47 protein-coding genes and 1 riboswitch (1 of these 48 running past the window's edge) are annotated in these 57,671 nt (G+C 69.3%); of the genes, 22 read left to right on the forward strand and 25 right to left on the reverse strand.

Going from position 1 to position 57,671, the window contains the following annotated elements:
• Nucleotides 1-89 precede the first annotated feature (89 nt).
• Both GGR88_RS09470 and GGR88_RS09475 read left to right on the forward strand, forming a co-directional pair.
• Nucleotides 90-2,030, forward strand: coding sequence for a TonB-dependent receptor (locus GGR88_RS09470; RefSeq protein WP_167954487.1), 1,941 nt, complete (start codon nt 90-92; stop codon nt 2,028-2,030).
• A 408-nt stretch (nt 2,031-2,438) separates the two neighbouring features.
• A complete protein-coding gene (locus tag GGR88_RS09475) occupies nt 2,439-2,639 on the forward strand; it encodes a helix-hairpin-helix domain-containing protein (protein ID WP_167954488.1) in 201 nt (66 codons plus the stop codon).
• A gap of 18 nt (nt 2,640-2,657) precedes the next feature.
• On the opposite strand, the gene GGR88_RS09480 is transcribed toward GGR88_RS09475, so the two are convergent.
• Nucleotides 2,658-4,298 carry a histidine kinase famiy protein gene (locus tag GGR88_RS09480; protein WP_167954489.1) on the reverse strand — a complete coding sequence of 547 codons (1,641 nt, stop codon included), beginning with the start codon at nt 4,296-4,298 and terminating at the stop codon, nt 2,658-2,660.
• A 180-nt stretch (nt 4,299-4,478) separates the two neighbouring features.
• Here GGR88_RS09480 and GGR88_RS09485 point away from each other — a divergent pair, with 180 nt between their 5' ends.
• The 5 genes from GGR88_RS09485 to GGR88_RS09505 all read left to right on the forward strand — a co-directional run bounded on the left by GGR88_RS09485 (nt 4,479) and on the right by GGR88_RS09505 (nt 11,652).
• Nucleotides 4,479-5,090 carry a TetR/AcrR family transcriptional regulator gene (locus GGR88_RS09485; RefSeq protein WP_167956075.1) on the forward strand — a complete coding sequence of 204 codons (612 nt, stop codon included), beginning with the start codon at nt 4,479-4,481 and terminating at the stop codon, nt 5,088-5,090.
• A 304-nt stretch (nt 5,091-5,394) separates the two neighbouring features.
• Nucleotides 5,395-5,784: a hypothetical protein gene (locus tag GGR88_RS09490; RefSeq protein WP_167954490.1), complete on the forward strand. Its 390-nt coding sequence runs from the start codon at nt 5,395-5,397 to the stop codon at nt 5,782-5,784.
• Entirely contained in the window at nt 5,781-7,025 is a 1,245-nt protein-coding gene (locus GGR88_RS09495) for an efflux RND transporter periplasmic adaptor subunit (protein ID WP_167954491.1), read from the forward strand. Before GGR88_RS09490 ends, GGR88_RS09495 begins: the two co-directional genes overlap by 4 nt.
• Before the next feature lie 51 nt (nt 7,026-7,076).
• Nucleotides 7,077-10,241, forward strand: a complete 3,165-nt coding sequence (locus tag GGR88_RS09500; RefSeq protein WP_167954492.1) for an efflux RND transporter permease subunit — start codon at nt 7,077-7,079, stop codon at nt 10,239-10,241.
• A gap of 13 nt (nt 10,242-10,254) precedes the next feature.
• A complete protein-coding gene (locus GGR88_RS09505; protein ID WP_167954493.1) occupies nt 10,255-11,652 on the forward strand; it encodes an efflux transporter outer membrane subunit in 1,398 nt (465 codons plus the stop codon).
• Between the two features lie 4 nt (nt 11,653-11,656).
• Here GGR88_RS09505 and asd read toward each other — a convergent pair whose 3' ends face one another.
• The gene (gene asd, locus GGR88_RS09510; protein WP_167954494.1) at nt 11,657-12,520 is read right to left on the reverse strand and encodes an archaetidylserine decarboxylase; all 864 of its coding nucleotides are present in this window, start codon (nt 12,518-12,520) and stop codon (nt 11,657-11,659) included.
• Between the two features lie 32 nt (nt 12,521-12,552).
• Here asd and GGR88_RS09515 point away from each other — a divergent pair, with 32 nt between their 5' ends.
• Entirely contained in the window at nt 12,553-14,226 is a 1,674-nt protein-coding gene (locus GGR88_RS09515; RefSeq protein WP_167954495.1) for an aminotransferase class III-fold pyridoxal phosphate-dependent enzyme, read from the forward strand.
• Here GGR88_RS09515 and GGR88_RS09520 read toward each other — a convergent pair.
• On the reverse strand, nt 14,202-14,807 hold the full coding sequence (locus tag GGR88_RS09520) for a DUF962 domain-containing protein (RefSeq protein WP_167954496.1): 606 nt from the start codon (nt 14,805-14,807) through the stop codon (nt 14,202-14,204). The two genes, GGR88_RS09515 and GGR88_RS09520, sit on opposite strands and share 25 nt — an antisense overlap.
• Nucleotides 14,804-15,460: a class I SAM-dependent methyltransferase gene (locus GGR88_RS09525; RefSeq protein WP_167954497.1), complete on the reverse strand. Its 657-nt coding sequence runs from the start codon at nt 15,458-15,460 to the stop codon at nt 14,804-14,806. Before GGR88_RS09525 ends, GGR88_RS09520 begins: the two co-directional genes overlap by 4 nt.
• A 300-nt stretch (nt 15,461-15,760) precedes the next feature.
• On the opposite strand from GGR88_RS09525, the gene GGR88_RS09530 reads away from it, so the two are divergent.
• Both GGR88_RS09530 and GGR88_RS09535 read left to right on the forward strand, forming a co-directional pair.
• Complete coding sequence (locus GGR88_RS09530; RefSeq protein ID WP_245196979.1) at nt 15,761-16,603, forward strand: UDP-2,3-diacylglucosamine diphosphatase; 843 nt, start codon at nt 15,761-15,763, stop codon at nt 16,601-16,603.
• Nucleotides 16,600-17,622 carry a glycosyltransferase family 4 protein gene (locus tag GGR88_RS09535; RefSeq protein WP_167954498.1) on the forward strand — a complete coding sequence of 341 codons (1,023 nt, stop codon included), beginning with the start codon at nt 16,600-16,602 and terminating at the stop codon, nt 17,620-17,622. The genes GGR88_RS09530 and GGR88_RS09535 overlap by 4 nt, the downstream gene beginning before the upstream one ends.
• Nucleotides 17,623-17,650: 28 nt before the next feature.
• On the opposite strand, the gene metH is transcribed toward GGR88_RS09535, so the two are convergent.
• The 7 genes from metH to cobO form a co-directional block, all read right to left on the reverse strand.
• Nucleotides 17,651-20,377 carry a methionine synthase gene (gene metH / locus GGR88_RS09540; protein WP_167954499.1) on the reverse strand — a complete coding sequence of 909 codons (2,727 nt, stop codon included), beginning with the start codon at nt 20,375-20,377 and terminating at the stop codon, nt 17,651-17,653.
• A gap of 3 nt (nt 20,378-20,380) precedes the next feature.
• Nucleotides 20,381-21,439: a homocysteine S-methyltransferase family protein gene (locus GGR88_RS09545; RefSeq protein WP_167954500.1), complete on the reverse strand. Its 1,059-nt coding sequence runs from the start codon at nt 21,437-21,439 to the stop codon at nt 20,381-20,383.
• Between the two features lie 23 nt (nt 21,440-21,462).
• Nucleotides 21,463-22,206 carry an ABC transporter ATP-binding protein gene (locus tag GGR88_RS09550; protein WP_167954501.1) on the reverse strand — a complete coding sequence of 248 codons (744 nt, stop codon included), beginning with the start codon at nt 22,204-22,206 and terminating at the stop codon, nt 21,463-21,465.
• Nucleotides 22,197-23,165, reverse strand: coding sequence for an iron chelate uptake ABC transporter family permease subunit (locus GGR88_RS09555; protein WP_167954502.1), 969 nt, complete (start codon nt 23,163-23,165; stop codon nt 22,197-22,199). Before GGR88_RS09555 ends, GGR88_RS09550 begins: the two co-directional genes overlap by 10 nt.
• Entirely contained in the window at nt 23,162-23,974 is an 813-nt protein-coding gene (locus GGR88_RS09560; RefSeq protein WP_245196778.1) for an ABC transporter substrate-binding protein, read from the reverse strand. Before GGR88_RS09560 ends, GGR88_RS09555 begins: the two co-directional genes overlap by 4 nt.
• Nucleotides 23,974-25,836 carry a TonB-dependent receptor plug domain-containing protein gene (locus GGR88_RS09565; protein ID WP_342449771.1) on the reverse strand — a complete coding sequence of 621 codons (1,863 nt, stop codon included), beginning with the start codon at nt 25,834-25,836 and terminating at the stop codon, nt 23,974-23,976. The genes GGR88_RS09560 and GGR88_RS09565 overlap by 1 nt, the downstream gene beginning before the upstream one ends.
• A gap of 137 nt (nt 25,837-25,973) precedes the next feature.
• Nucleotides 25,974-26,141: riboswitch (cobalamin riboswitch) on the reverse strand.
• Between the two features lie 38 nt (nt 26,142-26,179).
• Nucleotides 26,180-26,794 (reverse strand): cob(I)yrinic acid a,c-diamide adenosyltransferase, encoded by a 615-nt coding sequence (gene cobO / locus GGR88_RS09570; RefSeq protein ID WP_167954503.1) that lies wholly within the window; start codon nt 26,792-26,794, stop codon nt 26,180-26,182.
• Nucleotides 26,795-26,950: 156 nt separating this feature from the next.
• Here cobO and GGR88_RS09575 point away from each other — a divergent pair, with 156 nt between their 5' ends.
• From GGR88_RS09575 to GGR88_RS09595, 5 genes are all read left to right on the forward strand, one after another.
• Nucleotides 26,951-29,470: a glycoside hydrolase family 31 protein gene (locus GGR88_RS09575; RefSeq protein ID WP_167954504.1), complete on the forward strand. Its 2,520-nt coding sequence runs from the start codon at nt 26,951-26,953 to the stop codon at nt 29,468-29,470.
• Nucleotides 29,471-29,565: 95 nt separating this feature from the next.
• On the forward strand, nt 29,566-30,567 hold the full coding sequence (locus GGR88_RS09580; protein ID WP_167954505.1) for a substrate-binding domain-containing protein: 1,002 nt from the start codon (nt 29,566-29,568) through the stop codon (nt 30,565-30,567).
• Nucleotides 30,568-30,749: 182 nt separating this feature from the next.
• Entirely contained in the window at nt 30,750-33,473 is a 2,724-nt protein-coding gene (locus GGR88_RS09585) for a TonB-dependent receptor (RefSeq protein WP_167956094.1), read from the forward strand.
• Between the two features lie 58 nt (nt 33,474-33,531).
• Nucleotides 33,532-35,043, forward strand: coding sequence for a tryptophan 7-halogenase (locus GGR88_RS09590; protein ID WP_167954506.1), 1,512 nt, complete (start codon nt 33,532-33,534; stop codon nt 35,041-35,043).
• Nucleotides 35,040-36,881, forward strand: coding sequence for an alpha-amylase family glycosyl hydrolase (locus GGR88_RS09595; protein ID WP_167954507.1), 1,842 nt, complete (start codon nt 35,040-35,042; stop codon nt 36,879-36,881). The genes GGR88_RS09590 and GGR88_RS09595 overlap by 4 nt, the downstream gene beginning before the upstream one ends.
• A gap of 10 nt (nt 36,882-36,891) precedes the next feature.
• On the opposite strand, the gene GGR88_RS09600 is transcribed toward GGR88_RS09595, so the two are convergent.
• Together GGR88_RS09600 and GGR88_RS09605 are read right to left on the reverse strand one after the other, a co-directional pair.
• A complete protein-coding gene (locus tag GGR88_RS09600) occupies nt 36,892-37,752 on the reverse strand; it encodes an oxygenase MpaB family protein (protein WP_167954508.1) in 861 nt (286 codons plus the stop codon).
• 61 nt (nt 37,753-37,813) lie between these two features.
• Entirely contained in the window at nt 37,814-38,311 is a 498-nt protein-coding gene (locus GGR88_RS09605; RefSeq protein ID WP_167954509.1) for a Ros/MucR family transcriptional regulator, read from the reverse strand.
• A 203-nt stretch (nt 38,312-38,514) separates the two neighbouring features.
• Between GGR88_RS09605 and GGR88_RS09610 the strand changes: the two genes are divergently transcribed.
• Genes GGR88_RS09610 through GGR88_RS09625 form a run of 4 tightly spaced genes read left to right on the forward strand, consistent with a single transcriptional unit; the run spans nt 38,515 to nt 44,491 of the window.
• Complete coding sequence (locus tag GGR88_RS09610; protein ID WP_167954510.1) at nt 38,515-40,371, forward strand: DUF885 domain-containing protein; 1,857 nt, start codon at nt 38,515-38,517, stop codon at nt 40,369-40,371.
• A complete protein-coding gene (locus GGR88_RS09615; RefSeq protein ID WP_167954511.1) occupies nt 40,371-41,774 on the forward strand; it encodes an amino acid permease in 1,404 nt (467 codons plus the stop codon). The genes GGR88_RS09610 and GGR88_RS09615 overlap by 1 nt, the downstream gene beginning before the upstream one ends.
• Before the next feature lie 4 nt (nt 41,775-41,778).
• Nucleotides 41,779-42,417, forward strand: a complete 639-nt coding sequence (gene maiA, locus GGR88_RS09620; protein ID WP_167954512.1) for a maleylacetoacetate isomerase — start codon at nt 41,779-41,781, stop codon at nt 42,415-42,417.
• A 7-nt stretch (nt 42,418-42,424) separates the two neighbouring features.
• On the forward strand, nt 42,425-44,491 hold the full coding sequence (locus tag GGR88_RS09625) for a TonB-dependent receptor (RefSeq protein WP_167954513.1): 2,067 nt from the start codon (nt 42,425-42,427) through the stop codon (nt 44,489-44,491).
• Here the strand turns inward: GGR88_RS09625 and GGR88_RS09630 are convergent.
• From GGR88_RS09630 to paaA, 6 genes are read right to left on the reverse strand one after another with little or no spacing between them, the layout of a single operon-like run.
• On the reverse strand, nt 44,479-45,306 hold the full coding sequence (locus GGR88_RS09630) for an HpcH/HpaI aldolase/citrate lyase family protein (protein WP_167954514.1): 828 nt from the start codon (nt 45,304-45,306) through the stop codon (nt 44,479-44,481). The two genes, GGR88_RS09625 and GGR88_RS09630, sit on opposite strands and share 13 nt — an antisense overlap.
• Nucleotides 45,296-46,372 (reverse strand): 2Fe-2S iron-sulfur cluster-binding protein, encoded by a 1,077-nt coding sequence (locus GGR88_RS09635; protein WP_167954515.1) that lies wholly within the window; start codon nt 46,370-46,372, stop codon nt 45,296-45,298. Before GGR88_RS09635 ends, GGR88_RS09630 begins: the two co-directional genes overlap by 11 nt.
• A 50-nt stretch (nt 46,373-46,422) precedes the next feature.
• The gene (gene paaD / locus GGR88_RS09640) at nt 46,423-46,872 is read right to left on the reverse strand and encodes a 1,2-phenylacetyl-CoA epoxidase subunit PaaD (protein WP_342449772.1); all 450 of its coding nucleotides are present in this window, start codon (nt 46,870-46,872) and stop codon (nt 46,423-46,425) included.
• Nucleotides 46,869-47,636, reverse strand: coding sequence for a 1,2-phenylacetyl-CoA epoxidase subunit PaaC (gene paaC / locus GGR88_RS09645; protein WP_167954516.1), 768 nt, complete (start codon nt 47,634-47,636; stop codon nt 46,869-46,871). Before paaC ends, paaD begins: the two co-directional genes overlap by 4 nt.
• On the reverse strand, nt 47,636-47,926 hold the full coding sequence (gene paaB, locus GGR88_RS09650; protein ID WP_167954517.1) for a 1,2-phenylacetyl-CoA epoxidase subunit PaaB: 291 nt from the start codon (nt 47,924-47,926) through the stop codon (nt 47,636-47,638). The genes paaC and paaB overlap by 1 nt, the downstream gene beginning before the upstream one ends.
• 5 nt (nt 47,927-47,931) lie before the next feature.
• Complete coding sequence (paaA, locus tag GGR88_RS09655; RefSeq protein WP_167954518.1) at nt 47,932-48,915, reverse strand: 1,2-phenylacetyl-CoA epoxidase subunit PaaA; 984 nt, start codon at nt 48,913-48,915, stop codon at nt 47,932-47,934.
• Between the two features lie 119 nt (nt 48,916-49,034).
• Between paaA and paaG the strand changes: the two genes are divergently transcribed.
• From paaG to GGR88_RS09670, 3 genes are read left to right on the forward strand one after another with little or no spacing between them, the layout of a single operon-like run.
• Nucleotides 49,035-49,826, forward strand: coding sequence for a 2-(1,2-epoxy-1,2-dihydrophenyl)acetyl-CoA isomerase PaaG (gene paaG / locus GGR88_RS09660; RefSeq protein WP_167954519.1), 792 nt, complete (start codon nt 49,035-49,037; stop codon nt 49,824-49,826).
• Nucleotides 49,827-49,846: 20 nt separating this feature from the next.
• Complete coding sequence (gene paaZ / locus GGR88_RS09665; RefSeq protein WP_245196783.1) at nt 49,847-51,862, forward strand: phenylacetic acid degradation bifunctional protein PaaZ; 2,016 nt, start codon at nt 49,847-49,849, stop codon at nt 51,860-51,862.
• Between the two features lie 7 nt (nt 51,863-51,869).
• Nucleotides 51,870-52,469, forward strand: coding sequence for a TetR/AcrR family transcriptional regulator (locus tag GGR88_RS09670; RefSeq protein WP_167954520.1), 600 nt, complete (start codon nt 51,870-51,872; stop codon nt 52,467-52,469).
• Between the two features lie 48 nt (nt 52,470-52,517).
• Here GGR88_RS09670 and GGR88_RS09675 read toward each other — a convergent pair whose 3' ends face one another.
• The 6 genes from GGR88_RS09675 to lpdA form a co-directional block, all read right to left on the reverse strand.
• Nucleotides 52,518-53,708, reverse strand: a complete 1,191-nt coding sequence (locus GGR88_RS09675) for a dihydrolipoamide acetyltransferase family protein (RefSeq protein WP_245196785.1) — start codon at nt 53,706-53,708, stop codon at nt 52,518-52,520.
• A 2-nt stretch (nt 53,709-53,710) separates the two neighbouring features.
• Complete coding sequence (locus GGR88_RS09680) at nt 53,711-55,786, reverse strand: alpha-ketoacid dehydrogenase subunit alpha/beta (RefSeq protein WP_167954521.1); 2,076 nt, start codon at nt 55,784-55,786, stop codon at nt 53,711-53,713.
• 130 nt (nt 55,787-55,916) lie between these two features.
• The gene (locus tag GGR88_RS15610) at nt 55,917-56,306 is read right to left on the reverse strand and encodes a TonB family protein (RefSeq protein ID WP_167954522.1); all 390 of its coding nucleotides are present in this window, start codon (nt 56,304-56,306) and stop codon (nt 55,917-55,919) included.
• 5 nt (nt 56,307-56,311) lie between these two features.
• Nucleotides 56,312-56,683 carry a hypothetical protein gene (locus GGR88_RS09690; protein ID WP_167954523.1) on the reverse strand — a complete coding sequence of 124 codons (372 nt, stop codon included), beginning with the start codon at nt 56,681-56,683 and terminating at the stop codon, nt 56,312-56,314.
• A 69-nt stretch (nt 56,684-56,752) separates the two neighbouring features.
• The gene (locus GGR88_RS09695; RefSeq protein ID WP_167954524.1) at nt 56,753-57,427 is read right to left on the reverse strand and encodes a PepSY domain-containing protein; all 675 of its coding nucleotides are present in this window, start codon (nt 57,425-57,427) and stop codon (nt 56,753-56,755) included.
• Between the two features lie 16 nt (nt 57,428-57,443).
• Nucleotides 57,444-57,671, reverse strand: partial view of a dihydrolipoyl dehydrogenase gene (gene lpdA, locus GGR88_RS09700; RefSeq protein ID WP_167954525.1) — the final stretch only. It continues 1,176 nt past the right edge of the window; 228 of the gene's 1,404 nt are visible here — the last part of the coding sequence; its start codon lies off the right edge, out of view; it ends in the stop codon at nt 57,444-57,446.

Raw genomic sequence — 57,671 nt, forward strand, 5'->3', positions numbered from 1 at the left:
GCGCGAACGGCGCGCCCGTCATACCCGTCACGCTGCTCGACAAAGGGGTCCCTTTTGCACGCCGATAGGGGGTCCTTTTTGGACGCCGATTGACACAGTTCAATCAACTGAGCCAGATCGGGAGCACCTTCGTCACCATCCGCGGCATCGAATCGAACCCGTTCATCGTCAATCGCGCGGCGGTGTACGTTGATGGGATTCCGTTTCGGGAGGTGCAGGACCAATCGCTCGGTTTCATCGAGCAGGTTGAGGTGCTGCGCGGCCCCCAGGGAACGCTCTACGGCTCGAACACCGAATCTGGATTGATCGTCATTCGTACCCGGATGCCGACGGATAGTTTCGAGATGGATGCGTCGCTCACGGGAACGTTCTTCGGCAATGGTGAGGGCATCGATGCGCGGTTTGCGGCGGGAGGACCACTTACCAGTACGCTCGCGGGATCGGTGGTCGTCACACACGAGGAGGCAGACAGCTTCCTGCGTAATATCGCATCGTCGATCGGCGAGCCCGGATACCTTCAAAACAGTTTCGTTCAGGGCAAGTTGCGATGGAACCCCACTGAACGCCTCACGATCGACTTGCTCAGCTACTATTTCCGCCAGCGCGCTCCGGGTCTCTACAAGCAGGAGTTCCTCCCGATCGATCCGGACGTCTACAATGCGAACTATTCTGGCTTCAATGGCGGCCTGACCCCCGGCCGCTATCGCCTCGTTAACGACGCTCCAAAAAACACGGAGCGCGACGAATACACGGTCGGTGCCAATCTGAACTACGACCTCGGCGGCGCGCGGCTCGACGTCAACGCCTCGTGGCGCAGCGACACGGATGACGCCTTCGGGACCGACATCGACTTGACCGCGCTGCCGGCGGTCGCCGGCGCTGACTTAGGAAGCGACCGGTTCGTCAATATGGAGGCGCGGCTTTCGGCGGCGAGGGGCGACCCGGTGCAATGGGTCGTCGGAATGAACCACTACCGCGATCGCCGTCAGCAAACCCTGTTGACCCTGGTGGGGCCCGGAGGCCTGGCCGATTATAACCCAGCCCCTCCGCAGACCAGCCGATCGCGGGATTATGCCGTGTTTGGAAATGTCAGCGTGCCGATTGCCGATAAGGTTCGGTTAGGTGGCGGCCTGCGGCTGGAAAGCGCCGAACGCGCGTTGAACCAGCAGGCTGGCTCGCTCGACCTTGGTCCCGCTGGTCAGTTTGCGTTCGCGGCCGAAGATCTCAGCCAAACCTTTACCGAGTTGCTCCCCCGTGTTTCCATCGACTGGAAGCCCACGGAAAATCTGCTGCTTTATACATCGGTCGCCAAGGGGTGGATTCCGGGAGGCTTCAACCTTGCCGCCGCGTCTGTCTCGGTAACGGAGGATTTCACGCGCTACGGAGCCGAGACACTGTGGACATATGAGGCGGGTGCCAAGCTGACCCTGCTGAATGGCCGGGCACTGTTGGCGGGCGCTGTCTTCCATACTGACGCGCAGAATTGGCAGGAGTACAACGTCCTCGTCGACAGCTCGGGGCAGGCGGTGTCAACCAATCTCATCACTTCAAACGCCGCAATCCGAAGCCGGGGTTTTGAGGTTGAGTTGACCGCGCGACCGGACCCGACGCTGAACCTCACCGCATCACTCGGTTACGTCGACTCCATCTACACCGATTATCGCTTCTCAGCGGTTCAGGACTTCACCGGAAACCGCGTCAAGCTTGTGCCTCGGTTCGACGCGTCTCTTGCCGCGAGCTGGCGACCGTGGCGCGGTCTTTTCCTCCGGGGCGAGGCGAATGCGGTCGGTGACACGCCTCTGCACCCAGAGAATATAGCCAAACAGAACGCCTACGTTTTGCTGAACGCGCAGGTCGGCTGGGAGCAGGATGAGTGGGATTTGCGTCTGTTCGTCGACAACATCACCGACGAGCGGGTTTTCACGACCCAAGCCTATTCGAACTTCGCGTTCGGATTTGACGGCACCTACTACGCGGGGATCGGCTCACCTCGCGTCATAGGTCTACGTTTAGCCCGTCGGTGGAGGTGAGTGTCGCCCGATAGCTCGACGAACCAGTGATGTTTCGCAATAGCTCAGTTGCTCCGGTCGCTAGCTAAGAAGTTGCTGGTCGGACGAGGTCTGTTGCCAGATGCAACTGGCTTCTTAGGCGCTGGATGGCTGCGACGCGTTCGCCAAGTTCCACCCGCCGATCGACGCGCTTAGCTACGCTCACCACAGGGGCGAAGACCATCCCGCCGTCTGCGAACTCGACGATGTGAAGAAGCGTTGCAGTCTACAAGCTTCGGTCGTCGGCCGCGCTTGGCGGCGCACGGCGGTCCTATAGTAGCACAAACGGCGACACATATTCGTTATGCTTTTCCAGTGGGGGGCGCCATCCGCCACCTGCATGCGTCGGCAGCGACGCGGCATTCGATACAAGTGCGAAGGATCGAGGCGATGGCCGGGCAGGTGGATGTAAACGGCGCGAGCGCCGACGAGCTGGACGCGGTGCCCGGCCTGAACGGTCACGGGTTCGAGATCGTCCGCTACCGGGAGGAGCGCGGCCGCTTCACCGACCTGCGGCAGCTGGAGGAAGTACCGGGGCTGGCGGGCAAGATCGACGACAGCCGTTCGTTCCTGACCGTTGGCGCGGACTGACCCGCCGGCCCGAGGCTCTCAGCCGCCGTGCGATCCGACGCCGGTGGGACCTTCCAGCACCTGACGCACCTTGGTTGCCAGTTCGCTGCGCTTGTAGGGTTTCTGGATCAGCTCGAACTCGGCCCCGCGCGCGTCCACGCGTTCGATCGAGGATTCCGCGTAGCCGGTGGTCAGCAGCACGCGCATCTTCGGCCGGCGGCGCTTCACCTCGCGCGCGAGCATGACGCCGTTCATGCCGCCCGGCATGATGAGGTCGCTGAACAGCAGGTCGATTTGCCCGGCCCCGTCGAGCAGCGTGAGCGCCTCGGCCGCGTTTTCAGCGCGAAGCACGGTGTAGCCGAATTCGGCAAGCACGGTTTCGGCATAGTCGCCGACGTCCGTCTGGTCCTCCACGACCAGCACGGTTTCGCTGCCGCGCTTGTCGGCGAGCGAGCGCGACTTGCGGAGCGACCGCAGGTCGGCCTCCGCATTCTCGCACGGGAAGAGCATCCGCACGGTCGTGCCCAGCCCCTCCTCCGAATAGATCCGGAGCGACCCGCCCGACTGCTTCACGAATCCGTAGACCATCGACAGGCCGAGACCGGTTCCCTTGCCCTGGTCCTTGGTGGTGAAGAACGGCTCGGTGACGCGCTTCAGCACCTCCGGCGACATGCCGGTGCCTTCATCGGTGATGGTCACGGAGACATAGTCGCCGGCCGCGATCTCGCCGAAGCCGACGTCGCCGTCCTCGATGGTGCGGTTGCGCACCTCGATCTGGATGGTGCCGCCATTTGGCATTGCGTCGCGCGCGTTGAGGAGGATGTTGATGATCGCCAGTTCGGCCTGCGTCGGGTCGATGCGGGCGTTGCAGGTCTGCTGCTCGTGCAGGATGCGCACGGTCACCAGGCCGCCGGCGGTGCGCTCGATCAGCGGGCGGAGCTCGTCCACCAGATCGACGATGTTGATGACGCGGCCCTGAAGCTTCTGGCGGCGCGAAAAGGCCAGCAGCTGCTGCGTGAGGGTGGCGCCCCGCTCGGCCGCCTGAAGCACCGCGTTGATCGATCGGACCGCCTTGGCGCGGTCGAGCTCACGGTCGCCCTCCAGCTGGTTCTTCAGCACGTCGCCGAAGCCCTGGATGACGGTCAGGAGATTGTTGAAGTCGTGGGCGACGCCGCCTGTCAGCTGGCCGACCGCCTCCATCTTCTGCGCCTGGCGGAGCCCCTCTTCCGCATCGCGGCGGCGGGTGACGTCGAGCTGCGAGGCGAAGAAGTAGATCAGCCGGTTGTCGGCATCGAATACGGGCGAGATGAACAATGCGTTCCAGAAGGCGGCGCCGTTCTTCTTGTAGTTGAGGATCTCGACGGAGGTTTCCTGCCGCCGCTCGATCGCGCGGCGGACCTCGGCCACGGTCTCGCGGTCCGTATCCGGGCCCTGCAGGATGCGGCAGTTGACGCCGATCAGCTCATCCCAGCTGTACCCGGTCATGTTGAGGAAGGCCGGGTTGGCGAACACGATCGGGTTGTCGGGAAGGTTGGGATCGGTGACGATCATCGGCATCCGCGTCGTCTTCACCGCGGCGAAGAAGATGCTGTTGCTGTCGTCGGTCATGTCGTGGTTCGCCGCACCGGCGAGATGGGGCGGCGGAGCGCCTGGCGGTGTTTCGGTCGTGATGTCGGTCATGCGCGTCCGGAGCTGGAGTGATGCTGCCCGGAGGTGCCGGCATTGCCGGCGAGAACGATCAACATGCCGCCTGGTTCCAACATGGATCAGTTTGCAGGTGCAGCAACCGTCGTGCCGGAGGGAAATGGTGCAGCGTCATTAACTTGCGGGCAACGTCGGAAGCCTTATATACCAGTCGTTATGGAAACTGCGTCCGCCCTGCGCGTCAAAGGCCGCCCGCGTGAGTTCTGCGTCGATCAGGCGCTGGCCGCCGCGCTCGGCGTGTTCTGGGCGAAGGGTTATGAAGGCGCATCCATGGCCGACCTGACGGAAGCCATGGGGATCACCAAGCCCAGCCTGTATGCCGCGTTCGGCAACAAGGAAGCGTTGTTTCACAAGGCGCTTGACCTCTACGAGGCCGAGAAGCTGGAATATACGCGCGCCGCGTTGGAGCAGCCGACGGCGCGCAAGGTGGCCGAGCATTTCATGCGCGGCGCCATTGATGCGCAGATGAGCAGCTGCGACCCCAAGGGATGCCTGGGCGTGATCAGCATGACCGCGTGCGGTGCCGAGGCCGAGTCGATCAAGGCCGACGTGATCAAGCGGCGGGCCTCGTCTCAGGCCGCGCTGGTGGAGCGGTTCGAACAGGCCAAGCGCGACGGCGACCTGCCCATGCACGTGGACATCGCGGGCCTGACCAGCTTCCTTTACGCGCTGCTGCAGGGAATGGCGGTGCAGGCCGGTTCGGGCGCGACCCGCGCCGACCTGGAGCGCGTGGTGGACACCAGCATGCAGCTGTGGCCAAGCCGGTAGAAAAATTCGCTACCGACCGGTATAAAAGCATTGACGGCAGCTGAATGCCTTTCTATACCACACAGTATAGAAGGCGTCGAGCGGCGGCGCCACGGCTTTCGAAGAGGATGCCGAGATGCGCCTTGCTGTCCCCGTCCCGCTGACCACCACCTGATCCCCAACCCCTTGTCCTGAGGCCGGGCACCGTGCGCGCCGCGCGCGGTGAACCGTCCCCGCTTGTCCAGATCACAGCGTCCTCCAACGTCGCCGCGGCTGATGGTCGCGGCGGCGACCGGACCGGCGCGCCCGCACAGGGAGATATCCCATGGCCTATGTCGATTTCTCGAACCAGATGACCGTCCAGACCGGCCTGCAGCAGGTCGCCGCCCCCGCCGTCCCCGAGGAGCGGCTGAGCGCACTCGAATGGGCGGTGGTGGCGCTGGCCCGGCGCGACCGCGTCGCGTCGCTGAAGGCGCCCGGCGCCCTTTCGATCGCGCTTGGCAAGGTGTTCGGCTCGGCCGGGCGCGGCCCGCACCTGGCCGACCCGCGCCTGGAGGCGCTGCGCCGTATCGCCGTGCTGACCTGGCACAAGGGCTTTGCCATCCCCGCGCGCGAAGTCGACCGCTTCGTGTCGGCCGGCTTCTCGCTGGGGCAATATGAGACGCTGGCGACCAGCATCGGCATCAGCCGGACGCAACGGGGAGCCGCGGCATGACCATGCAGTCGAAGGTCGAGGCGGATGCGGCCGACCGCGCGCCGCGCGAGCATCCGCGGTCCCGCTGGCGACGCGCGGGCTGGATCGCGCTTCCCGTGGTGGCGCTGGCCGGCGCGTGGAGCCTGTTCCACGACGATGGTCCGGCAGTCGCCGCGATGCCGGTGCCGACCGTGTCCGTGGCGCAGCCGCTGGTGCGGCAGGTGACCGAATGGGACGACTATGTCGGCCGGTTCGAGCCGAGCCGGTCGGTGGAAGTGCGCCCGCGCATTTCGGGCGCGATCACCGGCGTTCATTTCACCGACGGCGCGATCGTGCGGAAGGGCCAGCTGCTCTTCACCATCGACCCGCGCCCGGCCGCGGCCGCGCTGGCGGAAGCGCGCGCCAACGTCGCCAGCGCGGCGAGCGACGTGGCGCTGGCGCAGGCGAACCTGGACCGCGCCAACCGGCTGCGCGCGGAAGACGCGGTGTCGCAGAGCGATCTCGACCAGCTCGCCGCGCGGGTGCGGGCGGCGAACGCCGCGCTGGTGGCGGCACGCGCGCGCGTCCAGGCACGGGCGCTGGATGTGGAATTCACCCGGGTCGTGGCGCCGATTTCGGGCCGGATCTCCGACCGGCGGATCGATGCGGGCAACCTGGTGTCCGCCGGCGACACGAACGGCACGCTCCTGACCACGATCAACGCGCTTGATCCGATCTATTTCAGCTTCGATGCATCCGAAGGCCTGTTCCTAAAGGCGAAGCGCGACGGCGCGAACGGCGCGGCCGTGCAGATCCGCCTGCAGGACGAGGCGGAGCACGCCCATGCCGGGCGGCTGGACTTCACCGACAACGGGCTTGATCCACGATCGGGCACAGTGCGGGGGCGCGCGGTGCTCGCCAATCCCGACCTGTTCCTGACGCCCGGCATGTTCGGCAACATGCGGCTGGCAAGCGGCGGCACCGTTACCGCGCTGCTGGTGCCGGATGCGGCGATCCAGACCGACCAGGCGCGCAAGCTGGTGCTGACGGTCGGCCGCGACAACAGCGTGGTGGCAAAGCCGGTGGTGCTCGGCCCCGTGCTCGACGGGCTGCGGATCGTCCGAAGCGGGCTCGAGCCCGGCGACCGGGTGGTGATCAGCGGCACGCAGATGGCGACCCCGGGCAGCACGGTGGTGCCGCGGCCCGGCCGGATCGAACCCGTCAGCACCGCCACCGCCCCCACGACCAGCACGACCAGCGGCGCGGCGACCTTCGCCCGCTGACGCCGCCGACCGACCCGTTCTCACGACATCCTCCTTGAAGGGGAGCCTGCCATGCGCCTGTCGCGCTTCTTCATCACGCGCCCGATCTTCGCGGCGGTCATCGCGGTGGTCATCACCATCGTCGGCGGCCTCGCCTATTTCGCGCTGCCGATCTCGCAATATCCCAACATCGTGCCGCCGACGGTGACCGTCGCGGCCACCTATCCCGGCGCATCCGCCGAGACGGTGGCGGAGACGGTGGCGTCGCCCATCGAACAGGAGATCAACGGCGTCGACGGGATGCTGTACCAGTCGTCGCAGTCGACCGGCGACGGGCGCGTGACCATCACCGTCACCTTCCGACCCGGCACCGACCTGGATGCCGCGCAGGTGCTGGTGCAGAACCGCGTCGCCATCGCCACCCCGCGCCTGCCGCAGGAGGTGCAGCGGCTGGGCATCGTCACCAAGAAGACGTCGCCCGACTTCCTGATGGTGGTGAACCTGATCTCCCCCGACCGGTCGCTCGATACCGGTTACCTGTCCAACTATGCGCTGACGCAGGTGAAGGACCGGCTCGCCCGCATCGACGGCGTGGGGGACGTGCAGCTGTTCGGCGCGCGCGATTATGCCATGCGGATCTGGATCGATCCCGGCCGTGCCGCCGCGCTGGACCTGACCGCCGGCGACATCGTGTCCGCACTTCGCGCGCAAAACGTCCAGGTCGCTGCGGGCACGCTCGGCCAGCCGCCCTACAACCAGGGCAATGCCTTTCAGCTGAGCGTGGAGACGCAGGGCCGGCTGACCGAGCCGCAGCAGTTCGCCGACGTGGTGATCCGGTCCGACCCGGACGGCCGCCAGGTGCGCGTCCGCGACGTCGCCCGGGTCGAGCTGGGCGCCGCCGACTATTCCACCAACACCTATCTGTCGGGCGAGCCGACCGTGCTGCTGGGCGTGTTCCAGCGGCCGGGATCGAACGCGCTCGCCGCCGCCGAGGCGATCACGGCGGAAATGGACGCGCTCCAGCAGAACTTTCCCAAGGGGCTGGAATATCGCGTCATCTACAACCCCACCGAATTCATCGCCCAGTCGATCGACGAGGTGATGAAGACGCTGGGCGAGGCGATCGTGCTCGTCGTGCTCGTCATCATCGTGTTCCTGCAACGCTGGCGCGCCGCCATCATCCCGGTGGTCGCGATCCCCGTGTCGCTGATCGGCACCTTCGCCGTGCTGCTGCTGGTGGGCTATTCGCTCAACACGCTGTCCCTGTTCGGGCTGGTGCTGGCGATCGGCATCGTCGTCGACGACGCCATCGTCGTCGTGGAAAATGTGGAGCGCAACCTGGCGCAGGGGCAGACGCCGCTGCAGGCCGCCTTCACCTCGATGGACGAGGTGGCGGGCGCGCTGGTCGCGATCGTCGCCGTCTTGTGCGCGGTGTTCGTGCCCACGCTGTTCATGAACGGCCTGTCCGGCGCCTTCTACCAGCAGTTCGCGGCCACCATCTCCACCGCGACAGTCATCTCGCTGATCGTGTCGCTGACGCTTTCCCCCGCGCTCGCCGCCTTGTTGCTGAAGCATCATGCGGAGGATCACGGCCATCAGGGCCTGGTGATGCGCCGGGTGCGCGCCGCAGGCGACTGGTTCAACCGCGGCTTTGAAAGCATGAGCGCGCGGTACAGCCGGATGACGCACGCGCTGGTCACCCGGCCGCGCCGGGTGATGGTCAGCTATGCCGGGCTGATCGCGGCAACGGTGGCGATGCTGTGGTCGACGCCGACCGGCTTCATCCCCAGCCAGGACCAGGGCTATTTCCTGACCGTCATCCAGCTGCCGCCGGGATCGTCGGTGGAGCGCACCGATGCCGTCATGCGCAAGGTCGCCGGCCGCATCCTGCCGCTCGACGGCGTGAAGGGCGCGGTGATGCTGGCGGGCTTCGACGGGCCGTCACAGACGCTCGCCCCCAACGCGGCCGCCGCCTACATCCCCCTGACGGATTTCGAGGATCGTCCCGGCATCACGGTCGCCGACGTGATGGCGGAGGCGCAGAAGGCGACCGCCGACATCACCGAAGCGCGGCTGATGATCGTGCCGCCGCCCGTCATCCAGGGCATCGGCGCGGCCGGCGGCTTCCGCATGATGGTGCAGGACCGCGGCGGCCATGGCTACCAGGCGCTTGCCGAGCAGGCCTACGGCCTTATCGGCAAGGCCAACCAGGCCGAGGGGCTGGCCGGCGCCTACACCTTCTTCGACACCGCGACGCCGCGCGTGTTCGCCGACATCGACCGCGCCAAGGCCGATCTGCTGGGCGTGCCGCCGGAGCGCGTGTTCGAGGCGCTGAACGTCTATCTGGGCTCCGCCTTCGTCAACGACTTCAACCTGCTCGGCCGCACCTACCGCGTGACCGCGCAGGCGGACGCGCCGTTCCGGGCGACCGAAAGCGACATCGCCAACCTGAAGACGCGGTCCAATTCCGGCGCGATGGTGCCGGTGGGGTCGGTGGCGACCTTCAACGACACGACCGGCCCCTACCGCGTCGTGCGCTACAACATGTTCCCGGCGGTGGAGGTCGACGGCAACACCGCACCGGGCTTCTCGTCCGGACAGTCGCTGGTGACGATGGAGCGGCTGGCGGCGGAAACGCTGCCCAACGGGTACAGCACCGAATGGACCGACATCGCCTACCAGCAGCAGCTGGCCGGCAACACCGCCGCCCTTGTGTTCGCGCTGGCCGTGGTGTTCGTCTTCCTGGTGCTGGCGGCGCAATATGAAAGCCTGGTGCTGCCGCTGTCGATCATCATGATCGTGCCGATGTGCCTGCTTGCCGCGATGATCGGCGTGAACCTGCGGGGCATGGACAACAACGTGCTGACGCAGATCGGCCTGGTCGTGCTGATCGCGCTGGCCGCCAAGAACGCGATCCTGGTGGTCGAGTTCGCGCGGCAGGCGGAACAGCAGGACGGGCTGTCCCCGGTCGAGGCGGCGGTGCGTGCGGCGGGCGATCGTCTCCGCCCCATCCTGATGACCAGCTTCGCCTTCGTGCTGGGCGCGGTGCCGCTGCTGATTGCAAGCGGTGCGGGGGCGGAGCTTCGCCAGGCGCTGGGCACGGCCGTGTTCTTCGGCATGCTGGGCGTCACCGGCTTCGGCCTCGTCTTCACCCCCACCTTCTATGTCGTCTGCCGCGCGCTGGGCGACCGGCTGCGCCTTCGCCGCACGCCGCCCGCGCTGCAGCCGGCCGAATAAGGAGCCCCCCGTCATGATCCGTGTCCTTCTTGGCGCATCCTCCCTGCTTGCGCTCGCCGCCTGCGCGACCGGGCCGGACTATGCCCGCCCGGCCGCGCCGCCGGCCACAACCGGCGCGTTCGTCAGCGCGGGCCCGGCGGTCGACACCGCCGCCACCACCAACGACCGCTGGTGGCAGCTTTATGCCGATCCGGTGCTGGACGGCCTTGTCGCCGACGCGCTTGCCGCCAACATCGACGTGCGCGTGGCGGTGGCGCGGCTGGAGCGGGCGCGCGCGTCGCTGCGCGAGCGGCGGGGCGACCGGCTGCCGCAGGCGACGGCAGGCGCAAGCGCGACCTATGGCCGGCTGTCGGCGATCCAGCGCCCGCCCGGCGTCGCGCAGGAGGACTGGACGATCGATCTCGGCCTGGACGTCGCCTACGAGGTCGACCTGTTCGGCCGCGTCGGCCGCGGCATCGAGGCGGCGCGCGGCGATCTCGGCGCGGCGGCGGCCGATGCCGACGCGGTGCGCGTGGCGGTGGTGGCCGACACCACCCGCGCCTATGCCGACGCCGCCTCCGCGGCCGAGCGGCTGGCGGTTGCCACGCGCATCGTCGCGCTGCTGGACCAGGCGCTGCGCGTGACGCGAAGCCGGCAGGAGGTCGGCATGACCACGGGGCTCGACACGGCGCGCATCGCCGCGCTCCGCAACCAGCGGCAGGCCGAGGTGCCGGCGATCGCGGCCGAGCGGCAGGCGGCGCTGTTCCGCCTCGCCACGCTCACTGGCCGCGCGCCCGCCGCCCTGCCGGAGATCGCGGCGGCGCGCGACACGACGCTCAGGCTCGATCGGCCGATCCCGGTCGGCGACGGGGCGGCGCTGCTCGCCCGCCGGCCGGACGTGCGCGCGGCCGAACGGCGGCTGGCGGCCGCGACCGCGCGGATCGGCGTCGCCACCGCCGACCTCTATCCGCGCATCAGCCTGGGGGGATCGGTGGGATCCACGAGCACCGGGGTGGGCAACCTGTTCGGCGCGGGGCCGCTCAACTGGCTGCTCGGCCCGCTGATCAGCTGGGCGGTGAACCCGGTGCAGGCGCGCGCGCGCGTCGCCGGTGCGGAGGCGGACACGCAGGCCGCGCTCGCCACCTTCGACGGCACGGTGCTCACCGCACTGGAGGAGACGGAGACGGCGCTGTCCAACTACGCCCGCGTGCTGGAACGCCGCGCCGCGCTGCAGGCGGCGCGCGACCAGGCCGCGGTTGCGGCGCGCATCACCCGTGCGCAGCAGCGCGAAGGGCAGATCGACAGCCTGGCGCAGCTTGATGCGGAGCGGACCTTTGCCGACACCGAAGCGTCGCTGGCGCTGGTGGATGCCGAGATCAGCCGCGCGCAGATCGACCTGTTCCGCGCGCTCGGCGGCAACTGGTCGGCGTGAGCGATCAGCCGGGCAGCCGGGCGATCGGCTGTCCGGCGCGCACCGCCTCCCCTTCGGTCAGGTCGCCCAGCGCGGCGGTGGCGGGCAGGAACATGATGATGGTGGAGCCATGCTCGAACCATCCCATCTCGTCCCCGCGGTGGAGCGCCACGTCGAGCGCGCGGCGGCCCGGCCCGCCGTCCCGGAGCATCGCGGGCGTGTCGAGAAAGGTCAGCCGGATGCTCGCCACCAGGATGGCGGCGACCGGCACGATCAGGATCGGCGTGTCGTCTGTCGTTCGCGCCTCGATCACGGCGCGTTCGTTCCGGCAGAACAGCCGCTCCACCCGCTTCAGCGCCACCGGATTGACGTTCCAGCAGTCGCCCGACTGATAGGTCACCGCGTCCACCGTCAGGTCGGCGGGCGCATGGAAGCGGTGGTACATGCCCGCCGTCAGCCGCAACGTGACGAACCAGCCGTCCGCGAAGCGCCCGGCCAGCGCAGGATCGGGAATCAGTTCGTCCAGCCGATAAGGGAAGCCCTTCACCTGATAGGCGCGCCCGCCCTCCACCCGGCCATGCGCGCCGACGATCGCGTCGCACGGGCTGGCCAGCACGGTGGGATCGGGATGGAAGGGGCGCGCATCCGGCCGCAGCGCGCGGGTGAACCCCTCGCCCAGCGTCCGGTAGCGTGTGGAGGCGGCGTCCGACAGGTCGACGCCCGCGAAGAAGCGCCAGGCGGCAAGCGCGGGCCGCGCGACCAGCGGGTGGCGCGCGCGCGAGATGCGCCCCACCGCGCGGGTCGCAAGCCGGCGCGGCAGGCGGTTGGTGAGCAGGAAGTTCAGATCCTCCTGCAGGAGGACGCGCATCAGGCTGCCGCGAACTGTCATGGGCGTGTCATCTCGGTGGGTTGTGAGGCGGCATGAACCTGATCCTTGCCAGTGCGCTCGGCGTCTCCGCCGGCGCGTTCGCGCTGTCCGCCGGCCATCGGCGCCTGACCCTGTCCCGGGCCAAGCACAAATCGCTGGGCGGCCATGTCCGCATGGCGAAACGGGTGGCAGGACTGATCCCGGCCTTTGCCCATGGGCCCGACCGCTTCTTTTCGGTGGACGGCGCCGACGCCGCTGTCGCCGCGCGGCGGCAGGCCGGCTTCGATCGGCTGTCGGCGCTGTTCGGCGCGCGATACCCGAAGACGCTGGCGCTGACCCGCGCGGCGAAGGTCGGGCTGTCCGACCTGCAGTTCACCGGATCCTACCGCGTGCCCTTCCCCTTCGCCCAGCGCGTGCGTGACGCGCTCGGCACGGGTTCCTTTCTGCAAAGCTCGGACGGGCCGGTCGTCACCGACCTGGACGGCAACCGGCTGATCGACCTGACCGGATCCTACGGCGTCAACCTGTTCGGCTACGACTTCTACAAGCAGACCATCGCCGAGGGGGCGGCCGCGGTGGAAGCGCTCGGCCCCGTGCTCGGCGCCTATCACCCGGTGGTGGCCGACAATGTCGAGCGGCTGCGCGCGATCTCCGGCATGGACGAGGTGTCGTTCCACATGTCGGGCACGGAGGCGGTAATGCAGGCCGTGCGACTGGCCCGCTATCACAGCAAGCGCCCGCGCATCGTCCGCTTCGCCGGCGCCTATCATGGTTGGTGGGGCGAGGTTCAGCCCGGCATCGGCAACCCGGTGCCGGCCGATCGGACCCTGACGCTGGCCGAGGGGTCCGACCGCACGCTGAAGGTGCTGGCAACGCGCCGGGACATCGCCTGCGTGCTGGTCAACCCGCTGCAGGCGCTTCACCCGAACGGCGCGGCGCCGTCCGACAACCAGCTGGTCGACAGCGGCCGGCGCGCGGCCAAGGACCTGGACGCCTATCGCGACTGGTTGCAGCGGCTGGCGGCGGTCTGCCGGGCGCGCGACATCGTGCTGATCTTCGACGAGGTGTTCCTGGGCTTCCGCCTGTCGCCGGGGGGCGCGGCGGCCTATTTCGGCGTCCAGCCGGACCTCGTCACCTATGGCAAGACGCTGGGCGGCGGGCTGCCGGTCGGCGTGCTGTGCGGACGCGCCGCGCTGATGCGGCGGTGGCGGGACGACCGGCCGCTCGACATCTGCTTTGCGCGCGGCACCTTCAATGCGCACCCCTATGTCATGGGGGCGATGAACGCCTTCCTGCGCCGGCTGGAAACGCCGGAGGTCCAGGCGCTCTACGACGGCATCGACGATCGCTGGGACGCGCGCGCGGCGACCATGAACGCGGCGCTGGCCGAGGCCGGTGTGCCGGTGCGGGTCGAGAACCTGCAGACGGTGTGGACGGTGCTCTATACGGCACCGGCGGCCTATAACTGGATGCTGCAATATTACCTCCGCGCGGAGGGGCTGGCGCTCAGCTGGGTCGGCACCGGGCGGCTGATCTGGAGCCTGGACATCGACGACGGCCTGTTCGCGGAAGTGGTCCGCCGCTTCACCCAGGCGGCCCGGGCGATGGCGGCGGACGGGTGGTGGGACACGCCCCCCGGCCTGACCAACAAGGCGCTGCGCCGCGCGGTGATGCGGCGCGCGCTTGCCGTCCGGCTGAAGGGTCAGGCGGCGGCGGCGTCCGGATAGTCCATGCGCTCACCGCGGAGCAGACGCTTGGGCGCGCTCTTGTAGAGGCGGAAGTCGCTGAACGGGTCGGTAACGATTTTGGTCGCCCAGACCAGCCCCGTTTCCACATCGCGGATGAAGAACAGCTGCAGCGAGCGGAAGGCGATGGCGCCCACGCCCAGGAACAGCCAGCCGATCCCGACATGGCGCAGATAGCCTTCGACACCATCCGGCTCGGCAAGCGTGCCGAACAGCGTCGGCGACAGGAGCAGGACGATCGGAACGGACGCCCACAGGCTCATCAGCACCCATTTGCGAAAGAGATTGTAGCCGATCTTGATCTCTTCCTTGTGGTCGTGGGTCGCGCCGTTGACGTGGTCGAAGGTCTTCGGCTCGAAGAAGAAATGCCCGGCCTGGCGGCTGGTCATCGCAACGCCCCAGGCGAGCAGGCTGGCCGCCGCCGGATCGACCCACACGATGGCGTAGGCGACCAGGAAGGTGCAGGCCGACACGAAGTGCAGGCTCTGGTTCACCAGGCTGTGATGGTAGAAGCGGTGATCGTCCCAGCGTTGTTCGGCAAGTTGGGCGCGAAAAGCGGTCATCGGGCGTGGTCCTCGGTGAGCTTCTGGTAGCGGACGAGTGAAAAATGGCCGAGCGGCGGCAGCGGGCGGTTCTCCAGCAGGCGGACGTCCGCCCGGGTCGCGGCCCAGGCCTCGTATCGGCTCCATGGAAAATCGGTGCGGAAGCCCAGCCGGCTGGTGACGGGCATCAGCGTGCGTTCGATCGCGCCGCGAAGCCCCTGCCCCGCGCCGACGCGCGTGGTGATGATGATCTCCCCGCCCGGCCGGCAGATGCGCACGAACTCGTCCAGCGCGCGTTCCGGATGCGGGCAGGCGGTGATGACATATTGCGCCACCACCACGTCGAAGCTGTTGTCGGCATATTGCAGGTTCTCGGCATCGCCGACGACGACCTGCTCGACATGGTGCAGATTCTGCTCGCGGACGCGGGCGCGCGCCTTGTCCAGCATGGCGTCCGACAGGTCCACCGCGACGATGCGGTTGCCCGGCTGATATTGCGGAAGCGAGATGCCGGTGCCCACCCCGACCTCGATGATGCGGCCGCCGACCCGTTCCGCCGCGACGATCGCGTCGGACCGGCCGCGCCGGAACACCGGGCCGAAGACAAGATCGTAGACCGGCGCCCACCGATCATAGGCGCGGGCGACACCCGCCGTACTCATCCGGGTCGCCATCAGTCCACGCTCCGCGTCAGCTTCCGAAGATTGCTGTTTGCAGGACGCTGTGACGTTTTCGAGACAGATTGATGACGTTTCAGCGAAGATCAAAGACAATCTGAAACCAAATTGTCATCGCGCTTTTACATAACTGTCTTTGACGTCGTTTAGGCAATGCTCGAAGGGACAAAGAGATCCCGGCCACTCATGGGAGAAGTCGAGATGGCGTCCCAAGTGATGACTTCGCCGATCATGCCGACCGCCCGTACCGCCCGCCCGACACCCAAGTCGCGGCAGGTCCAGTCGGTTCCCGCCTGGATGTTCGAGCCCGACGGGGAAGACAGCGGCAACGCGCCCAAGCGCACCCGCCAGCGCACCATCTTCATTTCGGACTGCCACCTGGGCACCGCCGGCGCCAATGCCGAGCTGCTGCTCGACTTCCTGAAGAAGCACGAGTGCGAGACCTTGTACCTGGTCGGCGACATCGTCGACGGCTGGCAGCTGCGCAAGGGCTGGTACTGGCCGCAGGCGCACAACGACGTGGTTCGCGCCGTCCTGAAGATGGCCAAGCACGGCACCCGCGTCGTCTACGTCCCGGGCAACCATGACGAGCATTTCCGCGACTATGTCGGGCTGGAATTCGGCGGCATCGAGCTTCTCGACGACGACGTCCACGTCACCGCCGACGGCCGCCGGCTGCTGGTGATCCACGGCGACCAGTTCGACAATGTCGTGCTCTACCACAAGTGGTTGGCCTTCCTGGGCGACTGGGCCTACGTCGCGCTGCTCAGAAGCAACCGCTGGGTCAACCGCTGCCGCCGCATGTTCGGCCTGCCCTACTGGTCGCTGGCCGCGCACATGAAGAAGCGGGTGAAAAACGCGGTGTCGTTCATTTCCCGCTTCGAGGAAGTGGTGGCGCATGCCGCCGCCGAACGCGGAGTGGACGGCGTGGTGTGCGGGCACATCCATTCCGCAGAAATTCGCGAATTCGGCGACATCACCTACTACAACGACGGCGACTGGGTTGAGAGCTGCACCGCGCTGGTCGAGGATGCCGACGGCACGCTGCGCATCGTCGACTGGGCGGAGCGGGTCCGCGAGGAAACGATGCGCGAGCGCACCCGCCCGCGCCTGATCAAGGCCGAGGCGGTGCCGGCATGAGGATCGCGCTGGTCAGCGATGCCTGGCGCCCCCAGGTGAACGGCGTTGTTCGCACGCTGACCACCACCGCTGCCGAGCTGGCGCGGATGGGGCATGTCGTGGAGGCGGTGACGCCCGACCAGTTCACGACGCTTCCCTGCCCCGGCTATCCCGAGATCCGCCTGGCGCTCGGCGCGGGGCGGGGCGTCCGGCGGCGGCTGGAGGCGATCGGCGCCGATGCCATCCACATCGCGACCGAAGGGCCGCTCGGCTGGGCGGCGCGGCGCTGGTGCGTGGCGGAAGGCGTGCCCTTCACCACGTCGTTCCACACCCGCTTTCCCGATTATCTCGCGGTTCGGACGAAGCTGCCGCCCGATCTGTTCTGGTCCGCGCTTCGCCGCTTCCACGAGCGGGCGGAGCAGGCGTTCGTGGCGACGCCGACGCTAGAGGCCGAACTCAGGACCCGCGGCTTTTCGCGCCTGCACCGCTGGGGGCGCGGCGTCGACCTGTCGCTGTTCCGGCCAGATGGACCGCGCCTGCCGGAGGTGGAGGGACTTGCCGGGCCCGTCATGCTGCATGTCGGCCGCGTGGCGCCGGAAAAGAACATCGAAGCGTTCCTTGCCGCCGACGTGCCCGGGACCAAGCTGGTGGTGGGCGACGGCCCCGCACTGCCGGCGATGCGCCGCCGTTATCCCAACGCCGTCTATCTGGGCGCGCTGCATGGGGAGCGGCTGGCCGCCGCCTATCGCAGCGCCGACGTGTTCGTCTTCGCCAGCCGCACGGACACGTTCGGACTGGTGATGGCGGAGGCGATGGCGAGCGGAACGCCCGTCGCCGCCTATCCGGTCGCAGGTCCCGTCGACGTCGTGTCGGAGGGCGCGGGCGTGCTCGGCGAGGATCTGGCCACCGCCATCCACGGTGCGCTCCGCCTCGACCGTGCGGCTGCAGCAGCGGCGGGGCGCGCATTCGGCTGGGATCGCTGCACCCGCCAGTTCCTGGACGGATTGCGGCCGATCACGCGCCTGGCAAAGGCCGCCTGAGCACGGCGCGGGCGCGCGCCGTCGTCCGTCAGGTCAGGTTCGGCCGCAGCCAGCGTTCAGCCTCCGCCTTCGGCACGCCGCGCCGGGCGGCATAATCCTCCACCTGGTCCATGCCGATCTGGGCGACGCCGAAATAGGCGGCCTCCGGATGCCCGAAATAGAAGCCGCTGACGGCGGAGGTCGGCCACATCGCCATGCTTTCGGTCAGCGTGATGCCGGCCACCGCGCCACCGGCCACGTCGCCGCCGTCCGCCAGCATCTCGAACAGCTTCGGCTTCAGCATATGATCCGGGCAGGCCGGATAGCCGGGCGCCGGGCGGATGCCGCGATACTGTTCCTTGATCAGCGCTTCGTTGGTCAGCTGCTCGTTCGGCGCATACCCCCACAGCGTCGTGCGGACATGCTGGTGGAGCCGCTCGGCAAAGGCCTCGGCAAAGCGGTCGGCCAGCGCCTTCAGCAGGATGTCGTTGTAATCGTCATGCGCCGCCTTGAAGCGCGCGAGATGCGGTTCGATGCCGTGGATGGCGACCGCAAAGCCGCCCAGCCAGTCGCCCGCCGGATCGACGAAGTCGGCCAGGCACATGTTGGCGCGCCCCTCCCGCTTGGCGACCTGCTGGCGCAGCATCGGCAGGCGCGTGCCCGCCTCGTTCGTGCGGTCGAGATCGGGCACCTTGATGAAGGGCGGCACGCTCGCGCCGTCGGGCGAGCGGTGATCGTCGCTGTGCCGGTTCTGGACGAACAGGTCGTCGCCGCGCCGGTGGGCGGGCCACAGGCCGGCCACCCCCCGCGCGGTGAGCCACTTCTCGTCGACGATGCGGGTGAGCATCGCCTGCGCATCCGCCCACAGGCTGCGCGCACTTTCGCCCACCACTTCGTCATCGAGGATCGCGGGGAAGATGCCGGCCAGCTCCCACGACCGGAAGAAGGGCGTCCAGTCGATCACCTCGACAAGGTCGCTGAGGCTCCAGTCATCGAAGCGGTGGATGCCCGGCTGGCGCGGCGCCGGCGGCTTCAGCGCGAAATCGGCGACAAAGGCGTTCTGCCGCGCCTTCTCCAGCGTCACGAGGTTCGATCCGCTGGCATTGGCGCGCTTGACGCGGATGTCGTCATATTCGGCCTTGGTCCGGCCGACGAAATCGGCGGACTGCGTTTCCGACACCAGGCTGGTGCACACACCGACCGCCCGGCTGGCGTCCAGCACATGGACCACAGCGCCCGGATAGGCCGGGTCGATCTTCAGGGCGGTGTGGACGCGGCTGGTGGTGGCGCCGCCGATCAGAAGCGGCATGGTCATGCCCGCCCGCGCCATCTCCTCGGCCACCGTCACCATCTCGTCGAGCGACGGAGTGATGAGGCCGGACAGGCCAATCATGTCGACGTTGTTGTCGTTGGCGGCATCGATGATCGTCTTCCACGGCACCATGACGCCCAGGTCGATGATCTCGAACCCGTTGCACTGCAGAACCACGCCGACGATGTTCTTGCCGATGTCGTGGACGTCGCCCTTGACGGTGGCGAGCACGATCTTGCCCTTGCCCTTGGCGCCCGGCTCCTTGGCAGCCTCGATGAAGGGCAGGAGGTGCGCCACCGCCTTCTTCATGACGCGCGCCGACTTCACGACCTGCGGCAGGAACATCTTGCCCGACCCGAACAGGTCGCCGACAACGTTCATGCCGTCCATCAGCGGACCTTCGATCACCTCGATCGGCCGTGCGGCGGCCTGCCGTGCCTCCTCCGTATCCTCGACCACGAAGGCGTCCAGGCCCTTCACCAGCGCATGCTCCAGGCGCTTCTCGACGGGCCAGCTGCGCCATTCCAGCGCCGCCTTGTCGTCAGCCGGGGTGCCCTTCTGGCCCTTGTAGCGCTCGGCGATGCGGATCAGCCGATCGGTCGGCGTCTCGTCGGATTGGCGTTGCGGCCGGTTGAGGATCACGTCCTCGCACGCTTCGCGCAGTTCCGGATCGATCTGGTCGTAGACGTCGAGCTGCCCGGCGTTGACGATCGCCATGTCGAGCCCGGCCGGGATGGCGTGGAACAGGAACACCGAATGCATGGCCCGGCGCACCGGCTCGTTCCCGCGGAACGAGAAGGACAGGTTGGACAGCCCGCCCGAGAAATGGACATGCGGGCAGCGGCGGCGGATCTCCTTCACTGCCTCGATGAAGTCGACGCCGTAGTTGTTGTGCTCCTCGATCCCCGTCGCGACGGCAAAGACGTTGGCGTCGAAGATGATGTCTTCCGGCGGGAAGCCGATGCTCATCAGGAGCTTGTAGGCACGCTCGCAGATCTCGACCTTGCGCTGCTGCGTGTCGGCCTGCCCGACCTCGTCAAACGCCATCACCACGACGGCCGCGCCATAGGCCATGCACAGGCGGGCTTCCTTCAGGAACTTGTCCTCGCCCTCCTTCATGCTGATCGAATTGACGATCGGCTTGCCGGACACGCATTTCAGCCCGGCCTCGATCACCTCCCACTTCGATGAATCGACCATCACCGGCACGCGCGCGATGTCGGGCTCTGCGGCGATGCGCTTCAGGAAGGTGGTCATCGCCTCGACCGCGTCGAGCAGACCTTCGTCCATGTTGACGTCGATGATCTGCGCGCCGTTTTCCACCTGGTTGAGCGCGACGGTAACGGCGGCCTCATAGTCGCCCGCCATGATCAGCTTCTTGAACGCCGCCGACCCGGTGACGTTGGTGCGCTCGCCGATGTTGACGAACTGGGTGTTGGGCGGAAGGTCGTGGACGGGCGCCATGGATCAGGCCGCCATCGTGAACGGCTCGAGCCCGGCGAGCCGGGTGCGCACGGGCTGAACGGGCACGGGGCGGGGCGGAAGCGCGCCGCAGGCGTCCGCGATCGCCTTGATGTGCGCGGGCGTCGATCCGCAGCACCCGCCAAGCACGTTGACCTGCGTCTGCGCCGCCCATTCGCGCACCAGCGCCGCGGTGGTGGCCGGCGCCTCGTCATAGCAGCCCAGCTCGTTGGGCAGGCCGGCGTTCGGATAGACCATGATCAGCGTGTCGCAGAGGTCCGACAGCGTTTTCACATGCGGGCGCAGCTGTTCCGCGCCAAACGAGCAGTTGAGGCCGATGGTGATCGGCCGCGCGTGCCGCGTCGCGTGCCAGAACGCCTCCACCGTGTGTCCCGACAGGTTGCGCCCGCTGAGGTCGGTGAGCGTCATGGACAGCATGATGGGCACGTCGCGCCCCGCCGCCTCCGCCGCCTCGTTGACCGCCATGATGCCGGCCTTGGCATTCAGCGTGTCGAACACGGTTTCGATCAGGATGAAGTCCGCGCCGCCGGCGATCAGCGCGTCTGTCTGCTCGCGGTACACATCCTTCAGATGATCGAAGTCGATCTCCCGGTACCCGGGATCGTTGACGTCGGGGCTGAGCGACAGCGTCTTGTTGGTGGGGCCGATCGCGCCGGCCACGAAGCGGCGGCGGCCGTCCTGGGCGGTGAACTCGTCGGCGATCCTGCGCGCCATCGCCGCGCTTTCGTGATTGATGTCGCGCACCAGCGACTCCGCGCCGTAGTCCGCCTGGCTGATGCGGTTGGCGCTGAAGGTGTTGGTTTCCGCGATGTCCGCGCCGGCGGCGAAATAGGCGCGGTGGATGCTTTCGGGCACATGCGGCGCCGTCAGCGCCAGGATGTCGTTGTTGCCCTTCTGGTCGTGGCCGAGGTCGAGCGTGCCGCGATAATCCTCCTCCGACAGCTTCCAGTTCTGGATTTCGGTTCCGAAGGCGCCGTCGATGAACAGGATGCGCTCCCGCGCGGCGGCAAGAAACGCTTCGCGAACAGGAAGATCATCGGCCATGCCGGCCACATATAAAGAATTCTTTATATCGGCAAGTCTGTGACGATGACGGTGCCGCCGTCATGCGGAACGACCGTTGCCCGGACGCCGTAGGCAGCCGCGACGGCAGCGGCGTCCAGCACCTGCGCCACCGGTCCGTGGGCAAGCAGCCGGCCGTCCTTCAGCAGCACCACGTCGTCCGCCACCCGCGCCGCCTGGGTGAGATCGTGCAGGACGACGACCACCCCCACACCGTTCGCCGCAGTCCGGCGCAGCAGGGCCAGCGTTTCCAGCTGGTGGAGCGGGTCGAGGCTCGACAGCGGCTCGTCCGCCAGCAGCCAGGCGGGCTCCCCGGCCAGCACGCGGGCGAGCAGGACGCGCGCCCGCTCCCCGCCCGACAGCGTGCGGACCGGCCGCGCCGCCAGCCCCGCCGTGTCGGTCGCGTCAAGCGCCGCCGTGATCGCCGCCGCGCCGCCGCCGCCATGCGGCAGCCGCCCGAGCGCGACGAGATCGCGAACCGGCAGGTTCCAGTGCACGGCGGCGTCCTGCGGCAGATAGCCGATCCGCCGCGCGCGCTCGCGCGGCTGCAGGGTGGCGATGTCCTGGCTATCGAGCATCGCACCGCGGGCCGGCACCAGGCCGGCGAGCGCGCGCAGCAGCGTGGACTTGCCCGCGCCGTTGGCGCCCAGCACCGCCGTCACCCGGCCGGCCGCGAACGCGATCGACAAATCGGCGAGCACCGTGCGGTCGCCGAGCCGCACCGACAGGGCGTCGGCGCTCAGCCCCATGATCGGCCCCGTTCGCCCAGCAGCAGAGCGAGGAAGAAGGGCGCACCGATCAGCGCCATCGCGACACCCAGCCGCACCTCCCCCGCGCCCGGCGCCAGCCGGCAGAGCGTGTCGGCCGCCAGCACCAGCGCCGCGCCGCCCAGCGCGCTCGGCAGCAACAGCGCGCCCGGCCGCGCACCGACGAGCGGGCGCAGCAGATGCGGGACGACGAGCCCGACAAAGCCGACCACGCCCGTCACGGCGACGCCGGCGCCGACGCAGAGCCCCGCGCCTGCGATGACGAGGAGCTGGAGCCGGCCGAGATCGACGCCCAGCGATCGCGCCGCATCGACGCCCAGCGTCAAGGCATCCAGGCTGCGCCCGGTGAGGAGGAGCAACGCGCCACCGCCGAGCATGAAGGGGGCGGCGCGAAGCAGGTCGTCGCTGCTGCGATCGGTGAGCGCCCCCATCAGCCAGTCGATCGCGGCGGCGACGACATAAGGGTCGGGCGCGACCGAGATCAGGAAGGCGGTGAGCGCGGCCGCGAGGCTGGCGAGCACGGTGCCTGCGAGCACAAAGGCCGCGGGCGTTTCGGCCCGCCAGGTGAGCGCGGCGAGCAGCGCAAGGCCGCCTCCCGCCGACAGCATGGCGGCGGCGAAGATGCCCCACTGCCCGGCGCCGCCCAGCACGATCGCCGCCACCGCGCCGAGCGCGGCCGCGCTCGACACGCCGAGCACGCCGGGATCGGCGAGCGGGTTGCGCAGCCATCCCTGCAGCACCGCGCCCGACAGGCCGAGCGACGCGCCGAGGATGGTGGCGAGGCCCGCGCGCGGCAGGCGGAGCTCCGCGATGATGGCGAAGCGCGGATCGCCGGACCACCAGGCGGACAAGGGCACGCTCGCCTTGCCGACGCTCAGCGAGGCGGCGAACAGCGCCGCCGCCAGGATCGACAGCGCGAGGAGGAGGCGCCCGCGCGTCACGTCGCGACCTGCCGGCGGATCAGCGCCAGCCGGTCGAGCGCGGCTGGGATGGTCGGCCCGCCGCAATTGACCAGCGTACGGGGAAAGGCGACCTCACGCACCGTTGCGCCCGCCCGGTCCAGCACCCGGCGCCGGAGCGCGGCGGTGCGCCCGCCGGCATCCGGCACGAGGATGACGGCGGGCGGCTTCGCCAGCAGGCTTTCGACCGGCAGGGTCCCGGTGACGGACAGGCCGAGGTCCGCGCCGGCGTCGCGGAAGCCCGACAGGCGCATCAGGTCCGACAGCAGCGTCTGGCCGCCGTTCGCGAGATCGCCGGAAATGTAGAGCAGTGCGGGGACCGGCGCGTCCTGCCGCACCACCCGCGCCGCCGCGGCGTCGATGCGGCGGTTGAGCGCCGCGCCCCGTGCGTCGGCGCCCATCGCGCGGGCAAGAACGGTGACCTGCTGCTTGCTGGCCGCGATCGTCGTCGGAGAATCGAGGTAGAGCGTCTTCAGCCCTGCCCGCGCGAACGCGTCGCGCGTGGCCGGCGGGGTGAAGCTGGTGGCGAGCACCAGGTCGGGGGCGAGCGCGATCACCTCCTCCGCCGTGCCCGCGGTCGACGGCAGGCGCCGCGCAACCGCGAGCGGGAGCGAGGTGGCGCCCGGCTGCTGCGAATAATGGCTTATCGCCGCGACCCGCTCAGCCGGAACCAGCGCCAGCAGCAGCTGGTCCGAACAGGGGTTGAGCGACACAACCCCGCCCTGCCGCCCGCCGCCCGCCGGCTGGCAGCCGGCAAGCAGCAGGAGGAGCGGCAGGATCGCGCGCATCATCAGTCGAACGTCACCCGAAGGCCGCCGAACGCGGCGCGGCGGATGGTGCCATAGCCGGAGACCTGCTGGTAGCGTTCGTCGAACGCGTTCTCCAGCCGGCCATAGATCGACAGATTGTCGGCGACGGGCAGTTCGGCCCGCACGCTGACAAGCGCATAGCCGTCCAGCCGGACGGTGTTGGCCGCATTGTCGAAACTGTCGCCCACCACCTGAACGGTCCCGCCGACCGACAGGCCGGCGAGCGCACCGCCGGGCGGCACCCGGTAGTCCGCCGACAGGCTCACCGCCTGGCGCGGACGGCGGGCGAGGTCGTTGCCCACGAAACCCGCGCTGCGGTTCTCCGCATCGATGAAGGAATAGGCGCCGGCGACCGTGAACCTGTCGGTCGGCCGCAGCACCAGGCCGATCTCCAGCCCTTCGGCCCGCGTCCCCGCGATGTTGGCATAGGTGAAGGTTAGAAGATCGAAGTCGATCTGGTTTCGCGTGTCGCGGCGAAAATAGGTGGCGGTCGCGACCAGCCGGTCGCCCGCCAGCCGCTGCTCGATGCCGGCATCCCAGCTTTCCGCCGTTTCCGGACGCAGCGACGCCGTGCCGTAGAAGGGCGCGAACAGCTGGAACAGCGTCGGTGCCTTGAACCCTTCGGCATAGCTGGCCCGCAGCGTGGTGCCGGTCGGCAGCAGATAGGCGGCGTTGGCGGCCAGCGTGGTGTTGCCGCCGAACGCCTCGTCATCATCGTGGCGGACGGCACCGGTGACCGTCAGCGCGGCGACCGGCGTCACGATCAGCTCGCCCCAGGCGCTGGTGACGCCGCGGCTGAAGCGGTCGGCCCCGTCGAAGAAGCGCTGCTCCTCATGCTCGGCGCCGACCACCATCCGCACCGGGCCGGCGGGGCGGATGTCGCCCTTGTAGGTGTACCGCTCGCTGCGACCGCGCGCGAGGAACAGCGGCTCCGACCCGGGAACGTCCCGGTCGAAATTGTCGCGGTTGATGTCGGCGATCTGGACCGCGACCGTGTTGCGGAAGCGCGCGTCCGCCGTGTCGAGCGAAAGCCCGGCATAGCCGTAGAGCTCCTCCGCCGTTGAATATTCGCGGGTGTCGGCAAAGGCGAAGGCAGGTGCCGGAAAGCCGTCGAGGTCGGTGCGGCTATCCGCCCAGTAACCGCGCAGATCGAGGCGGATGCCGGGCGCAAACGCCACTTCCGCGCGGCCGCTGGCGCCATATTGGCGATACCCGTCGCGCTCGGCCCCGCCGTCGAAGGCGGAGATGCCGTCCGTGCGCAGATAGCCGCCGGTGAGCGATCCGGAGACGATCCCCGCCCCGCCGGAAACGCCTGCGCTGGTGAACAGCGTGTCCATGTCGCCATATTCGACCGTGCCGCGCGCCTGCAGCCCCGCGGTCGGCCGCCGCGTCATGATGTTGACGACGCCGCCGATCGCCTGGCTGCCCCACGGCACCGAGTTGGGGCCGCGCAGCACCTCGATCCGCTCGACGGAGGAGGACAGGAGATTGGCGAAGTCGAAGCCGCCACCCGTCGACGAGGGATCGTTCACGCGCACGCCGTCGATCAGCACCAGGGTCTGGTCCCCTTCCGCGCCGCGCAGCCGGACGCTGGTGAGCGTGCCCAGGCCCCCGTTGCGCGTCACGGTGACGCCGGGCGTGGTCGACAGCAGGTCGCTGATGGCGATCGTCTGGCGCCGTTCGATCGTCTCGCGGTCGATGACGGTGACGGCCTGACCGGTCGTGTCCGCGTCCTGCGCGACGCCGCTTGCGGTGACGATGATGTCGGTCGCGGGATCCAAGTCCTGCGCCCATGCCGGCGCGGCGGCGGCCCCCGCGGCCGCCAGGAGACAAGTGAGTTTCACGAAAACATGCCCTTCGAACGGGGCCGCGACCGATGCCGCGCCAATGCGACACCGGGCCGGCCCGACCTGTCGCTCGCTCGAGGGTTTCTGCCTCGTCCGCTCCGGCCCTCCGCCAGAACAGTGGATCGACGTGCGCCCGGCAGGTCTCCTGGCTCTCGGTTCGTCGTGCCGCCCGGCCTTCCCAGGGTCGCCCCCAGTGGCCGTGTCGGGCGGCACTCCCCGATCACAGTTGCGGGGGCAGCGCGGGGCTGGGGGCCGAAGCCCGTTACCCGTCTTCCCTTTTCATCCCCGTCTCCGGGGAACCGTTCGCGGCCGCGCCTCTAGGCGGCGGGCGGCGGCGGCGTCAATATTCGACGCCCTTCTGCGCGTTGAAGCCGGCGTTGAACGGATGCTTCACCTCGCCGAATTCCGTGACGAGGTCGGCCATCGCCAGCAGCTCCGGCCGCGCGCCCCGGCCGGTGATGCAGATATGCTTGGTCAGCGGCCGGTCCGCCAGAAAGGCCAGCGCTTCGGCAAAGGGCAAGGTGTCGTCGGCCAGCACGATGTTCAGTTCGTCCAGCACCACGAAGTCGATGGCGGGATCCATGATCAGCTGCTTGGCCCGGTCCCAGCCGCGCCGCGCCGCGGCGATGTCGCGCGCGCGGTCCTGCGTGTCCCAGGTGAAGCCCTCCCCCATGCTCTCGAAGCTGACGAGGTCGGTGGAGAGCGCGGCGAAGAAGTTGCGCTCGCCCGTTTCCCACGTCCCTTTGACGAACTGCAGGATGGCGACGCGCATCCCCCACCCGATCGATCGGATCGCCATGCCGAAGGCGCTGGACGACTTGCCCTTGCCGTTGCCGGTGTGGACGATCAGCAATCCGCGCTCGGCCGTGCGCCGCGCCTGCAGCTTGTCGCGCGCGATCTTCAGCCGCTTCATGCGCGCATTGTGGCGGGAATGGTCGTCGTCGGGTGCCGTCATGCCGCGTTCTTTCGGCAAGATCAGCCGCCGCGGCAAGAGCGCGGAGGTTGGCCCGCGACCAATGTCGTTGACGCGCGCGAGGTGTATGCCATAGCTTGCGCAATCGATTGCATAAGGCGCGGGCCGATCCCCGCCATAGAACAAGGTGGGAGAGTTATGGTGTTTCTGAAGAAGGCCTTGCTGCTGTCGGCGGCATCCATCGGCGCGTGCGCGGCCGCCCCCGTCCTTGCGCAGCAGCCCGCCGCCACCACCCAGCAGGCGACCATCCAGGCGCTGGCGAACGGCATCGTCGTGCGTCGCGGCGACGTGGAAACCCGCGTCACGGCGCTGACCGACGACATCCTTCGCGTGCGCGTGGCGCGCGGTGGCCGGATGCCGGAAGACGCCAGCTGGGCCGTGTCGCCAGAGGTGCGCGCCCAATCAGTATCGGTGACGGCGGCGCGCGACGGCTTTTCGACGCCGTCGATGCGGGTCAGGATCGATCCGCGGACCGGCGCCATGACGGTCACCGACAGCGCGGGCAAGGTCATCACCGCCGACGCCGTCGACCCCGTCTCCCTCGACGGCACCGCCTTCACGCTCCGCAAGGCGATGCCGCAGAGCGAGCACTATTTCGGCATGGGCGACAAGACCGGCGGCGGCCTCGACCGGCGCGGCTACAGCTATGTCAACTGGAACACGGATGCGTTCGGCTTCACCAGCAGCACGGACCCCATCTACAAGTCGATCCCGTTCTTCATCGGCGTGGGAGCCGAATCCGGCAGCTACGGCCTGTTCCTGGACAACACGCACCGCACCTGGTTCGATTTCGGCCACCGCGAGCAGGACGTGCTGGCGTTCGGCGGCCCGGACGGGCCGATCGACTATTATGTCATCAACGGGCCGTCCACGGCAGAGGTCGTGCGCCGCTACACCGACCTGACCGGCAAGGCGCCGCTCGTCCCCAAGTGGAGCCTCGGCTATCAGCAGTCGCGCTACAGCTACATGAGCGCGGATGAGGTGCGGCAGATCGCCAGCCGCCTGCGCACCGACCAGGTGCCGACCGACGTCATCTGGCTGGACATCGACTTCCAGGACCGCAACCGGCCGTTCACGACCAATCCGCAGACCTTCCCCGACCTGCCCGGCCTCGCCCGCGACATGGCGGCGCAGGGCATCCGGCTGGTGGCGATCACCGACCTGCACATCGCGCGCGTCCCGGGACGTGAATACCCGATCTACGAGCAGGGCCTGCGCGACAATCTTTATGTCCGGAATGCAGAGGGCGAGACCTATGTCGCCCCGGTGTGGCCGGGCCCGTCGGTGTTCCCGGACTTCACGGACAAGGATGCGCGCACCTTCTGGGCGGGCCTCTACCGCGACTTCCTGGACGCCGGGATCGCCGGCTTCTGGAACGACATGAACGAGCCGGCGATCTTCGAGACGCCGACCAAGACCATGCCGGTCGACAACATCCACCACATCGACAGCGACGACTTCGCCGAGCGCGACGCGACCCATGCCGAGATCCACAATGTCTACGGCATGCAGAACACCCGCGCGACGCTGGAAGGGCTGGAGGCGCTTCGCCCCGACCAGCGCCCCTTCATCATGACGCGGGCAAGCTATGCCGGCGGGCAGCGTTATTCGGTCACGTGGACGGGCGACAACCTGTCGACGTGGGACCACCTGAAGCTTGCCGTGCACCAGCTGATCAACCTGGGGCTGTCGGGCTTTTCCTACAGCGCCGCCGATGCCGGCGGGTTCGCGGGCGGGCCGAGCGCCGATCTGCTGACGCGCTGGTTCCAGCTGGGCGCGTTCATGCCTATCTTCCGCGACCATGCCGCCAAGGACACGCCGCGCGCCGAACCCTGGGTGGACGGCGAACAGCATCTGGCGATCCGCCGCCGCTTCGTGAACGAGCGCTACCGGCTGATGCCCTATCTCTACGGCCTGGCCGAACAGAACTCGCGCACCGGCGACCCGATCATGCGGCCGATCTTCTACGATTATCCGGCGGCCGTGAACGCGCCGTGCGACCAGTCCATGGTGTTCACGGTGGGCGCGAGCCTCCTGGTGGCGCCGTCGCCAAACCCGGAATCGCCCCGCAGCTACGACGTTTGCCTGCCCGAGGGCGGATGGTTCGACTATTGGACGGGGCTGCCGGTCAGCGATGCGCGCGGCGAGGAAGGCCGGACGCGGCTGGCAGCGGGCGACGTGCAGGGCCGCCAGCGCGGCGTGCAGATCGTCTCCGAGACGCCGCGCATCGACCACATGCCGGTGTTCATCCGTGCAGGCACCATCCTGCCGCGCCAGCCGGTGGTGCAGAGCACCGCGTTCAAGCCGCAGGGTCCGCTGTCGCTCGACATCTACCCGGGCGAGGATTGCCGCGGCGAGATCTATGCCGATGACGAGACAACCACGGCGCACCGCGGGGGTGCGTTCCTGCGCCAGACCGTCCGGTGCAGCGTGGGCGCCAACGGCCGCCTGACGATCTCCTTTGACGAGCGCCAGGGCAGCTTCGCCCCGTGGTGGAACGAGATCGCGGTCACCGTCCACGGCTGGAGCGGAAATGCCACCGTCGGCGCGGGCCGTGACCGGTATGACGCCACCACCGACGCCACGGCACGGACGGTGAGCTTCACCCTGCCCGACAGCGCGGCGCGCGGCGGCGAGATCCGCATCAGCCGCCGCTGAACTGCCTTTGTCGATTGGCCGTGGAGCCGGGACGCCGATCCGTGCGAAGCAGCACGGGTCGGCGCTGTCCGCGCGAAGGTGACGAGGGGCTCGACGTGAACAAACCGGTGCAGACGCTGGCCGACATCGCCGCGCTGGTGGGCGTGACCCCGGCGACGGTGTCGCGCGCGCTGGCCGACAGCCCGCGCATCAGCCAGCAGACCCGCGACCGCATCCGCGACGTGGCGCGCCAGCACGGCTTTCACATCAACCAGACAGCCCGCAACCTGCGCATGGGACGGACGCGGCTGATCGCCTGCGTCGTGCCGCTGGGCCACCAGAGCGCGCAGCGCGTGTCCGACCCCTTCTACACGACGCTGATCGGCCATCTGATGGACGGGCTCGCCCAGCGCGAGCACAAGATGCTGCTGTCCGCGGTCGCGCCGACCGACGACAGCTGGCTGACCAGCCTGTCGCGCAGCGGCAGCGTCGATGGTGTCATCGTGCTCTGCCAGTCGGACCAGGAGGACGCGCTCCAGGCCGTCAGCCGCGACTATCTGCCGCTGGTCGTCTGGGGCGAGGCGGGCGCGAACAGCAGCTATTGCTGTGTGGGCACCGACAATCTCGTCGGCGGCCGGGTAGCGACCGAGCATCTGTTGAACACCGGGCGGCGGCGCATCGCCTATGCCGGCATGACCGACATTCCCGAGCTGGAGGCGCGCCACCGCGGCTATCTCGATGCGCTTGACGCCGCCGGCTGCGCGCCGGGGCCGTGGATCCCCATCCCGCTCGCCTATGACGCGGCATCCGATGCCGTGCGCGACGAGCTGGCTGCCGCCGGCGACATCGACGCGGTGTTTGCGGCATCCGACATGATCGCGATGGGCGTCGTGCGCGCGCTGAACATCCTGGGCCGCAGCGTCCCCGATGATGTCGCGGTGGTCGGCTATGACGATGTCAGCCTTGCGGCCTATGTCCATCCGCCGCTCACCACCATCCGCCAGGACCTCCGGCTGGCCGCCGAGGTGCTGATCGAACGGCTGTTCGCCCGGATGGAAGGCGTGGCCGCTCCGTCCGTGCAGATCCCGCTCAGCCTGATCGAACGGGCAAGTGGCTGATGTTGCAGATTTGAGACAGCTCTGACGTCTTCGGAATTGTTGCGGAATTTTGCTGTGCAATCGATTGCACAACAATCAGCAAGCCCTTAAGCGTCACCCATCGGATCGTGTCCGAGTCGATGATTGGCTTTGCTCATTCGCCGGGACAGGCGGGAGCTCCGGGGAGGAAAAAGATGCGTTCTATGTCCACGCGCTCGCGTGTCGCACCGCTGTTCACCGTCAGCGCACTGGCGCTGATGACGCCCGCCGCTCTTCATGCGCAGGCCACCGTTCCCGCCGCCACCGGTCCGCAGGCGAACCCCAATGACTCCGTCAGCGAGGACACCGACGACCAGGGTCAGGGCGGCGACGAGATCATCGTCACCGGTTTCCGCCAGGCGCTGGAAAGCGCCGTGGCCGAAAAGCGCGACCGCGACCTGGTCGTCGAATCGATCACGGCCGAGGACATCGGCAAGCTGCCGGACGCCTCCATCGCCGAATCGATCGCCCGCCTTCCCGGCCTCACGTCGCAGCGCGTGAGCGGCCGTTCCAACGCCATCTCGATCCGCGGCTTCGCGCCGGACTTCTCGACCACCCTGCTGAACGGCCGCGAACAGACCTCCACCGGCGACAACCGCGCGGTCGAATATGACCAGTATCCGTCCGAAGTCGTCAATCAGGTGCTGGTCTACAAGACCGCGCAGGCGTCGCTGATCGGCCAGGGCCTGTCCGGCACCGTTGACCTGCGCACCATCCGCCCGATCGATTATGGCCGCTCGGTCGTGTCGGTCGGCGCGCGCGGCACCTATGCCGATCTCGGCAAGCTCAACTCGGGTTCGGAGGAGCTCGGCTACCGCGTCAACGCGACCTACATCGACCAGTTCGCCAACGACACGATCGGCGTGGCGCTGTCGGCCGCCTATCTGAACGAGCCGTACCAGATCCAGGAATTCAACGCCTGGGGCTATGCCACCACGGCGGCGGGTGACTCGGTGATCGGCGGCTCCAAGTCCTATGTCACGTCGACGACGCTGCAGCGCCTGGGTCTCCAGGGCACGCTGCAGTTCCGGCCGGTGCCGGAGCTCACGATGACGCTCGACGGCTTCTATTCCGACTTCAACGACGACCAGATCAAGCGCGGCATCGAGCTTCCGCTCGGCTTCGGCGCCAACGGCACCAGCCTGCTGACCAGCACCACGGTCGAAAACGGCCTGGTGACGTCCGGCACCTTCCAGGGGGTCGAGGGCGTCGTCCGCAACGACAGCTTTGAGCGCAAGGCCAAGCTCTACTCCTTCGGCTACAACACCCGCTACGAGGGCGACGACGGCTGGAACGTGCAGCTGGACCTCAGCTTCTCGCGCACCGACCGGCAGGAGATCATCATCGAAACCTATGCCGGCACCGGCTATGGTCCCGGCAACGGCGCGACGGACAACATCGGCTTCACGACTGGGCCGGAGGGCACGGTGTTCTCGCCGACGCTCGACTATTCGGATCCCAACCTCATCCTCCTCACCGATCCGCTCGGCTGGGGCGGCGCGACGCGGCAGGCCGGCTATTTCAACAACCGCGACGTCGAAGACGAGATCCGCCAGTACCGGCTGGAGGTCGAGAAGGAGCTGAGCAGCCCGCTGTCTGCCGTCCGCTTCGGCCTGAACTACACCGACCGGTCGAAGGACCTGACGCCGATCCAGTTCTTCCTGACGCTCGCCAACGGCGCGCTGCAGCAGCAGATCCCGGCCGAATTCATCCAGCGGCCGACCAACCTGTCCTACCTCGGGCTCGGCCCGATGCTGAGCTACGACCCGCGCGACCTGATCGCCGCCGGGACCTATGCCCAGGTGCCGAACCTGTCCAACGACGTGATCTCCTCCGCCTTCCGGATCGAGGAGGACATCATGACCGCCTATCTGCAGGGCGACATCAGCCAGCCGATCGGCGCGTCGGAACTGACCGGCAACATCGGCCTGCAGGCCGTCTTCACCGAGCAGAAGTCGTCCGGCCTGGTGTTCAACGGCACCAGCTTCAGCGACATCACGCGCGGCGACGACTATGTGGACGTGCTCCCCAGCCTCAACCTGTCGCTGCGCCTGCCGATCGACCTCGTGATCCGCCTGGGCGCCGCCCGGCAGATGCAGCGCCCGCGTCTCGACGACATGCGCGTGGCCCTGGGCTACGGCTACAACACGCAGGAAGGGATCATCACCGGCGGCGGCGGCAACCCGTTCCTCCGCCCGATCCGCTCCAACTCGTTCGATCTGACGATCGAGAAGTATTTCGGCACGCGCGGCTACATCGCGGCTCAGGGCTTCTACAAGGACCTGAAGAGCTTCGTGTACAACCTGGAGACACCGTTCGACTTCACCGGCTTCCCGCTGCCGCCGACGGCGCCCCCGGGCACGCCGACGCTGGGCCGGAACAACCAGCCGATCAACGGCGACGGCGGCTCCATCTACGGTGCGGAGCTTGCCGCCACGCTGCAGCTGGGCGACTTTACCTCCGCGCTTGAAGGCTTCGGCGTGACCGGCGGTGCGTCCTACACGGAGACCGAGATCCAGCCGACGCCGGGTGGCGAGCCGGAGGACATCCCGGGCTATTCGCGCTGGGTGGCGAACGGCACCGCCTTCTTCGAGCGGTGGGGCTTCAACGTGCGCGGCAGCGTGCGCTATCGCTCCACCTTCGTGGGTGAGCTGTCGGGCTTCGGCGCGGCGCGCACGCGGCGCCGTGCGATCGACGAGACCATCGTCGATGCGCAGATCGGCTACGACTTCCGCTCCGGCGCGCTCAACGGCCTGTCCGTGTTCCTGCAGGGCCAGAACCTGACCGACGAGCCGTTCGCCACCATCAACGGCGACGCGCGCGATCAGGTGATCGACTACCAGACCTATGGCCGCCGCTTCCTGGCCGGCGCAAGCTTCCGGTTCTGAGGGCTGAGGGCGTGCGCGCGTCGCCGACCGGCGGAGCGCGCACGCCGCGGAGTGCGGTGTGACCGGCAGCAGCCTGCCCTCGATCGTCATCCTTGGCGGCGGTTCGGCCGGATGGATGGTGGCGGCCGCCCTGTCGCGCTTTCTTCCCGCGCAGCGGCGCATCACGCTGATCGAGTCCGACGAGATCGGCGCGGTCGGCGTGGGCGAAGCCACCATTCCGCAGATCCGGCTGTTCAACCAGCATCTCGGGATCGACGAGAACGCCTTTCTGAAGGCGACGGCCGGCACCTTCAAGCTGGGCATCGAGTTCGTCGGCTGGGGCGCCCCGCACGACCGCTACATCCATGCGTTCGGGCAGATCGGCCGGTCGCTGGGCCTGCTGCCCTTCCACCATTACTGGCTGCGCGCCCGCGCCCGCGGGGTGGCCGACGACCTGTGGGACCATTCGGCCAGCGCCGTTGCCGCGCGCAGCGGCCGGTTCGCGCCCGATCCCGGCCGGCCCGGCCTGCCGAGCGGGCTGGCCTGGGCATACCAGTTCGATGCCTCGCTCTACGCCCGGCTGCTGCGGCAGCATGCCGAGGCGAACGGCGTCACCAGGATCGAAGGTCGCATGACGCACGCGACGCGCGATCCCGACAGCGGCGACATTCAGTCGCTGGCGCTGGATGGCGGCCGCAGCGTCGCGGGCGACCTGTTCATCGACTGCACCGGCTTTCGCGCGCTGCTGATCGGCGACACGCTCGCAGCCCCGTTCGACGACTGGTCCCGCCACCTGCCCTGCGACCGGGCGCTGGCGGTGCCGACGGCAAGTGTCGGGGCGCCGGACCCGTTCACCCGCGCCACCGCGCGCGCCGCCGGGTGGCAGTGGCGCATCCCGTTGCAGCACCGCACCGGAAACGGCCTCGTCTATTCAAGCGCCTTCATGGACGATGACGAGGCGGCCTCCACCCTGCTGGCGAATGTGGAAGGCCGCCCGCTTGCCGATCCGCGGCCGATCCGCTTCACCACCGGGAAGCGCCGCGCGCAGTGGACGCGCAACTGCGTGGCGATCGGCCTGTCCGCCGGGTTCCTGGAGCCGCTGGAATCGACCAGCATCCACCTGATCCAGTCGGCGATCAGCCGGCTGCTGGCACTCATGCCGGCGGGGCGGGCGCAGGACGACGAGGCGGCCGAGTTCAACCGGCAGGCCGACGCGGAATGGCAGAGCGTCCGCGACTTCCTGATCCTCCACTACCATCTGAATGGCCGGGACGAGCCGTTCTGGCGCGACCGCCGGGCCGCGGCGATCCCCGACAGTCTCAGCCGCCGCATCGCGCTGTTCCGGTCGAGCGGCCGGCTGTTCCGCGAAGGCGACGAACTCTTCACCGAAGTCGGCTGGCTGCAGGTGATGCTGGGCCAGGGCGTGGTGCCGCAAGGCTTCAACCCGCTCGCCGGCGAGCCGAGCGACCAGGCGCTAAGCGAGTTCCTGAAGCTGACGCGGCATCATGCGGGCGCCGTGGCGCGCGCGATGCCGACGCATGCCGATTACCTCCACCGACACTGCGCGACCGACCAAAGGAAAGCCTCATGATCCCTCGTCCCCTCGCCGCCGCGCTCCTCGCCCTGACCTCGCCCGTTGCCGCCCAGGCACAGTCCCAGGTCCGCCCGCAGCCGGAGGCACCGGCGTTCAGGGATCGGCTTCCGGAAGACGAGGTCATCTACTTTGTCCTTCCCGACCGCTTCGAAAATGGCGATCCGTCCAACGACCGCGGCGGGCTGAGCGGCGATCGGCTGGCGACCGGCTATGATCCCACCAGTCGCGGCTTCTTCCATGGCGGCGATCTGGCGGGGCTGACGGCGCGGCTCGACTATCTCCAGGGCATGGGGATCACGGCGATCTGGGTCGGACCGATCTTCAAGAACAAGCCGGTGCAGGGCCGGCCGGGGCAGGAGAGCGCCGGCTACCACGGCTATTGGATCACCGACTTCACGCAGCCCGACCCGCATTTCGGCACCGCCGACGAGTTCAAGGCGTTCGTCGATGCGGCCCATGCGCGCGGCATGAAGGTCTACATGGACATCGTCGCCAACCATACGGCCGACGTCATCCAGTACCGGGAATGCGCCACCGGCCCGTGCCCGTACCGCAACCTCGCCGACTATCCGTACCGGACGCGCGGCGGAATCGACGGCGCCGCGATCAACGACGGCTTCCAGGGGCACGACGTCCGCACCGCCGAGAACTTCGCGCGGCTGACCGATCCCACCTTTGCCTACACCCCCGTCGTCCCGGCGGCGGAGCGGGACACCAAGGTGCCGGCCTGGCTCAACGACCCCATCTTCTACCACAACCGGGGCAACACGACCTTCCTCAACGAAAGCGCCACGCTGGGCGATTTCGCCGGGCTGGACGACCTGATGACGGAGCATCCGCGCGTCGTCGACGGCATGATCGAGATCTTCGGCGGCTGGATCGACCGCTTCGGGATCGACGGTTTCCGCATCGACACCGCGCGCCATGTCGATCCCGCCTTCTGGGCGGCCTTCGTGCCGGCCATGCTGGAGCGGGCGACCGCGCGCGGCATCCCAAACTTCCACATCTTCGGGGAGGTGGCGCTGTTGTCCACCGATGTCGGTCAGCTCGCCAAGCACACCCGCGTTGACAAGTTTCCGGCGGTGCTCGACTTCGCCTTTCGTCAGGCGCTGGTGGAGACGGTCGCCGGGCGATCGGGAACGGTGGTGTGGGAAGGCATCTTCGCCGGCGACTCTCTCTACGAGAACGGGTACGCGACCGCGCTCCGGCTGCCGACCTTTTCGGGCAACCACGACAACGGACGCTTTGCGCACGTCATCCGCGACAGCCTGCCCGACGCGAGCGAGGAGGAGGTCGCGGCGCGCGTGAAGCTGGCGCACGCGATGCTGCTGACGCTGCGCGGCGTGCCGACCATCTATTCGGGCGACGAGCAGGGCTTTGTCGGCGACGGCGGCGACCAGGATTCGCGGGAGGACATGTTCCCCAGCCGGGTCGACAGCTACAACGACAACAGGCTGCTGGCGACGACCGCCACCACCGCCGCGTCCAACTTCGACACCGCGCATCCCTTCTACCGGCAGATCGGCGAACTGGCGCGCGTGCGCACGGCGATGCCTGCGCTGACACGCGGGGAACAGCGGCTGCGGGTGCGCGGGGACGAACCCGGCATGCTCGCCATCTCCCGCTTCGATCCCGACACCGGCCAGGAAGTGCTGCTGGCGTTCAACACGTCGACGGCACCCGTCGAGCAGCAGGTGCAGGTGGAGGTCGGATCCGACGGCTGGCGCAGCCTGGGCGGGCCCTGCGCCGCGCGGTCGAGCGCACCGGGCAGCGTGCGCGTGGCCTTGCCGCCGCTCGGCTACGCGATCTGCGCCGCCGCGCCGGCGACGCGCTAAGCGGCCGGGCTCAGCGCGCGGGCCGCAGCGCCCAGCGCAGCACCTGCCCGCCGCCGCGCACCGCCGCGCGGATGGCGGGACGGCGAAGCGCGGACACCTGGCGTCCGTGCAGCTGCTGCGCCCATGGCGGCAACAGGTCGACGGCAGCGTCCATCAGGGTCGTGCCGGCGATCGAGTCCCGCCGCGCCTGCGTGAACAGCGCGTCTGCCACCGCCCGCGTGCGATCGTCGAAGCGCAGCGCCGGCTGCACCTCCCGGTAATAGGCCGCGATCTCCCGGCGGGAGGCGGGCACGCGCCCTGCCCCCAGCCGCCGCGCGAGCACCGTCATTTCCTGCAGGTAGCGGTCCTGGTCGCGGGCCGGGAAGTTCGGGTCGCGGTAGCGAAGATGCGCGCGCAGGAAGCTGTCCGTTTCCGCGACATGAACCCAGGTCAGCAGATCGGGGGCATTCGCGCTGTAGGGCGTTCCGTCCGGAAGCATGCCGGACACATGGTCGTGCACACGCCGCACCCGATCAATCAGCGCGGTGGCATGGGCGGTGCCGCCAAAGGTGGTGCCGGCGATGAAGCCGGCCGTGCGCTTCAGCCGGCCGGGCATGTCGCCGCGAAAGTCGCTGTGGTCCCACACCCCGGCAAGCGCGCCGGGATGAAGCATCTGGAGGAGCAGGGCGGACACGCCGCCCACCATCATCGCGGGAAAGTCGCCATGCACCGCCCAGGCCGCGGATCCCGGCCCGAACAGTCCGGGGTCGTCCGGCGCCCGCGCCGCCGCGACGGGCGCGCCGTTCCCGACCAGCCGGTGAACATGGCCCCGGATGAAGCCGCGCAGGCCGGCGGGCGGAACGGGCGGTGCGGAGGCAGTGGACGCGGTCATGCGGCGTCAACGCGCGGGCCGCAGGGGACGCTCCGGCGCGGTGCCGAAGCGTCCGCCGGGATCATGCCTCCGGCTTCGCCTTGGTCGCGCGCGGCTTGCGCGCGGGCTTGTCGCCCGATCCGGCAGCGGCATCGGCCGGCTCAGCACGCTTGCGGCCAAGGCCCAGCTTCTTTGCGACCTCGCGGCGACGCTCCGAATAGGCCGGCGCAGTCATCGGGTAATCGGCCTTCAGATTATAACGCTGCCGATACTCATCCGGGGTAAGACCGTTGGCCGACAGGTGGCGCTTCAGCGACTTGTACGGCTTTCCGTCGATCATCGACAGAATATATTCCGGGTTGCTCAGGCTCTTGCGCGGGGTGACCGCCGCGGTGTGATCCTGCGTCGCGCCTTCGGCCGTGTTGTCGACGGTCGCGCCGCCGGTCAGCGCCTTCAGCGCGCCGTGAGTGTCACTGATCAGCTTCGGAAGATCATCCGCACGCACGTTATTGTTCGCGACGTAGGACGCCAGCAGGTCGACCGTCAGTGCGGTGAGATCGTTTTCGGTCTGATCAGCCATTGGTTCGGGCACTCCGACAAAGAGGAAAGGAATGATCGCTCAATTATGTCTTCTTGGGCCGAAGTCTAGGTCCGGGACGACATTGGCAGCGAATATTATGGGACAGGATCACCCGCGACCCTGATCGAAGTGAGCCGCCCGCAGCGCTGGACGCGGCTTCCGGCCGACTGCTAACCAGCGGGCACAAGAAGGGGAGCCAAGCAATGGGTCGTTTGTCACTGAGCCTGAAGGCGGGTCTGATCCCGGCAGCCGCCCTGGTCATGACGGGGGGATGCGCGCCGGTGGAGCAGGGCGCCCGCCCGGCGACCGCCGCCCCGGCGGCGCAGGGTGCCGCAGACGCCACGCAGGACGCCGCCTTCAACGCCTTCCTGGACGAAGCCTATGATGCGCAGGTGGCGCTCAGCCCCGAGGCGATGACCAGCCTTGGCATCAAGCGCGACTACGGCAAGCTCGACGACATGACGGATGCGGCCGCCGACCGCAGCCTGGCCCTGGCCGAACAGCAGGTGGCCGAGATGCGGCGCCGCTTCTCTCCCGACACGCTGTCGGAACAGGGCCGCCTGTCCTATCGCCTGTTCGAGGGCGATCTTGAGCGCGACCGGCGGGCGCATGCCTTTCGCGCAAACCGCTTCCCCGTCACCAACTCGCGCAGCCCGATGGGATCGATCCCCGTCTTCCTGATCAACGAGCATGAGGTCGAAAGCGTCGCGGACGCCGAGGCCTATGTCTCGCGCCTGGTCGAGGTCGAGCGGGTGATGGGCGAGATCAGCGACACCGTGCGCCGCCGCGCCGCGGCCGGCGTGCGCGCGCCAAGCTTCGTCTATGCCCCCGTCGACCGCGACGGTCGCCGCATCATCACGGGCGCGCCATTCGGCGAGGGCGCGGACAGCCCGGTCTGGGCCGACTTCAAGAAGAAGGTCACGGCTCTCGATGCCCCGCAGGCGGACAAGGACCGCCTGCTGGCCGCCGGCCGCGACGCCCTGGTGGGGCCGTTCCGCCGCGGCTACGACCGGCTGCTGACCACCATGGCGGAGGTCGGCCGCGACGCCCCGGCCGAGGCGGGCGCATCCACCCTGCCCAACGGCCGTGCCTTCTATGCCGCCGCGCTCGCCAACGCGACCACCACCGATCTGCCCCCGGCCGAGGTCCACCGCATCGGCCTGGCCGAGGTGGCGCGCATCCAGGCGGAGATGGAGGTCATCAAGCAGCGGGTGGGCTTCACCGGCACGCTGCAGCAATTCTTCGCGCATGTGACGAGCGGCGATCAGTTCAAATATCCGAACACGGCGGAGGGGCGTGCCAGCTATCTGCGCGATGCGACCGCGTACATCGACCGCGTCATGTCGGTTGCGCCGGATCTGTTCCGGACGCTGCCGCGCGCTCCGCTGGAGGTGCGCGCGGTGGAGCCGTTCCGCGAGGCGACCGCGGGCATCGCCTTCTACAACCGTCCCGCGCCCGACGGATCGCGGCCGGGCATCTACTACATCAACCTCAGCGACATGACGCAGGTGCTGAAGCCGCAGATCGAGGCGATCAGCTATCATGAAGGCGCGCCCGGCCACCATTTCCAGATCGCGCTGGCGCAGGAGATCGAAGGGCTGCCCCGCTTCCGCCGCTTCGGCGGCTACGGCGCCTACACCGAAGGTTGGGGGCTGTATGCCGAGAAGCTGGCCAAGGAGATGGGCTTCTACCAGGATCCCTATTCCGACTTCGGCCGGCTCTCCACCGAGCTGTGGCGCGCGGTGCGGCTGGTGCTCGACACGGGGCTGCACGACCAGGGCTGGAGCCGGGAGCGGGCCCAGCGTTATTTCCGGGAGAACTCGCTTCTCACCGAACGCGACATCGTGAAGGAAGTCGACCGCTACATCGTCAATCCGGGTCAGGCCGCCAGCTACAAGATCGGCGAGCTGAAGATCCTGGAACTGCGCGAGCGGGCGCGCACCGCGCTCGGCAACCGCTATGACATCCGCGATTTCCACGACGCGGTGCTCGGCGGCGGCGCGGTGCCGCTGGATGTGCTCGAGGAGCGGGTCGACGCCTACATCGCGGGCGCGCGTTGATGGCGAACTATCTCCACCGCACGCCCATCGCCGGATCGGCAGCGCCGGAGGAGCGGCTGACGCCCACGCTCGGCTGGCCGCACCTCCTGGCGCTCGGCGTCGGCGCGATCGTCGGCACGGGCATCCTGACGCTGATCGGCGTCGGTGCCGACCGCGCGGGGCCGGCCGTCCTGCTGTCGTTCGGCATCGCCGGCCTGATCTGCGCCTGCGCCGCGCTTGCCTATGCCGAGCTTGCCAGCACCATGCCGCAGGCCGGCAGCGCCTACACCTACAGCTATGCCGTGCTGGGCGAGGTCTTCGCCTGGGTGGTCGGCTGGAGCCTGATCCTCGAATATTCGCTCGTCGTCTCGACGGTGGCGGTCGGCTGGTCGGGCTATTTCGCCGGCTTCATGACCGGCATCGGCCTTCCGCTGCCCGCCGCGATCGCGCAGGGGCCGGAGCTTGGCGGCATCGTCAACCTGCCCGCCGTCCTGATCATCGCGGTGGTGGCCGGCCTGCTGCTCGTCGGCACGCGCGAAAGCGCCCGGCTCAACACCGTGCTGGTGATCATCAAGATCGCCACGCTGATGCTGTTCGTGGGCGTCGCGCTCCCCGCCTTCGATCCTGCCAACCTGGAGCCTTTCATGCCGTTCGGCTTCGGCAAGTCGGTGAGCGCCGACGGCGTGGAGCGCGGCGTGATGGCGGCGGCGGCGATCATCTTCTTCGCCTTCTACGGCTTCGACGCCATCTCCACGGCGGCCGAGGAGACGATCAACCCGGAACGCAACCTGGCCATCGGCATCGTCGGGTCGATGGTCGCCTGCACCGTCATCTACGTCGTGGTGGCGCTGGCGGCGGTGGGCGCCCTGCCCTTCACCGCCTTTGCGCGCTCGCCGGAACCGCTGGCGCTGATCCTGCGCGAGCTCGATCGGGAGGCGGTGGCCGGCATCGTCGCCGCGGCCGCGGTGGTGGCGCTGCCGACGGTGCTGCTCGCCTTTCTCTATGGGCAGAGCCGCATCTTCCTGGTGATGGCGCGCGACGGTTTCCTGCCGCGGGGCCTCGCCCGTCTGTCGCGGCGTGGCGTTCCGGCGCGGATCACGATCGTCACCGCCGCGCTCGTGGCGGTGATCGCCGGGATCCTGCCGATCGACGAGATCGCGGCACTCGCCAATGCCGGCACGCTGCTCGCCTTCGCCGCCGTTGGCCTGTGCCTGCTGATCCTGCGCCGGCGCATGCCGGATCTGCCGCGCGGCTTCCGCACGCCCGCCGTGTGGATCGTCGGGCCCGGCGCGATCGCCGGGTGCCTGTACCTGTTCGCCAACCTGCCGGCGAAGACGCAAGGATATTTCCTGGTGTGGAACCTGATCGGCCTCGCGCTGTATCTCCTTTATGGCGCGCGGCGTGCGGCGGCGGCCCGGGGGTAGCGACGTGCAGATCCGATTGTTCGATTACTGGCGGTCCTCGGCCAGCTACCGTGCGCGCATCGCGCTGGCGCTGAAGGGCGCCCCGTATGAACGCGTGCCGGTCAGCCTGGCGGACGGGGAGCAGCTCTCCGACGCGCACCGCGCGCGCAACCCGCAGGGCTTCGTGCCGGCGCTGGAGGCCGACGGCACGGTGATCTCGCAATCGCTGGCGATCGTCGACTGGCTGGATGGCCGCATCCCCGAACCGCGCCTGATCCCGGTGGAGCCCCTGGCGCGGGCCAGGGCGCTGCAGGCGACGATGCTGATCGCGGCCGACATCCATCCGCTCAACAACCTGCGGGTGCTGAAGCATCTGAAGAACGACCTCGGCCTGTCGGAGGACGCGCGCGACGACTGGGTGCGCCACTGGGTGCGCGAAGGCTTTGAAGCGTTGGAGCGGCTGGCGGCGGCGGACGCCGGGCGGTTCCTGGGCGGCGACGCGCCGGGCATCGCCGACGTCTTCCTGGTGCCCCAGATGTACAATGCCCGCCGCTTCGCGCTCGACCTCGCGCCCTTCCCCACGCTGGTGCGGGTGGATGCGGAGGCGCAGGCGCACCCCGCCTTCCAGGACGCGCATCCCGACCGTGTGAAGCGAACCGCCTGACCCGCCGATGATCATTGCCTTCATCCTCGCGCAGGCCGGCGCCGCCGCGCCGCCTGCCCCCACGGACGCCACGCCGCCGCCCGATCCCGCCGCTGCGCAGGTGATCGTCGTCACCGGCCTGGGCCTGGCGCCGCCGATCGGCGATGCCGCCTACGCCGCGACGGAGATCGAGCGGACCCGGATCGTCTCGTCGGCGAGCGGCCGGCTGGAGGACGTGCTGCGCGACGTGGCGGGGCTGCAGCAGTTCCGCCGGTCCGACGCACGGACCGCGAACCCGACCTCGCAGGGCCTGACGCTGCGCGGCCTTGGCGGCAACGCGTCGAGCCGGGCGCTGCTGGTCCTGGATGGCGTGCCGCAGACCGACCCGTTCGGCGGCTGGATCAGCCTGCCCGCCTATGCGCCCGAACGATTGTCGCGGGTGCGGGTGACGCGCGGCGCGGCGAGCGGCGTGTTCGGGCCGGGCGCTCTGGCCGGCACGATCGAGCTCGACAGCGCAGGGCCGGCGGAGCTGGACGGCATCTCGGCCGATGTCGCCTATGGCAGCCGCGACTCGGTGGATGCCGGCGTCATCCTGGCCGGCCGGCCGGGCGGCGGCTTCGCCAGCCTGTCGGCCGATTATGCGCGCGGCGACGGCTTCGTGCCGATCGTGCGGGACGCGCGCGGGCCAGCCGACCGCCCCGCCCCTTACGAGCAGGCGAGCGTCTCAGCGCGCGGTGTGGCACCACTGGGCGCCGCGACCGAGCTGCAGGCGAACATCCTTGCCTTCACCGATGCGCGCGAACGCGGGGTGGCGTTCACCGACAACCGCACCGATGGCGCGGATGCCAGCCTGCGCGTGGTCGGCCAGGGCGCCCTGCCCTGGTCGACGCTCGTCTATGTGCAGACGCGCGCCTTTGCCAGCCGCTTCGCCGCGGTCTCGGCCGGGCGGCAGACCGCGACCCTGACGCTGGACCAGTACAACACGCCCGCGACCGGCCTCGGCGCCCGCGTGGAGGTGGCCCCGCGCTTCGGCGATGCCGAGCTTCGCCTGGGTGGCGACTGGCGGCGCACCTCGGGCGAGACCAGGGAGCGCTTCAGCTATCAGGCGGGTCGCCCGACCCGGCTGCGCGAGGCCGGCGGCATGACCGAGACGCTGGGCCTGTTCGCCGATCTCGGGCTGGAAGCGACCGAGGCGCTGACGCTGAGCCTGGGGGGGCGGATCGATCGCTGGTCGATCCGCGATGGGTCGCGGCAGGAGACGCCGATCGGGACGGGCACCCTCGCCCCCACACTCGCGCTGTTCGCCGACCGAAGCGGGTGGGAGCCGACCGCGCGCGCCGGTGTCGCGTTCCAGGCCACGCCCGCGCTCACGCTGCGCGCCGCCGCCTACACGGGCTGGCGCCTGCCGACCCTCAACGAGCTCTACCGGCCGTTCCGCGTCGGTGCCGATGCCACCGCCGCCAACGAGGCGCTTGCGCCCGAACGGCTGCGCGGGGGCGAGATCGGCCTGACGCTCCGCCCCGCCCCTGGCGTGCGGCTGGCGGTCACCGGCTTCGCCTCTCGGCTGGAGAACGCGATCGCCAACGTCACACTCGCGCGCGGGCCGGGCACCTTCCCGGGCGTCGGCTTCGTGTCGGCCGCCGGCAGTTACCGCGCGCGGCGCAACCTGGATGCGGTCAACAGCCGCGGCGTCGAGGTCGACGGCGAGGCGACTGTCGGTGCCCTGCGCCTGTCGGCCGCCTACGCCTTTGCCGATGCGACCGTGGAGGGCGCGGGCGCGGCCGCGGAGCTCGACGGGCTCAGGCCCGCGCAGGTGCCGCTCCACCAGGCGAGCGCGACCGTCGCCGCCGGGGGCGCATCGCTCACCGCGCGCTATGTCTCCGCGCAGTGGGAGGATGATGCCAACCAGCGGCGGCTGGCCCCGGCCTTCACGCTCGACGCGGCCGCCCGCCTGCCGCTGACCGGGCGTTTGGCGGTCGAGGCGCGCGCCGAGAACATCTTCGACCAGGTGGTGGAGGCGGCGATCAGCGACGATGGCGTGGTGGAGCGCGCGTCACCGCGCACGCTGTGGATCGGCCTGCGCTACGGCCTTTGAGCGAGCGTCCGCCGCGCGCGGGCGAGGTGCAGGCGTTCCACCATCTCCCCGCCGACCCGGATCGCCCCGCGATCGGCGGCCGCCGGATCGTCGAACGCTGCGACGATGCGCATGGCCCGGGCGATCTCCTCGGGTGACGGGCTGAACGCGGCGTTGCACGGCGCCACCTGCGACGGGTGGATCAGCGTCTTGCCGTCGAACCCAAACCGCCGCGCCTGTGCTGCCTCGGCCGCGAAGAGGGCGGGATCGTCGATGGCGTTGGTGACGCCGTCCAGCACCGCCACGCCATGCGCCCGGGCCGCGAGCACCGCCTGCAGCATCAGCGGCTGGAACGGCAGGCGGTCCGCGCCCGGATGGATGCCCGTCGCCTCGGCCAGATCGTTGAGCCCGAGGACGAGCGCGGCAACGCCGGGAACCGCCGCGATGCCCGCGATGGCGAGCGCGGCGGCGGGCGTTTCCACCATCACCCACAGCGGCACCGGCGCCGCCACCGCTCCAAGCTCCGCCGCCGCCCGCACCTTTGGCAGCAGCACGGCGTCCGGCCGCGCATCGGCCACCATCGCCAGATCGTCGGCGCCCCAGGGCGTGTCGGGCGCGTTCACGCGCACGACCAGCTCACGCGATCCGAACCCCCCGGCCCGCACCGCGTCTGCCGCGGCATGGCGGGCCGCGGTCTTCATGTCCGGCGCGACCGCATCCTCCAGGTCCAGGATCACGACATCGCAGGCAAGCGTCCGCGCCTTGGCGATGGCGCGGGCATTGGTGGCAGGCATGTAGAGCGCGCTGCGGCGCGGCCGGTCCGCCTCAGGCGTCATAGTCGACCAGAACGTCGTCCGTCTCCGGCACCGCCTGGCAGGTGAGGACATAGCCGTCGGCGACCTCGGCATCGCTCAGGCCGTAATTGACCCGCATGTCGACCTGGCCGGTGCGCAGCCGCGCGCGGCAGGTGGCGCACACCCCGCCCTTGCACGCATAGGGTGCGGGCAGGCCGGCCGCCCGCACACTGTCCAGGATGTTCCCCGCCGCCGCGTCGAACGGCACGGTCACCCGGTGCCCTTCCAGCACGACGCCGATCCGCCGGCCGGCGGCCGCGGCCGATCGCGCAACCGTCTCCGCCGTGGGCGGGGCTCCGGCGGCGGCGAAGCGCTCCAGAAGGATGCGGCCGGTGTCGACGCCGCGCGCAAGCAGCGCCGCCTCCGCCGCCGCCATCATCCCGTCGGGGCCGCACAGGAAGAACGCGGTGACCGCAGTTGGATCGATCAGCGTCGACAGGATCTCGTCGCATTTGCCCCGATCCAGCCTGCCGTTCAGCAGCTCGAACTCGTCCTCCTCGGCCGTCAGGAAATGATGCACGGTGAAGCGGTCGAGATGGCTGTCCTTCAGCGCGGCGAGCTGTTCCAGGAACAGGATGCCGCCGGCGTCGCGGTTCCCGTAGAACAGGCTGACGCGCGCCTGCGGATCGGTGGCGAGCGCGGTGCGGATCAGCGAAAGGACGGGCGTGATGCCGGACCCGGCAGCAAAGGCGGCATAATGACCGCCCGTCACCCGGCCGAAGTCCCAGGTGAAATGCCCCGCCGGCACCAGGGCGTCGAGCGTGTCGCCCACCCGCAGCCGCTCCGCGACATGGGTGGAAAAGCGCCCGCCGGGCAGCGCCTTCACAGCAACCCTCAGCTCGTCGTCCGAGGGCGCCGCGCAGATCGAATAGGTGCGGCGGACATCCTCGCCATCGATCACCGCGCGCAGCGTCAGATACTGGCCCGGCTGGAAGGCGAACAGGTCGGCAAGCTCCGGCGGCACCGCGAAGCGGATCGACAGCGCATCGGCGGTCTCGCGCCGCACCTCGGTGACGGTCAGCGGATGGAAGGACGTGCGCGACGACATGGCGGCCTTTCGAATGTGGTCATCGCCCTACCCGGCCGTCGTGCCGCGGCTCAATGGCACTTGAAGCGGTCGAACGGCTCCGCGCACGCCCGACACTGCCACAGCGCCTTGCACGGCGTCGATCCGAACCGGCTGACCTCTGCCGTGTCGGTCGATCCGCAGTGCGGGCAGGTCGCGGTCTCCGCCTTGCCCGGCGGCGCGATGCCATAGGCGTGGAGCTTGGCGTGTCCCTCCGCCGTGATCCAGTCGGTGGTCCAGGGCGGCGACAATTCGGTGCGGATGCCGACAGCGCGAAGCCCGGCATCGTCCAGCGCGCGGCGCACCATCAGCTCGATCGCGAGCGTGGCCGGGCAGCCGGTGTAGGTCGGGGTCAGCGCGACATCGGTTCCGCCGTCGGCGCGGGGCCGCAAACCCCGGACGATGCCCAGGTCGGCAAGCGTCACGGCCGGGATCTCGGGGTCCGGCACCGCGCCCGCAACGGCAAGCGCGTCCGCCGTCACCAGGTCGCGTCCGGGTGGGTGCGCGGCAGCACCTGCATCTCGGCCAGAAGATGCCCCAGATGCTCGCCATGCAGCCCGTCGCGGCCGCCGCGAACAGCGTCGGTTCCTGCGGGGCGGTCGAGGCCGGCATCCGACAGGACGGCGTCGACGCGGGCGTCCCAGGCCGCACGGATCGGTGCCGGGTCCGGCGCTTCGCCCGCCGTCGCCAGCGTTCGCTGCATCCCGTCGGCGGCGAACAGCTCGCCCGTCGTGCGCCAGCACCAGGCCAGCCCCTCCGCCATGCGGCGGCGGCTGTCCTCCGTGCCGTCGCCCAGCCGGACGACCCAGTCGCCCGCGAACTCGACATGGTAGCCGACTTCCTTCACGGCCTTTGCCGCGATTTCGGCCATGCGCGGGTCGGGCGAGCGGGCGAGCGCCTGGAACAGCGGCAGCTGCCAGGCCGAAAACAGGAACTGCCGCGCGATCGTGCGCGCGAAATCGCCGTTCGGCTGTTCCACCAGCAGGCAGTTTCGGAAATCGCGAACGTCGCGGTGGAAGGCGAGCCGGTCGGCGTTGCGCCCGGCGCCTTCCAGCTCCCCGGCATAGCCCAGCAGCAGCGTCGCCTGGCCGACGAGGTCGAGCGCGATGTTGGCGAGCGCAAGATCGATCTCCAGCGTCGGCGCATGGCCGCACCAGGCCGACAGCCGCTGTCCCAGGATCAGCGAGTCGTCGCCAAGGCGCATGGCCTGCACCATGCGGGCGGGGCGGAGATCGTCGGTCGCCATCAGATGTGCCGGATGTTGTCGGGCACCGTGTAGAAGGTCGGATGCCGATAGACCTTGTCCGCCGCAGGATCGAACAGCTGCGCGGCATCGCCCGGGTCGCTCGCCGTGATCGCGGCGGATGGCACCACCCACAGGCTGACGCCCTCCATGCGGCGGGTGTAGACGTCGCGGGCCGCCTGCACGGCCATCGCCGCATCGGCCGCGTGGAGGCTGCCGACATGGCGGTGGGACAGGCCGCCGCGCGTGCGCACGAACACCTCCCACAGCGGGAATTCGGACCGGTCGGGCATTCGGCTCAGGCGGCGCGCTTCAGCGCGCGCTTCTCGGCATGGGCGATCGCGGCATCGCGCACCCAGGCCCCATCGTCCCACGCCTTGTTGCGCGCGGCCATCCGGTCGGCGGCGACCGGGCCGTCGCCCTTCACCACGGCCCAGAACTCGTCCCAGTCGGGCTGGCCGAAATCATACCCGTCCTTGTCCTCGTTCCAGCGGAGCGCGGGATCGGGGATGGTCAGGCCGATCGCCTCCGCCTGCGGCACCGTGACGTCGACGAACTTCTGGCGCAGCGCGTCGTTGGTGTCGCGCTTGATGCGCCAGCGCATCGATTGCTCCGTGTTCGGCGACGCATCGTCGGGCGGGCCGAACATCATCAGGGACGGCCACCACCAGCGGTTGAGCGCATCCTGCGCCATTGCCTTTTGTTCGGGCGTGCCGGCGCACAGCGCCATCACCGCCTCGTAACCCTGCCGCTGGTGGAAGCTTTCCTCCTTGCAGATCCGCACCATGGCGCGCGCATAGGGGCCATAGGAGGTCCGCTGCAGCGGCACCTGGTTCATGATGGCCGCGCCATCGACCAGCCAGCCGATCGTGCCGATGTCGGCCCACGTCAGCGTCGGGTAGTTGAAGATGGTGGAATATTTGGCTTTGCCGGCCAGCAGCGCCGCCGTCATCTCGTCGCGCGAGGTGCCGAGCGTCTCGGCCGCGCAGTAAAGATAAAGGCCGTGGCCCGCCTCGTCCTGCACCTTGGCGAGCAGGATCGCCTTGCGGCGCAAGGACGGCGCGCGGCCGATCCAGTTGCCCTCCGGCAGCATGCCGACGATCTCGCTGTGCGCATGCTGGCTGATCTGGCGGACCAGCGTCTTGCGGTACGCGTCCGGCATCCAGTCCTTGGGCTCGATGAACTCGTCTGCCGCGACTCGCGCCTCGAACGCGGCGAGACGCTCTGCATCGTCGCACACGACCGAGGGCGCGGTATTCCGGCTCAGCTCGGTCGTGTACATCGCATCCTCCACTCGTGCCGGGCTGTTAGCATTGACCGACCGTGCGGTCAATTATTTCGGAGGCGGCGTTTGACCGCCCTCTCGCCCTGTCATAACCCGCCAGCCAGGGAGCGGGTGCCATGAACGACCAGTCTATCCTGTTGTCGCTGGACGGCGGCGTCGCGCGGGTGACGCTCAACCGTCCGGACCGGCTGAACAGCTTCAACACGGCCATGCACGCGGCCCTCGTCGATGCGCTCGACCGGATCGAGGCGGAGGGCGGCACGCGCGTGATGCTGCTGACGGGCGCGGGCCGCGGCTTCTGCGCCGGGCAGGACCTGGCAGATCGCGCCGTCGCCGCCGACGGCCGCGCGCCCGATCTGGGTGACAGTGTGGAGCGCTTCTACAACCCGCTGATCCGCCGGCTGGCGGCGCTTCCCTTTCCCGTGATCTGCGCCGTCAACGGCGTGGCGGCGGGCGCGGGCGCCAACATCGCGCTGGCCTGCGACATCGTCATCGCGGCCGAGTCCGCGCGCTTCATCCAGTCCTTCGCCAAGATCGGCCTGGTACCGGACAGCGGCGGCACCTGGATCCTGCCGCGGCTGGTCGGCCAGGCCCGTGCGCTCGGCCTGGCGCTGACCGGGGAGCCGCTGGGCGCGGCGCAGGCGGCGGAATGGGGCCTGATCTGGAAGGCGGTTCCCGACGATGCCTTGGCGGCCGAGGCCGACGCGCTGGTGGCGCAGTTCGCGACCGCTCCCACCGCCGGCCTTGCCGCCACCAAGGCGCTGATCCGGGGCAGCTGGGCCAACGATCTCGACACGGAGCTCGACCTGCAGCGCGACACCATGCGCCGGCTGGGGCAGAGCGACGATTACCGCGAAGGCGTGGCCGCCTTCCTCGCCAAGCGCGCGCCCGTCTTCACCGGCCGCTGACACCACCGGAGCCTGATGCCATGAAGCCGATGCACCTGATGAGCTATGTCCGGGGTGGCTGGCATGCGGCCGACACCGGGCTGGCGGAGATCCGGTCCGCCGTGACCGGGGAGCCGATCGGCCGGATCGGATCGGACGGCATCGATTTCGCCGCCACCGCCCGTTTCGCGCGGGAAGTCGGCGGCCCGGCGCTGCGCGCCATGACCTTCCACGATCGCGCCCGCCACTTGAAGCTGCTGGCGCAGGCGGTGATGGACCGCAAGGAGGAGCTCTACGCGCTGTCCCATCACAGCGGCGCGACGCGGGCGGATGGCTGGATCGACATTGAGGGCGGCGCGGGCACGCTGTTCGCCTACTCGTCAAAGGGCCGGCGCGAGCTGCCGGATGCACGCATCCTGCTCGATGGCCCGCCCGAGATGCTGTCCAGGGGCGGCAGCTTCGTCGGGCAGCATGTGTTCACGCCGCTGCAGGGCGTCGCGCTCCACATCAACGCGTTCAACTTCCCGGTGTGGGGCATGCTGGAAAAGCTTGCGCCGACGCTGCTGGCGGGCGTGCCCGCGATCGTGAAGCCGGCATCGTCGACTGCTTATGTGACGGAGGCATGCGTCCGCATCCTGCTGGACACCGGCATGCTGCCCGACGGCGCGCTTCAGTTCGTGGCGGGGTCGACCGGCGACCTGATCGATCATCTGGGCACGCAGGACATCGTGTCCTTCACCGGCTCCGCCGCCACCGCCGCCACCATCCGCGCCAACCCCGTGTTCGCGGACAAGGGCGTGCGCTTCGTGGCGGAGCAGGACAGCCTCAACGCCTGCATGCTGGGGCCGGACGCGACCCCCGACAGCCCGGAGTTCGCGCTGTTCGTGAAGGAAGTGGTGCGCGAGATGACGGCCAAGGCCGGTCAGAAGTGCACCGCCATCCGCCGCAGCTTCGTGCCCGAAGCACTGATCGACGACGTGCAGGCGGCGATCTCCGCCCGGCTCGACCGCGTGATCGTCGGCGATCCGTCCGCCGAAGGCACCACCATGGGCGCGCTGGCCAGCGAGCGGCAGCTTCGCGACGTGCGCGCGGCGGTGGCCGATCTGGCGCGGGAGGCGCGGATCGTCTGGGGCGATCCGGAGGCGACACCCGCACCCGGCGGCGCCTTCATGTCGCCGGTGCTGCTGCGCTGCGACACGCCGTGGGACGCGGCGACCGTCCACGATCGGGAGGCGTTCGGCCCCGTCGCGACGCTGATGCCCTATCGCGATCTGGCCGAGGGGGTCGCGCTCTGCAATCGCGGCCAGGGTTCGCTGGTGATGTCCTTGTTCACCGGCGACCCCGCCGTCGCCATCGCGGTGGTGGCGGGCGCCGCCGCCTGGCACGGCCGCGTGCTGATCGTCGACCAGGCCTGCGCAGGCGAATCCACCGGCCACGGCTCCCCGCTTCCGGCGCTGGTCCATGGCGGGCCGGGGCGCGCGGGCGGCGGCGAGGAGATGGGCGGCATCCGCGGCGTCCATCATTACATGCAGCGCACCGCGCTTCAGGGCAGCCCCGCGATGCTGGCGGCGATCGGCGGCCGCTGGATCGCCGGCGCGCCCGTCGACGACGCGCCGCCCCACCCCTTCCGCCTCCGCTTCGACGAGGTGGAGATCGGCCGCACCATCGTCACCGCAGAGCGTCGCGTCACGCTGGAGGATATCGAGCATTTCGCCCGTTTCACCGGCGACACATTCTACGCCCACATGGACGAGGCGGCGGCGGCGCGGAACCCGTTCTTCCCCGGCCGGGTGGCGCACGGATACCTGATCCTGTCCTTTGCCGCCGGGCTGTTCGTCGATCCGGACGAAGGGCCGGTGCTGGCGAACACGGGGCTCGACACGCTTCGTTTCCTGAAGCCGCTGTCGCCGGGCGCGACCATGCGGGTGCGGCTGACCGCCAAGTCGAAGACGCGCCGCAACGATGATTATGGCGAGGTTCGCTGGGACGTGCTCGTCACCGATGGCGACGGCGACGCGATCGCGACCTATGAGCTGCTGACCATGGTGGCAGGCTGAGAGACAAATGGCGCGTACCCAATCCGCGGACTATGCCGTCCGGCGCGACGCCATCACGCGAGAGGCGGCGCGGCTTTACGCCCGGCACGGCTTTCTGGGCGCGTCCGTGGCGCAGGTCGCGGCGGCGTGCGAGACGTCCAAGTCGCTCATCTACCACTATTATCCGTCCAAGGAGGACATCCTGTTCGCCGTCATGGACACCCATGTCCAGCGGCTGGTGCGCGCGGCCAAACGCGCGGCGGGTGAGCCCGGCGACGCGCGCGCGCGCCTGGGTGCCGCGGCGCGGGCGCTGGTGATCCGCTACGAGGGCGCGGGCGACTATCAGCGCGTGCTGCTGAACGAGCTGCGGCGCCTGCCGGACGAGAAGCGCGCCGAGATCGTCGCGCACCAGCGCGAGCTGCTCGACATCGTCGATGCGCTGATCCTCGCGCTGAAGCCCGCGCTTGCCTGCGATCTGCCCCGCCGCCGGACGCTCACCATGCTGTTCTTCGGCATGATCAACTGGATGCACACCTGGTTCGACCCGGACGGGCCGATCGACGCCACCGACGTGGCCGACATGGCGGCCACCATGCTGGTCGCAGGCGTGGAGCAGGCGGCGGGCTAGAGCCCATGCCTGATCGTGCTTCTGCGCAGGCAGGAGCACTGCGGACCGCTAATCCGCCGGCCAGCCCTCGATCAGCTCGACGAAGCGGGTCAGCCAGGCATTGGTCTGGTGCCCGTCGACCACGCGGTGGTCGATGGTCAGCGAGACATAGGCCATCGGCCGGATCAGGATCGCGTCCTGCCCCGCCACCTCGCGCACCACCACGCGCTTTTCAAGCTTGCCGACGCCCAGGATCGCGGACTGCGGCTGCTGGATGATGATCGGCGATGCGAACAGCGACCCCGACACGCCGTGGTTGGAGACGGCAAAGGTGCCGCCCTTCAGGTCGGCAGGCGTCATCCGGCCGTCGCGCGCGCGTCCGGTCAGATCGGCGAGCCGCGCCGCGATCCCTTCCAGCGACAGCTGCCCCACCCGCTCGACAACCGGCACCACCAGCCCCTTGTCGCCGAGCGCCGTGCCGACGCCGATGTTCACGTCGGCGAAGATCTCTGTCCGGTCGGCATGCCAGCGCCCGTTGATCGCCGGCGCCACCGCCATCGCCCGCGCCGCGGCGGCCAGCATGTAGGCGGTAAAGGTCAGCGGCGTCCCGGCGGCGGCGAAGCGATCCTTGTGCCGCGCCCGGTGCGCGATGATTGCGGAGAAATCCGCCTCGAACACGGCCGTGACATGCGGGGCCACGGTGACCGAGTTCAGCATGTTCTCCGCGATCGCGCGGCGCATCCTGTCGTGCGGCACGCTGCGGCTGCCCACGCCGTCCTCCGCGCCTGCCGGGCCGCGGGCCGCAACCGCGCGATCGACATCGGCGGGGGTCACCCGCCCGGATCGGCCGCTGCCGCTGATCGTCGCAGGGTCGATGCCGTGCTGCCGCACCGCGCGGCGAACGGACGGCGACAGGCGGCGCTCGACGCTGTCCGTGGCGACGGTCGGTGGCGCGGGCACGTCGCTGTCCGTCGCGGCAAGACCGCTCTCCGCCTCCATCGCGACCGGCGCGGCGGCATCAGCCCCGGCCTCGTCGCGCAGCCGGCCGAGCAGCGCGCCCGGCGCGGCTTCCGCACCCGATTGCAGCAGGATTTCCGCCAGCACGCCCGCGGCGGGTGCCGGCACCTCCATCGTCACCTTGTCGGTTTCGAGCTCCACCAGCGGATCGTTGAGCGCGACGCTGTCGCCCGGCTGCTTCAACCAGCCGCGCACCACCGCCTGCGTGCCTTCCTGCTCGGCGGGAACCAGGATGTCGGTCATGCTCAGAACGCCACCAGTTCGTCGATCTTGGCGCGGATCGCGTCGACCGACGGCAGCGCCCATTCCATCAGCACCGGATTGTGGGGGCTCGGGATGTCCGGCATCGTCAGCCGCGCGACGGGCGCGTCGAGATCCAGGAACGCCTCGTCCGCTACCACCGCCGCGATTTCCGCGCCGAAGCCGGCGGTGCGCAAATCCTCATGGACGATCAGGCAGCGGCGCGTGCGGCGAACGGACGTCAGCACCGCGTCGCGGTCCCACGGCATCAGCGTGCGCAGGTCGATGACGTCGGCGCCGCGCCGCTCCGCCGCCTCCTCGCAGCGGTGCACCATCGCGCCCCAGGTCACGATCGTGATGTCGTCGCCTGTGCGCGTCAGCGTCGCCTTGCCGAACGGCACCACATAATCGTCGCCCGGCCACGGCCGCCGTGCCCAGCTGTGGTCCAGCATCGCGCGATGCTCGAAGAAGATCACCGGATCGTTGCCGCGAAGCGCCGTGCGCAGCAGCCCGGCGGCGTCCTCCGCATTGGACGGCACCGCCACCTGCCAGCCGGGGTTGTGGACAAAGGCGACCTCGTTGGTCTGGCTGTGCCAGGGATCGCCGCACTTGAAGTATCCGCCGGGCACGCGCAGCACCATCGGCGCTGCAAAGCGGTTGTTGGTGCGCCAGCGCATGGTGCCGCAATCGTTGATCTGCTCGGTCGCGGGCTCGGCATATTTGCGGAACTGGATCTCGGGCACCGGCATCAGCCCGGCCAGCGCCATGCCTACCGCGCGCCCGACGATCCCTTCTTCGGACAGCGACGTGTCGAACACCCGCGCCGTGCCGTATTTCTCCTGCAGGCCCAGCGTCACCGCATGGACGCCGCCCTTGGGCCCGATATCCTCGCCGAACAGCACGACCCGGTCGTTGATCGCCATCTCGCCATCCAGCGTGCGGCGGATGGCGGTGACCATGTTGATGCGCTGCCCGTCCGGGTGCGCATCGGGCGTCCCCGCCGGCAGCGTCGCTTCCACCCCGGCGCGGCCGCCCTCCCGCTGCATCTCGCCTTCGAAGAAGACGTGGCGGACAACGGTCTCCGGATCGGCCACGGCACGGGCCTCCGCCGCCTCGCGCGCGGCCTCCGCCTTCTCGTCCGCGGCCCGCTCCATCGCCGCCCAGTCGTCCTCAGACAGCAGCGCCGGAACGAGATGCGCGCGCAGGCGCGGCAGCGGGTCACGCGCGCGCTCGGCCGCGACGACGCTCGCGTCCTTGTAGGTCTGCGTGTCCTGAAAGCTGTGGCCCTGCAGCCGCGGCACCGTCAGGCGCAGCAGTGCCGGGCCACGGCCCGCCCGCACATGGTCGGTCGCGCGCTCCACCAGCCGCGCCGCCTCCGCCGGATCGGTGCCGTCGCCGGACATGATCTCCAGTCCCTTCCAGGCACCCAGATTGGCGGCGATGTCGCCGCCCGGCGTCTGGAAGGTCGACGGCACCGAGATGCCGAAGCCATTGTCCTCGATGTAGAACAGCATCGGCAGGCCTTGCGTGGTGGCGATCGTCAGCGCCGCCCAGAAACCGTTGGACGCGACCGATCCGTCACCGCCCAGCACCACCGCGATCGATCCGTCGAAGCGGCCATCGCGCAGCACATCGCGATGATAGGTGATCGCCTGCGCCCAGCCCGCGGTCGGCGTGTACTGCGCGCCGACGCCGCCGCACATCGGCAGCGCGGAGGCGCCGTCGGGATTGGGGTAGTTGAACACCACGCCGATGTCGCGTCCGTCCGAATAGCCGCCCGCGCGCCCCATCGCGGAGCCGAGCGCATCCGCCACCGGCACGCCCAGCGCCAGCAGCAGCGGGCGCGACCGGTAATAGCCGCACGCCGCATCGGTCGGCCGGTCGAGCCGCAGGCCCAGCATCGCCTGCGCCATGTCATGCCCCCGCGCGGAGAACTGGTAGAGCACCTTGCGCTCGGGGACGAGCCGCTCCTCCTCCATGCGGTCGAGCGCACGCGACAGCAGCACGGTCTCGGCGATCCGCCGCCAGTCGTGCCGCTCGTCCGGCGCATTCCGCAACTGGGTGGAGGCAGTGGCCGCCATGAAGCATCCTTATCGTCGACCGTCCGGTCGGCTTTAGGATGGGAAGCGTGCTGCGCGCAATGTCGCGGACATGGGGATAGTCGCCCGTGGCATATAGAGCCGATCGACTCGACCCGACGCAGGCGTCTTGTCAGTCGCCGATCATCCAGACCACCGTCCCGACATAAGGGCGACGCGCACCTTCAAACGGCTCGAAGCGTGCGCGTCTCTGCATCACGCTGCAGGTTGTTTCATCAAGTTGAGCATCCCCGCTTCCGACGAGAAGACGACAGGACGAAACCGTTCCAGCGGGCTCCACCGTCGCGAGGAACTGCGTCGCGCCGCCACGCCCGGCCCGCAACGCACGCATCGGATAGTTGGTGAAACTAAGAAAGCGTTCCGGGTTGATCGGTACTGCTGGGGGAAGCGCCGGGTCGAAGCCCCAGGAGGCAACTAATCGTTCCTCGCATGTCTCCACCGCCGCGCGAAGGCGGACTCCTCGGGGCGGATCAACGGACAGAACGGAAACGTCGCGTGACACCAGGCTCAGCCGGCTTCCGGCGAGCGCGCGGTCGACATCACTTCTGGCAAGGCGAATGCCCGTGAACGAAAGACCGGGTTCGGCTGGAACGGAATTTGCTGCCGGTCCCCGACAGTGTCGGCGGTAGCACCCTCAATCAGTACGCGAACGGTCTGCGGCGGCTCAACGCCTTTGTCTCCGTTGACTCGGCTGTACAAAAGGTCGGCCGTACTGCTGAGCGGCACGAGGCGATAAACAATCGTCTGACCGGGATCCGCACGCGGACGATGGATCACGGAACAGAAATTCTCGCCATGATCGACCTGCCACACCGGCGGCGAAGGCGGCGGCTCTGCGGCCGCGCCGAACAAGAGCAGTCCCGCCAACACCATCGACATCGATCAATCCCCCCGCCTTCAGGAAAGCATGGGATCAGCGTTGTCGCAAGTCGGCCCGCCGCTCCCGCCTCAGCGGCCCTGACGCTTCCGGCGGGCGGCCATGGGCATAAGGATGATGCCGATCAGCACGCCGACCAGTGACACGGCCGCAAAGCCGATCAGGATCGGATGGCTGGTGTCCTCGCGGCTTTGCACATCCATGATGTGCAGGCCCCACATCAGGTCGAACCAGCGCCATTGCCGCGTCCGCAGCGCCAGCACGCGTCCGCTGTCCGCATCGACATACAGGTTGGTGCCGTCCTCGAACCGCACCTGCCATGATGGCCGCGGCTGGCGGAGATCGATGGGCGCATCCTCCGCGGCGTGGCGCAGCACCCTGACGATGGGCGATGCGGGAACGTAGCGGGCGGCGGCGATCACCCGCGCCTCCTGCGCGGAGACTGGCGGCAGCAGGCTGCCGTCCTCCATCCGGGCGCGCGCCACGCTGCCGTCCGCGCGGGTCGCCACCCAATAGGGTCCGGCCGGGCCGACCTCCACCTGCAGGGCCCGCAGCGGTCCGGCCGCCGGCACCACCGCCGCGCCCGTCACGAACGGCGGCGGATCGCGGCGCAGCGCCGTGCCGCGCACCTCCTCGATCGGCCGCGCGACCATGAACAGGCCGGTCGCGGTCCACAGCAGCAGCGGCACGCCCACGATCCAGCCGAGCCAGAGGTGGATCCGGCCGAGCGTCCCGCGGACGCTCACCGGCGGCGCTGCCCGATCAGATGTGGATCGCCTTGCCGGTCACCGCCATCGCGGCTTCCTTCAGCGCCTCCGAATGCGTCGGGTGCGCGTGGCAGGTCAGCGCGATGTCCTCGCTGGTCGCGCCGAACTCCATCGCCTGCGCGGCCTGCGCGATCAGCGTGCCCGCGAGCGAGGAGATGATGTGCACGCCGACCACCCGGTCGGTCGCGGCATCGGCGATCACCTTCACAAAGCCGGTCGTGTC

This window comes from Sphingomonas jejuensis (assembly GCF_011927695.1).
Classification (GTDB): Bacteria; Pseudomonadota; Alphaproteobacteria; order Sphingomonadales; family Sphingomonadaceae; genus Sphingomonas_K; species Sphingomonas_K jejuensis.

Coding starts and splice junctions, on each gene's coding strand:
- GGR88_RS09535 (WP_167954498.1), top strand. CDS start 16,600: ATGAGGATCGCGCTGGTCAGCGATGCCTGGCGCCCCCAGGTGAACGGC.
- paaC (WP_167954516.1), bottom strand. CDS start 47,636: ATGGCGACCGACGATCTCCGCCCCGCCCGCATGGTGCAGGCCATGCGC.
- GGR88_RS09670 (WP_167954520.1), top strand. CDS start 51,870: ATGGCGCGTACCCAATCCGCGGACTATGCCGTCCGGCGCGACGCCATC.
- GGR88_RS09625 (WP_167954513.1), top strand. CDS start 42,425: ATGATCATTGCCTTCATCCTCGCGCAGGCCGGCGCCGCCGCGCCGCCT.
- GGR88_RS09600 (WP_167954508.1), bottom strand. CDS start 37,752: ATGACCGCGTCCACTGCCTCCGCACCGCCCGTTCCGCCCGCCGGCCTG.
- GGR88_RS09475 (WP_167954488.1), top strand. CDS start 2,439: ATGGCCGGGCAGGTGGATGTAAACGGCGCGAGCGCCGACGAGCTGGAC.
- GGR88_RS09495 (WP_167954491.1), top strand. CDS start 5,781: ATGACCATGCAGTCGAAGGTCGAGGCGGATGCGGCCGACCGCGCGCCG.
- paaA (WP_167954518.1), bottom strand. CDS start 48,915: ATGTACACGACCGAGCTGAGCCGGAATACCGCGCCCTCGGTCGTGTGC.
- GGR88_RS09490 (WP_167954490.1), top strand. CDS start 5,395: ATGGCCTATGTCGATTTCTCGAACCAGATGACCGTCCAGACCGGCCTG.
- GGR88_RS09605 (WP_167954509.1), bottom strand. CDS start 38,311: ATGGCTGATCAGACCGAAAACGATCTCACCGCACTGACGGTCGACCTG.
- GGR88_RS09615 (WP_167954511.1), top strand. CDS start 40,371: ATGGCGAACTATCTCCACCGCACGCCCATCGCCGGATCGGCAGCGCCG.
- GGR88_RS09550 (WP_167954501.1), bottom strand. CDS start 22,206: ATGGGGCTGAGCGCCGACGCCCTGTCGGTGCGGCTCGGCGACCGCACG.
- GGR88_RS09525 (WP_167954497.1), bottom strand. CDS start 15,460: ATGGCGACCCGGATGAGTACGGCGGGTGTCGCCCGCGCCTATGATCGG.
- GGR88_RS09680 (WP_167954521.1), bottom strand. CDS start 55,786: ATGGCGGCCACTGCCTCCACCCAGTTGCGGAATGCGCCGGACGAGCGG.
- GGR88_RS09485 (WP_167956075.1), top strand. CDS start 4,479: ATGGAAACTGCGTCCGCCCTGCGCGTCAAAGGCCGCCCGCGTGAGTTC.
- GGR88_RS09500 (WP_167954492.1), top strand. CDS start 7,077: ATGCGCCTGTCGCGCTTCTTCATCACGCGCCCGATCTTCGCGGCGGTC.
- GGR88_RS09515 (WP_167954495.1), top strand. CDS start 12,553: ATGAACCTGATCCTTGCCAGTGCGCTCGGCGTCTCCGCCGGCGCGTTC.
- cobO (WP_167954503.1), bottom strand. CDS start 26,794: ATGACGGCACCCGACGACGACCATTCCCGCCACAATGCGCGCATGAAG.
- GGR88_RS09675 (WP_245196785.1), bottom strand. CDS start 53,708: ATGACCGACATCCTGGTTCCCGCCGAGCAGGAAGGCACGCAGGCGGTG.
- metH (WP_167954499.1), bottom strand. CDS start 20,377: ATGGCGCCCGTCCACGACCTTCCGCCCAACACCCAGTTCGTCAACATC.
- paaB (WP_167954517.1), bottom strand. CDS start 47,926: ATGCCCGACCGGTCCGAATTCCCGCTGTGGGAGGTGTTCGTGCGCACG.
- GGR88_RS09585 (WP_167956094.1), top strand. CDS start 30,750: ATGTCCACGCGCTCGCGTGTCGCACCGCTGTTCACCGTCAGCGCACTG.
- GGR88_RS09480 (WP_167954489.1), bottom strand. CDS start 4,298: ATGACCGACATCACGACCGAAACACCGCCAGGCGCTCCGCCGCCCCAT.
- GGR88_RS09635 (WP_167954515.1), bottom strand. CDS start 46,372: ATGTCGTCGCGCACGTCCTTCCATCCGCTGACCGTCACCGAGGTGCGG.
- paaZ (WP_245196783.1), top strand. CDS start 49,847: ATGAAGCCGATGCACCTGATGAGCTATGTCCGGGGTGGCTGGCATGCG.
- asd (WP_167954494.1), bottom strand. CDS start 12,520: ATGACAGTTCGCGGCAGCCTGATGCGCGTCCTCCTGCAGGAGGATCTG.
- GGR88_RS09610 (WP_167954510.1), top strand. CDS start 38,515: ATGGGTCGTTTGTCACTGAGCCTGAAGGCGGGTCTGATCCCGGCAGCC.
- GGR88_RS09575 (WP_167954504.1), top strand. CDS start 26,951: ATGGTGTTTCTGAAGAAGGCCTTGCTGCTGTCGGCGGCATCCATCGGC.
- GGR88_RS09630 (WP_167954514.1), bottom strand. CDS start 45,306: ATGACGCCTGAGGCGGACCGGCCGCGCCGCAGCGCGCTCTACATGCCT.
- GGR88_RS09530 (WP_245196979.1), top strand. CDS start 15,761: ATGTTCGAGCCCGACGGGGAAGACAGCGGCAACGCGCCCAAGCGCACC.
- GGR88_RS09520 (WP_167954496.1), bottom strand. CDS start 14,807: ATGACCGCTTTTCGCGCCCAACTTGCCGAACAACGCTGGGACGATCAC.
- GGR88_RS09595 (WP_167954507.1), top strand. CDS start 35,040: ATGATCCCTCGTCCCCTCGCCGCCGCGCTCCTCGCCCTGACCTCGCCC.
- GGR88_RS09690 (WP_167954523.1), bottom strand. CDS start 56,683: ATGTCGATGGTGTTGGCGGGACTGCTCTTGTTCGGCGCGGCCGCAGAG.
- paaG (WP_167954519.1), top strand. CDS start 49,035: ATGAACGACCAGTCTATCCTGTTGTCGCTGGACGGCGGCGTCGCGCGG.
- GGR88_RS09505 (WP_167954493.1), top strand. CDS start 10,255: ATGATCCGTGTCCTTCTTGGCGCATCCTCCCTGCTTGCGCTCGCCGCC.
- GGR88_RS09560 (WP_245196778.1), bottom strand. CDS start 23,974: ATGATGCGCGCGATCCTGCCGCTCCTCCTGCTGCTTGCCGGCTGCCAG.
- GGR88_RS09545 (WP_167954500.1), bottom strand. CDS start 21,439: ATGGCCGATGATCTTCCTGTTCGCGAAGCGTTTCTTGCCGCCGCGCGG.